Genomic DNA, 53,475 nt, shown 5'->3' with positions numbered 1-53,475 from the left:
GGCTCTTGCCGCCGCGCGGCACGATCATGTCGATCAAGCCCGCCGCCGTCAGCATCGCGCCTACCACCGCGCGGTCCTGCGTAGGCACCAGCTGGACGGCGGCGGCGGGAACGCCCGCCTGTTCCAGGCCGGCGACCATCGCCGTCAGGATCGCCCGATTGGAATGGAGCGCCTCGCTGCCGCCACGCAGCAGCACCGCATTGCCCGAACGCAGGCAAAGCGCCGCGGCATCGGCAGTCACGTTGGGGCGACTTTCGTAGATGATGCCGATAAGGCCGATCGGAATGCGCACGCGCGAAAGCTTCAGTCCGTTCGGTCTTTCGCTTTCGGAAATGACCTCGCCCACGGGATCGGGCAGGGTCGCCACCTGCTCTACCGCGTCGGCAATCCCGGCAAGGCGTGCGGAATCGAGACGCAGGCGATCGAGCATGGCATCCGTGAGCCCCTTGGCCTGACCCGCTTCGACGTCCCGCGCATTGGCTTGCAGGATAGCCGGTTCCGCCAGACGCAGGGCGGCAGCGGCGGCACGCAAGGCCTCGCACTTCTGCGCATCCGTGAGGCGCGCCAGCACGCGCTGGGCCGCACGGCCCTTGGCGCCAAGTCGCGCTACGAGCGCTTCGGGCGACTCGCCGGCAGCGACGTCCGTTTCGTTGTCGGAACGGGTGTCGGCGGCGGAAGTGGTCTGCACGTTCATGGCAGCGGCCTAGCACCCTTGTGCGATACTGTCACCGAGCGGAGCAAGGGTATCTGTGCTTTTGGCGATCTCGATAAAGCACTTGAAAAATCTTGTTTTTTTGACGAATTAACCGAAACGGTAGATGAACGGACCAGCGCGAGGACAGCACTGGTTCCTCAATTCACCGCACGAATGAACCGCCTCAACCGGATTCTGCAACGAGTCACGGCAAGTCGATTCGCCACATTGCCCGGCCCCTGCTAGCCCGCCGCTCCGGGTTCAAGCCAAAAATCACGCGGGGTCGTTTTGAAATCAACATCTGCCGGGGCGCTTGCGAAGCGTCTCAAGGCGGCGTTCCCGGATCGCGAGCTGATCGTGCGATCGCAGGGGCAGGTCCGCTTCATCCGTTTCTCTTCGGGCATGCAGAAAGCCGCTTCCGGCGTCGCCGTGTCGCTGGTCGGCGCCTGGTGCGTTTCGATGGGCGCCATGGCGCTGTCGCAGTTTTCCGCAAGCACCGAGCAGGCCGCGCTGGCCACGCGCGAGGCGAAAGTCGCCGATGCCGCCAGTAAGGTAGCGAAGTATCGCGACAACCTGGACGGTACGGTAGCCGATCTTGCCCGTCGCCAGCAATTCATCGAAAAGATGATCGACGCGCATATCGGTGAACTTCCCGAGGAAACGGAAACGCCCGCAGCGCCGCCGACTCCAGCCTCCAAGCTCAGCGCCGCCCTGCCCGAGGCGAGCAAGCTGCAGCAGATCAAGTCCTCCCAGCTCGCGCTGGTCGATCGCCTGACCCGCTATGCCGATCACCGCGCCACGCTCGCCTCCGACACGATTCGCAAGCTTGGCCTGAATCCCGCCCCGATGATGGCCCGCGCCCGTTCGAAGGTGGCGGAGGGCGGCCCGCTCGAACGCCTCGCTACCGGCGCGGACGGATCGCTGGACCCGCGCTTCCGCCGTCTTGGCCTTAGCCTTGCGCGCATGGACGCGCTGGAAAACGGCCTGGCATCGATCCCCCAGGTGCAGCCCGCGCACGTCGCCTATGTCTCGTCGAGCTACGGCTACCGTTCCGATCCCTTCAACGGCAGCGCCGCCTTCCATGCCGGCCTGGACTTCCCCGGCCCCATGGGATCGCCGATCTACGCCGCGGCCAAGGGCAAGGTTTCGTTCGTGGGCCAGCGCCAGGGCTACGGAAACTGCATCGAGATCAGCCATGGCAATGGCCTGATGACCCGCTACGGCCACCTTTCCGCTTTCGGCGTCCGCGTCGGGCAGGATGTGGACGGCGGAACCCGCATCGCCGCGATGGGCAGCACCGGCCGCTCCACCGGCCCGCACCTCCACTTCGAAGTGCGCGTCAACAATCGCCCGATGAATCCGCGCCCCTTCCTGGAGGCCGCCCGCAATGTTCAGCAAGAAGCCCGATAACACCATGGTCAAGAACTTCACCAGCCACCGTACCGGCCCGACCTCGGGCTTCTCGATGCTCGGCAACGACATCACGCTCACCGGCAACGTCGAAGCCTCCGCCGATCTTCATATCGACGGTCGCGTGATCGGCGACATCACCTGCAAAGCCTTGGTCCAGGGCGAGGACAGCGAGATCGCCGGCGGCATTTCCGCCGAATCCGTGCGGATTGCCGGCACCGTGCGGGGCACGATCGCCGCGCGGGAAGTCGTGATCCTCAAGAGCGCGCAGATCATCGGCGATGTCGCCTATGACGCCCTCACCATAGAGCAGGGTGCGCGGCTGGAAGGTCGCCTCAGCCCCAATGGCGGGCAGATGCCCCCCGCGCTTGCTCGCCTGCCACACACGGGTTCGAGCAGCGAAGCGGACGTCGTCATCGCCGCGGAGTGAATCCGCAGCGCGACGGCGCGCAGCAAAAAGGCCCGCGACAGTCACCTGTCGCGGGCCTTTTTGTGTGTCGGCAATTACCGGGAAGCGATTACTCGCCTTGGTTGCCTGCGGCTTCGGCGGCGCGCTTGGCTTCGAGCCATGCGGCGACTTCGGCTTCCTGAGCGGCTTCGCTGGCGGCGCGCGAGGCGGCCTCACGCTCGGCGCGCAGTTCGTCGATCAGGGCCTGCCGGTCGTCGGTCAGACGCTCGTCGCTCTGGCCGTCGTCCTGGATGCCGGCCTTCTTCGCCGCCTTGAACACGATTCCGTCCAGCTCACGCTGCGAGCAGAGCCCCAGCGTGACTGGATCCTTCGGCGTGATGTTGGCGATGTTCCAGTGCGAACGATCGCGGATGGCCGCGATGGTGTTGCGCGTGGTGCCGATCAGCTTGCCGATCTGCGCGTCCGAAACCTCGGGGTGGTTGCGCAGGATCCAGGCGATGCCGTCCGGCTTGTCCTGGCGCTTCGAAACCGGGGTGTAGCGCGGGCCCTTGGTGCGGTTGGACGTGACCGGCACCTTGAACATGCGCAGCTTGTATTCGGGGTTGGCCTGCCCCTTCTCGATTTCTTCCATCGTCAGCTCGCCCGAACGCACGGGGTCGCGACCGGTGTACTTGCTGGATGCCAGGTCGTCGGCCATCGCCTGCACTTCGAGCATGTGCAGGCCGCAGAATTCGGCGATCTGCTCGAAGGTCAACGCGGTGCTGTCGACCAGCCACGAGGCGGTCGCGTGCGGCATCAGCGGAGTGGGCTGGCTCATGTCTCTATCTCCGGCGGAAACAATAAGGGCCGCCCCTTCGCGGAGCGGCCGTACAGAGCCGATTTAGGGAAACTTTGTCCATTCGGCAAGCGAAAGCCTTGCTTTCGGCAACTCTGTTCTACGCAGCGCCGCCACGATTCGACCTGAACGCGGTTCAGACTTCCAGAACGATCTTGCCGATATGGTCTCCCGCTTCCATGCGGGCATGGGCGGCAGCGGCTTCGCGCAAGGGGAAGCGCCTGTCCATGACGGGCCGCAGGATGCCTTCCTCGAACAGAGGCCAGGCGTTGGCACGGATCTCCTGCGCCAGCAGCGCCTTGAGGGAATCCGTGCGCGGCCGCAGGGTCGATCCGGTCAGCGTGTAGCGACGGCTCATGACGACAGCCATGTTGAGTTCTGCCTTCACGCCGCCCTGCACGGCGATGGTGACATGGCGGCCATCGGGCGCCAGGCACTTGAGATTGCGCGAAACGTAATCCCCCGCGATCATGTCGAGCACGAGATCGACGCCCCTGCCCTCGGTGATCCGCGCAACTTCCTCCACGAAATCGGCGGCTCGGTAATCGATTGCGTGATCGGCGCCGATCTCCAGCGCGCGGGCGCATTTGTCCGGCGAACCGCACGTCACGATCACGGTAAGGCCGAACTGGCGGCAGAGCATCGTCGCCATAGTGCCGATGCCGCTGGTGCCGCCGTGAATCAGAATCGTCTCCCCTTCTCGCGCCCAGCCTCGCTCGAAGACGTTGTGCCAGACGGTGAAGAGCGTTTCCGGCAGGGCCGCCGCCTCATCCATCGCCAGCGATTCGGGCACCGGCAGGCAGGCGCCCACTTTAGCGATGCAGTATTCCGCATAGCCGCCGCCCGCCACCAGCGCGCAGATTTTCTGCCCCGGCTCCAGTTCCGTCACCCCCTCGCCCAGGGCAACGACCCGCCCCGAAACCTCGAGCCCCGGAAGCGGCGAAGCCCCCGGCGGCGGCGGATACTTGCCCTGCCGCTGGACGACGTCCGGCCGGTTGACCCCGGCAAAAGCGACCTTGACCAGCACCTCGCCCGCGCCGGGCACCGGGACGGGCACGGTAACAGGCTGGAGAACCTCCGGGCCGCCAGGCGCTTCGAAGCCGATCGCCGACATCGAGTTAGGTATGTTAACTGACATGATCATCCTGTTGCCACAGTCCCACTTTGAAGTGGAACATATTTTCAGGCCATTGACAGGGCTAAAGCACAGTCCGATGTTGCGGTGCAATGGACGAGGACGATCGACCGCGGCGGCGGTCGCCCGAAGGAGACTTCGGAGCTGCCAGCCTTCTCGCCAGCGAAAGCCTGGATCGCTTTTCGCTGGACGAACTCGATGCACGCATCGCGCTCCTCGAATCGGAAATCGAACGGATCAGGGCCCATCGTGGGAAAGCCTCGGCGCATATGCTCGCCGCAGAAGCTCTATTCAGGTCGAAGAAAGCATGATCGGCGCCACTCTTAACCCGTCACCTCGCAACCACCCGGAGCGTCCCTATATTATGAAATGAACCCGGCCCTGCCAAAGCTCATCCGCCTCTGAACGGGGCAAGGAGAGTCCCCCTCCCAAATGAAAGTCTTTTAAATGCCTAGTTTCGCGCAAAGCCTGGAAAAGACACTGCACTCGGCCCTGTCGCACGCTTCCGAGCGCAGCCACGAGTATGCCACGCTGGAGCACCTGCTGCTCGCCCTGATCGACGATCCGGACGCGGCACAGGTCATGCAGGCATGCGGCGTGGAACTTGGCGACCTCGGCGACGTGGTCCGTCAGTATCTCGACCAGGAATACCAGTCGCTCAAGACCGAGGAAAAGGGTGATCCTGCCCCCACCGCCGGCTTCCAGCGCGTGATCCAGCGAGCGATCCTGCATGTCCAGTCGTCCGGCAAGGATACCGTTACCGGCGCGAACGTGCTGGTCGCGCTGTTTTCCGAGCGGGATTCCTACGCGGTCTACTTCCTGCAACAGCAGGACATGAGCCGTCTCGACGCCGTCAGCTACATCAGCCACGGCATCGGCAAGGGCGGCAAGCGCGTTGAGGAGCGCAATTCCAAGAGTTCCGAGGAGCACGCCCCCACGCCAGAGGAAAAGGCCGAGGCCAAGAACGCCAGCAAGAAGGATTCGGCGCTCGACCAGTTCACCGTCAACCTCAACGACAAGGCGCTGAACGGCAAGGTCGATCCCCTGATCGGTCGCGGTCCCGAAGTGGACCGCACGATCCAGATTCTCTGCCGCCGTTCGAAGAACAACCCGCTCTACGTGGGCGATCCCGGCGTCGGCAAGACCGCTATCGCCGAAGGCCTGGCGCGCAAGATCGTCGAGGGCGAAGTGCCCGAAGTGCTGGCAGAGGCAGTGATCTACTCGCTCGACATGGGCAGCCTGCTGGCCGGCACCCGCTATCGCGGCGACTTCGAGGAACGGTTGAAGCAGGTCGTCTCCGAACTGGAGAAGATGCCGCACGCGATCCTGTTCATCGACGAGATCCACACGGTGATCGGCGCCGGCGCCACCAGCGGCGGCGCCATGGATGCCTCGAACCTGCTCAAGCCCGCGCTGTCGGGCGGCACGATCCGCTGCATCGGCTCCACCACCTACAAGGAGTTCCGCAACCACTTCGAGAAGGACCGCGCCCTGCTGCGCCGGTTCCAGAAGATCGACGTGAACGAACCCACCGTGGAAGATACGATCAAGATCCTGCGCGGCCTGCGTTCCGCCTTCGAGGAACACCACAAGGTCAAGTACACGCCGGACGCGATCAAGACCGCCGTCGAGCTTTCGGCCCGCTACATCAACGACCGCAAGCTGCCCGACAAGGCGATCGACGTGATCGACGAAGTGGGCGCGATGCAGATGCTGGTGCCGCCCAGCCGCCGCAAGAAGACGATTACCGCCCGCGAGATCGAGCAGGTAATCGCGACGATGGCGCGCATCCCGCCCAAGTCCGTCAGTTCCGACGACAAGAAGGCGCTGGAAAATCTCGAACGCGATCTGAAGCGGGTGGTGTTCGGGCAGGACAAGGCGATCGGCGTCCTTTCCACTGCGATGAAGCTCAGCCGCGCGGGCCTGCGTGATCCGGACAAGCCGATCGGCTCGTTCCTGTTCTCCGGCCCCACCGGCGTCGGCAAGACCGAAGTCGCCCGCCAGCTCGCCTCGATCATGGGCATCGAGCTGAAGCGCTTCGACATGTCGGAATATATGGAGCGCCATTCGGTCAGCCGCCTGATCGGCGCGCCTCCGGGCTATGTCGGCTTCGACCAGGGCGGCTTGCTCACCGACGCGATCGACCAGAATCCGCACTGCGTGCTGCTGCTGGACGAAATCGAGAAGGCGCACCCGGACCTGTTCAACATCCTGCTCCAGGTGATGGATAACGGCCGTCTGACCGACCACCACGGCAAGACCGTGGACTTCCGCAACGTGGTCCTGATCATGACCACCAATGCGGGCGCTTCGGACATGGCCCGTCAGGGCATCGGTTTCGGCGACACGTCCAAGGCGGATGCCGGGGACGAGGCGGTGAAGCAGATGTTCACGCCGGAATTCCGCAACCGTCTCGATGCCATCGTGCCCTTCGCCTACCTCGCCAAGGACACGATCAGCCGGGTGGTGGACAAGTTCATCCTCCAGCTGGAACTCCAGCTGGCAGACCAGAACGTCCACATCCAGTTCGACTCCGACGCACGCACGTGGCTGGGCGATCGCGGCTACGACAAGCTCTACGGCGCGCGCCCGATGGGCCGCGTGATTCAGGAGAAGGTCAAGCAGCCGCTGGCCGAGGAACTCCTGTTCGGCAAGCTGAACCATGGCGGCGAAGTCCATGTTTCGGTGAAGGACGACGGGCTGAACTTCGAACTGACTCCGGCCGCTCCCAAGGTGGTCGGCAAGAAGAAGGCGCCCGCCAAGACCTCTTCCAAGAAGCCTCGCCCGCAGCCGGAAGCCAACGCGGACGACTGAGGCGGGCGACTGAGGCGGGCGACTGAGGCGGGCAACCGCTTCGGACATCCTTCGGGACAACGAAATGCAAGGGGCGGGAACCACGCGGTTCCCGCCCCATTTTTCATCCATGGCCCGCGATTTCTCCTGGATCAGACCCGAACCCTGGGGAATTCACGTCGTCCCCGCCGATTGCTGGATCGACCCTTCCCGCCCCGTCGATCGCGCGCTGGTGACGCATGGCCACTCCGACCACGCCCGCGGCGGCCATGGCGAAACCGTCGCCACGCCGGAAACGCTGGCGATCATGAAGCTGCGCTACGCCACCTCGGAAGGCGCTGTTCCCGTTGCCTATCACGAGACGCTCAGCCTCCGGGGCGGCGTTTCCGCCACCTACATTCCGGCGGGCCATGTGCTGGGCTCCGCGCAGATCCTGCTGGAGCACGCGGGAGAACGCATCATCGTCACCGGCGATTTCAAGCGCCGGGCCGATCCCACCTGCCCCCCCTTCGAAGTGACGCCTTGCGACGTCCTCATCACCGAGGCGACTTTCGGCCTCCCGGTATTTCGCCATCCCCCGGTTGAGCACGAGATCGCCAAGCTGCTTTCCGCCCTCGCCGCCAGCCCCGAACGCTGCGTGCTGGTGGGCGCCTATGCGCTTGGAAAGGCACAGCGTCTGATCGCAGAACTGCGCCGCGCCGGGCATCTGGAGCCGATCTACATGCATGGCGCGATGGAGCGCATGTGCCGGCTCTACGAGGAACTCGGGGTGGATCTCGGCGAACTGCGCCTGGTCGGCGACGTAGCGAAGGCGGAACTGGCCGGTCACATCGTGGTCGCTCCGCCTTCGGCTCTCAACGACCGCTGGAGCCGGCGCTTGCCCGACCCCATCACCGCCATGGCTTCGGGCTGGATGCGTGTCCGCCAGCGCGCGCGTCAGCGGATGGTCGAACTGCCGCTGGTGATCTCGGACCATGCGGACTGGGACGAACTGACTCAGACGGTGATCGACGTGAATCCGGCGGAAACCTGGATCACCCACGGACGCGAGGAAGCGATGCTGCGCTGGTGCCAACTCAACCAGCGCAAGGCGCGGGCGTTGGCTTTGGTGGGATACGAGGATGAAGATGATTAAAGGGGTTCGCGCGGAGGCGCGGAGACGCGGAGAAGAAAAGGGATCGCGCAATGGCGCGAAGGCGCAAAGACTCCGCTTTGCGCCGCAGGCTTTGTTTGCGATTTCGAATGCAGTGCAAGGCCATGGTTGGAAAGCTGCTTCGCCGCATGCACACCTCCTTCGCGCCTTCGCGCCTTTGCGCGACCCCCTTCCCTGCTTCTTTCCCTCCGCGTCTCCGCGCCTCCGCGTGCGCCCCTAAATGGAAACCTTCGCCGCCCTCCTCGACGCACTCGTCTACACCCGCAGCCGCAACGCCAAGCTCAAGCTGCTGGCCGATTACTTGCACGAGACTCCGGATCCCGACCGAGGATGGGCCTTGGCCGCGCTGACCGATGGCCTAGACTTTCCAGCCGTGAAGAGTTCGACGATCCGGAACCTGATGAGCGAGCGGATAGACCCTGTTCTCTGGACGTTGAGCCGCGATTACGTCGGCGATTCGGCGGAAACCGCCAGCCTGCTCTGGCCCGCACCGGCAGAGCCCCCCTCTCCGCCCACCGTATCGGAGGCGGTGGATGCTCTTACCCGCATGACGCGCGCCAACGTGATGACGGAGCTACCCCGCCTGCTGGACCGCCTCGACGCGGAAGGACGCTATGCCCTGCTCAAGCTGGCGACCGGCGCCATGCGGATCGGCATTTCCGCCCGCCTCGCCAAGACCGCCTTCGCGCAGGCCTTCGATGTTTCGGTAGAGGACGTGGAAGAGCACTGGCACGGCCAGCAGCCGCCCTACCTGGCGCTGTTCGATTGGGCCGCCCATGGCGCCGAGGCGCCCTCTTCCGAACACCTGCCGCTGTTCCGCCCGTTCATGCTCGCGCATCCGCTGGAAGGCGCGCAGCTTGACCTGTCGGAATACGCCGCCGAATGGAAGTGGGACGGCATCCGCGTGCAGGTGGTTCGCGTTGCCGGGAATACGCGGGTCTATTCCCGCTCGGGCGACGATATTTCCGGCACTTTCCCCGAGATCGCCGCCGCGCTTCACCTAGACGCGGTGCTCGATGGCGAGTTGCTGGTGCGGGGCATTCACCAAGGCGGCGTGGAAGGCGGCGCGGCCAGCTTCAATGCGCTTCAGCAAAGGCTCGGCCGCAAGCTGGTGTCCAAAAAGATGCTGGCGGAATACCCTGCTTTCGTCCGCCTCTACGACGCGCTGATCATCGAAGGCGAAGACTTGCGCGCCCTTCCCTGGCACCAGCGCCGCACAAGGCTGGAGGCCTTCGCCGCCCGCCTCGATCCCGGACATTTCGACCTGAGCGCGGTGATCCCGGCGGCGGACTTTGCGGAACTTGCCGCAATCCGGGAACGGGCGAGAGACGATGCCATCGAGGGCGTCATGTTCAAGCGCCGCGATAGTCCCTATGTGGCCGGGCGCAGGACCGGGCTCTGGTACAAGTGGAAGCGGGATCCCCTGCTGATCGATTGCGTCCTGATGTACGCCCAGCGCGGCAGCGGCAAGCGATCCTCGTTCTATTCCGACTACACGTTCGGCTGCTGGGATGGCGATCCCGATGCCGGAGCCGAACTGCTCCCGGTGGGCAAGGCCTACTTCGGGTTCACCGACGAGGAGTTGAAGTGGCTCGATCGGTATGTCCGCAATCACACGGTCAATCGATTCGGTCCGGTGCGCGAGACCGACAAGTCGCTGGTGCTGGAAGTGGCTTTCGATTCCGTCCACCTGAGCAAGCGACACAAGTCCGGCCTGGCCATGCGCTTTCCCCGCATCCATCGCATTCGCATGGACAAGCCCGCGCATGAGGCGGACCGGATCGAGAGTCTCAAGGCACTCGTTCGGGATTGACGGCGATCAAGTTCCACGTGGAACAGGTGGGCTATGAAAGGCGCTCCTGCCTTTGAGAGATTCCGACCGTGGCCAGTCCAAACGAAAATGCCGCTACTCCGCACGACCTGCTCGGCGGCGCTCCCGTGTTCGAGGCCATCGCCCAGCGCTTCTATGACCTGATGGAACAGGATCCGGCCTATGCCGAATTGCGCGCCATGCACGCGCAAAATCTCGACCCCATGCGCCGCTCCCTGCCCCGTTTTCTCGCCGGTTGGGCGGGAGGGCCGCGGGACTGGTTCGAGGCCAATCCCGGCAAATGCATGATGAGCCTCCACCGGCACTTTCCGATCGACGAAGTCACGGCCGCGCAGTGGGCCGAGGCAATGACGCGCGCCATCGCGGATGTCGCGCCGGAACCGCCGCATGTCGCTCAGGCCATGACGGACGTGTTGTCGCGCATGGCACGCAGCATGGCGCGCTGATCACCCCAACCGAAGGTCAAAGTTCCACGTGGAACTGCTTCTCGCGGGACGTTGCGCCCCGCAACAGGGAAATGCGGGATACCGCCACATCGAGCGCGACCGACAGCAAAGCGCGCACGGCCTCGTTCGCCTTGCCGTCCTCCGGCTTGGCCCGCACCTTCACGAGAACGCGCGCATCGACGATTTCCAGCGCTTCCACCTTCACGCCCGGCGTGACGCGAACCGACAGGCGCCCTTCCCCGTCGATCAATGCCCGCAAGGCATCGGACGGCGGCAGCATGACTTTCGGCTTCGCCATCCGTCCTCAGGCGCCGTAGTTCAAGCCGAGCGCCTGCGCGTGATGTCGGCCATTCTGGACATAGCCCCTCACCCCCGCCTGGTTCGCCGCGATCGCCGCATCGTCGAGATCCCGCAGATATTTCGCGGGACGTCCGATCCAGAGTTGTCGGGCGGGAATACGCTTGCCGGTCAGCTGCGCTCCGGCTGCCAGCATGGCGTCGGATTCGATATGGCTGCCGTCCATGACGATCGCGCCGAGGCCGACAAAAGCGCGGTCCTCCAGCACGCAGCCATGCACCATCGCCATGTGCCCGATCAGCACATCCTCGCCGATCAACGTCGCATAGCCCTCAGGCCGCGAGCGCTTCGGGCTGTCGCAGTGAATCACCGAGCCATCCTGGACGTTGGTTCGCGCGCCGATGACGATGCGATTGACGTCGGCCCGGATCACGCAATTATACCAGATGCTGACGTCCGGCCCGATCTCGACATCGCCGATGATGCGGCAGCCCGAAGCGATGAAGGCGCTGGGGTGGATTCGCGGCGCATTGCCATGGATCGCAGCTACGGTGATGTCGGTTCGGTCCTGAATCATTCTCGCCTCCCTCGTGGCGATCAGCGCGCCTGCCCTGCCCAATTCTCGCGCGCGATCGAGTGCACGATCGTGTGGCGCAGGGGCGGCTCGAAGCGCAAGTCGTCGAAGTCCAGATCCTGACGGCGCCGCATACCCAACCGGAGCATCAGTCCCCAGCTCGGCGCGTTTTCGATCACCGTCAGGGCGAAGATCTCGTCTGCGCCGAATGTGCCGAAACCGGCATCCAGAGATGCCGTGGCCGCCTCCCGCGCATAGCCCTTGCCGTGGGAATCGCTGCGCAAGCGCCAGCCGATCTCGAAGGCGCCGGCGAACGAGGCCCCCGGTGCGTCGATCTTTTTCAGCCCGCAGAAACCCAGCAGCTCGCCGGAGAGATCGCCGCCATCGGCCTTGCGCTCGACGATCCAGAAGGTGTGCCCATGGCTTTCATGAAGGCCCAGCATGCGGCCTTCCGAAGCCGCAAGGCGCTCCGCGTCCATCACTCCGCCCAGCCATTGCATGACCTCCGGCGTATTGGTCACTTCCGCAAAACGTGCCATGTCCCCGCGCCGCCAGTTGCGCAGAACCAGCCGGTCCGTTTCCAGCCTGAAGTCGGTCATGGCGTCACGTCCGAAGCAGGCGCGCGGCGTGGACGGCGTGGTACGTCAGCACGCCCGAGCATCCCGCGCGTTTGAAGGCCAGCAAGGTTTCCAGCACCATCGCATCGCGATCTGCGGTGCCTGCCGCCACCGCCGCCTCGATCATCGCGTATTCTCCGGACACCTGATAGGCGAAGACGGGAACCTCGAACGTCTCCTTCACCCGGCGAACGATATCGAGGTAAGGCAGGCCGGGCTTTACCATGACGCTGTCCGCGCCTTCCTCCAGATCCATCTCGACTTCGCGCAGCGCTTCCTCGCTGTTCGCGGGATCCATCTGGTAGGTCTTCTTGTCCCCCTTCAGCAGGCCGCGAGTGTTCACCGCATCGCGAAACGGGCCGTAGAAGGCGGAGGCATACTTGGCGGCATAGCTCATGATCTGGACGTTGACGAAGCCTTCGTCCTCCAGCGCATCGCGGATGGCGCCGATGCGGCCGTCCATCATGTCCGACGGAGCGATGATGTCGGCCCCGGCCCGCGCCTGGTTCAGCGACTGGCCGACCAGAACCTCGATCGTTTCGTCATTGAGGACATAGCCGTCCTCTCCCAGCAGGCCGTCCTGGCCGTGATTGGTATAAGGATCGAGCGCCACGTCCGTCAGCAGGCCGATCCGGTCGCCCAGTTCCGCACGGATGGCTCGCAAGGCGCGGCACATCAGGTTGTCGGGATTCAACGCTTCCGCACCATCGTCGCTACGGCGCTCGGGCTGGGTATCCGGGAACAGCGCCAGGCAGGGAATGCCGAGGTCCGCCGCTTCCTTCGCACGCTCCACCAGCAGATCCACCGACCATCGCGAAACGCCGGGCAGCGAGGCGATCGGCTGCTCGACGCCCTCGCCCTCGGTCACGAAGACCGGCCAGATGAGATCGGCAGGCGTCAGCACCGTTTCGCGGTGCATGGCGCGGCTCCAGGCCGTGGCGCGCGCGCGGCGCGGGCGGGTATGGGGATATGCTCCGGTCATGGCGACGTGATTGCCGGAAAAACCGCAAGGGTTCAATGTGACGGACTGTCCTAGTGTCAGGGCCTACTCGCCAGCCGCCGGTGCCAGCCGGTCGATCTCGCGCATCGCATCCGCCTGCGCCGCTACAGGCGCGTCGATCGGGGAAAGCGCCTCGCCGGGCTGCACCTCCAGCATCGCGTTCAGCCGGGCGCGGAAGGCGTCCTTCTCCTTGCCGTCAATCCGGGGACGCGAGACGAAGCGCAAGCCCGATGGGTCGATCGTCCGTCCACCGCGATAGGCCTCGAAATGCAGATGCGGTCCGGTGGACAGTCCGGTCGATCCCACGTAGCCGATCACTTGCCCGGCCTTCACCCGTGTTCCACGTGAAACGGCAATGCGGCTCATGTGGCCGTAGCCGGTATCCAGCCCGCCGCCGTGACCCAGCCGCACATAATTGCCATGGCCGCCGTGACGACCGGCGAAGTTCACCACTCCGTCCGCCACCGCATAGATGGGCGAACCATAGCGCGCGCCATAGTCGATACCGGCATGCATGCGCACGAAACCGAGAATGGGATGACGACGCTTGCCGTAGGATGACGTCACGCGCCCCGCAACGGGCGCTCCGCCCGGCGCGCCGCGGGCCTGTGTGAGCGCGGAAGACGCGATCATCTCTCCGCTCTTGCCCCAGCGCAGGAGTTGCAGCTTCGGCTTTCCGCCATGTTCGAGGCCCGCGTAAAGCAATTCGCCCACCTCGCGCTCGCCCTTGGCTGAGCGCTTGTAAGCGACCACCAGGTCGAACTGGTCCTGCGAAGCGATGTCGCCTTCCAGACTCAGGTACTTGTCGATGGCGCGCAGATAGTCCTGGATCGCGCCGACAGGCGCCCCGGCGTTCCGGGCCGAGCGGTAGAGGCTGGACCCCACGGAGCCGCGAATGCGCAGCGGCGTCTGGTCGACATGGATGGGATGGCGCACCAACGCCAATCCGCCGGGCCCCCGCTCGACCGAAAGATCGAGATCGAAACGAGCCCGGAAATCCATCGAAGCGAGCGCGCGCGGCGCGCCCGGTGCTGGACGCTGCCCCATGGTGATATCGAAGCGCGTACCGGAAGCGAGATCGTCCACCGGCACCGCCGCGCTGACCAGGCGAGTGATCTGCTCAAGATCCGCCCCACCCACGCCGACGCGTTCCAGCATACGGCCGAAACCGTCGCCTTGGCCCAGGGTCGATACGAGCTGGATCGACGGGCGTTCGGGCACTTTTGCCAAGGGGCGCACCAAGGGGCTTGCGCCCATGTGGCGACCGCTGTCCGCGCCCAGCGCCAGCGGGGAAATGGTCTGGCTGCGATATTCGTCGCGGCTGCGATCGACCAGCGGCGTCGCGGCCTCCACCGCCGAAAAATCCGGTACCATCGCGAAAGCCACCGTGCCCAAGGCCAGCATCGTGGCCAAGCCCCGGAACCAGCGACGGCTGCCGATGTCGCAGGCAAGGTCGGGCGCGATCTCCACGTCGTGGCACCATCGCTCTAAGCCGTGCTTCCAGCGCGCCAATGCACCGGGCTTCCCCGTCTTCCCGCCATCGGCGGCAGGAGCGATGGCAGAATCGCGCAGCATCTGGTCGTGCGAAAGCGCCGCGACGCGCGCGGTGGCTTCCCCGCCCTGATCCAGCGCCTTGAACACGTACCCCTACCCACCTTTTTCGGGAGTGCTGAAAATGGCATCGGGCGGATTCGATCCCGCGAAAAGCCCGATGTCGCGCCGCTGCTTCTGCGCCTTTAAGGTTAACCTCCCGCTAATTCCGTGGATTTTCACGCGTCTTTCGACGAGCCGAGACTTGCGGGGGGCTGAAGGCGGTGCCACATTCGCCTCATAATGGTTCACGGCCGGCATGCCTCGTCGCGAAAGGACGCCCCCAGCGGGGTGAAGGCGGTGCTCGGTCCCACGAATACCGGCAAGACTCACCTCGCCATAGAGCGTCTCTGCGCCCATTCCAGCGGAGCAATAGGCTTTCCGCTCCGCCTGCTCGCGCGTGAGGTCTACGATCGTGTGTGCAAGATCAAGGGCGAGAAGAACGTCGCCCTGATCACCGGCGAGGAGCGCATCGAACCCAAGGACGCGCGCTACCTGCTCTGCACCGTGGAGGCCATGCCGGTAACGGAACGCAGCCTGGCCTTCGTCGCCATCGACGAAGCCCAGCTCGGCGCCGACCGCGAGCGCGGCCATGTCTTCACCGATCGTCTGCTTCATGCACGCGGACGGGAAGAGACGATGATTCTCGGATCCTCCACCCTGGAGCCGATGGTGAAGGCCCTCGTCCCGGACGTGGAAGTGGTGACCCGTCCCCGCTTTTCCACTCTCTCCCATGCCGGCGCCAGGAAGCTTTCGCGCATTCCCCCGCGCAGCGCGATCGTCGCCTTCTCGGCCGAGCAGGTCTACGCCATCGCCGAAATGCTGCGCCGATTCCGGGGCGGCGCCGCCGTGGTCATGGGCGCGCTCAGCCCGCAGACCCGCAATGCCCAGGTGGCGCTCTACCAGTCGGGAGAGGTCGATTACCTCGTGGCCACCGACGCCATCGGCATGGGCCTTAATCTCGACGTAGAGCACGTTGCCTTCGCCGGGCTCTCCAAGTTCGACGGCCAGCGCCACCGCCGCCTCGCCACTTCGGAAATGGCCCAGATCGCGGGCCGTGCCGGTCGCCATCAGAAGGACGGCACGTTCGGCACGCTCACCGGCTCGGGCGGGCACGATTCCGAATTCGAGCCGGACGAAGTCTACGCGATCGAGGAACACCGATTCCCGCCCCTGACCAGGCTGTTCTGGCGCGATCCGGAACCCCGCTTCGACAGCGTGGCCACGCTGATCTCGGATCTGGAAACGCCGCCCGACAGCGACGGACTCGTCCTCGCCCCCGAAGCGATCGACCTTGCGGTGCTGAAGCGGCTTTCGGAAGACGGCACCGTGATGGACAGCCTGCGCGGCCACGCCATGGTCCGCCGCTTCTGGGAAGCCTGCCGCCTGCCTGACTTCCGCCAGCAGGGCGTGGAGACTCATTCCCGATTCGTGGCGCGACTCTGGCAGGATCTCCGCGATGGCGAACTCGGCGCCGATTACATGGCGCAGCAGATCGCCCGGCTCGATCTGACCGGCGGCGACATCGATACCCTTCAGGGCCGGATCGCTGCGATCCGCTCCTGGGCCTATATCGCCCAGCGCCCCGACTGGGTGCTGGCGCGCGAGGAAATGGCCGCCCGCGCCCGTGCCGTGGAGGCTCGCCTTTCCGATGCCCTCCATGGCAAACTCACCGAACGATTCATCAACCGCAGGACTGCCGTGCTCATGAAAAAACTCGGTCCCGACGCCGGACTGCTATCGGTCCGCCTCGAAGACGAGGAAGTGCTGGTGGAAGGCGAGCATATCGGATCGCTGCGGGGTTTCGCCTTCCAGGTCGATCCCGCCGCCCGGCTCTCGGACCGCAAGCTGCTGCTGGCCGCTGCGGAACGCCACTTGCCCGGACTGCTCCAGTCGCGCGCCGAAGCTCTGACGGCAGCCGTCCATGAAGGCGCGGCCGCTCTGGTCCTTGAAAACGGCAGGCTCGATTGGGAAGGCGAGAAGATCGCCACGCTTTCTGCCGGGCGCTCGTTGCTTGCCCCGGTGCTGGTGCCGGATCGTATGCTCGACGCGATTCCCGCCCCGGCCCGCAAGGCGCTGGTCGCGGCGCTGGAGGCCTGGCTGCAGACCGCGCTGGAACCGCTCGCCCCGCTGGCAAAACTGGACGAGGCCAGCCGCGCCGAAGACGCCGGGCCGGACCTGCGCGCTCTGCTCATCACTCTGGTCCTGTCCGGCGGCATGATCGCCCGCGACGGTTCCGGCGTCGACCGGCTCGACAAGGCGCGCCGTACGATGCTGGCGAAGCTGGGCGTGCGCGTGGGCGCTCTCGACCTGTTCCTCCCCGCAATGCTGCGCCCCGGCCCGATCGCGCTGTGGCGTCAGCTCGCCAAGATCGCGGACAAGGACACGTTCAGGGGCGGCGGCGAACCCGATGCCGCGATGCCCCCGACCATGGACGCCACCAAGCGCCACAAGGCGCCGGGCTATCGCAACCTCGGTAAGCAGCTGCTGCGCATCGACATGGCCGAGAAGCTGCTGCGCGAGGCGCATGAGGCGCGGTCCGCCGCCAGCGGTCATCGCGGCCCCTCCCGCTCGTTCTCGCTGGACCCGGCCCGGGCGGTGTCGATGGGCCTGACGACTGCCAGCTATGCCCGCCTTCTGCGCTTCGGTGGCTTCCAGGCGCTCATGCCCCGGCCGCTGGCGGAAGGCGCACATGGCGCACCGGCCCCGGTTCGCTGGCGCTGGCGGCCGCCGCAGCGCGAACGGGAGGCGCAGGCTACGCCCCCCGCCCCGGCCCGCGGCGAAAATGCCGGCGCTTTCGCGGCGCTGGGCGAATTGCTGGGCAGGTAGCGCGGGAGGAGCAAGCCAGGCATGAGGATCGACAAGCTTCTCTGGTTCCTGCGCCTGGTCAAGACGCGACCGCTTGCCCACACCCTGGCGGAAGAAGGCCATATGCGCCTCAACGGACGGCGGGTGGAACGGGCGCACCAGAAGGTCGGTCCAGGCGATGTTTTGACCGTTCCCACAGCTGGAGGCGTGCGGGTGATAGAAATCCTATCCCTCCCGACCCGTCGTGGACCCGCACCGGAAGCCCAATCCTGCTACAGAGTGCTTGACGCGGGGGCAGATGTTCCCATAGCAGCGGCCAACCGAAACCAGGCCTTCTAAGAGGAATACGCAGCCATGACCTATGTCGTCACCGACAATTGCATCCGGTGCAAGTACATGGATTGCGTCGAAGTCTGTCCGGTGGACTGCTTCTACGAAGGCGAGAACATGCTGGTGATCAACCCCAGCGAGTGCATCGATTGCGGCGTCTGCGAACCGGAGTGCCCGGCCGAAGCGATCCTGCCCGATACCGAGAGCGGCCTTGAGCAGTGGCTTGAGCTGAACGCCAAGTATTCCGCGGAATGGCCCAACCTCACCACCAAGAAGGACGCGCCGGACGACGCGGACGCCATGCGCGGCGAGGAAAACAAGCTCGAAAAATATTTCTCGCCCGAACCCGGCGAAGGCGACTGATCCTTCGCACTTGCACACTCGGTCGGCGGTCCGGTTTCTCCGCCGAAAGAGGGACTTGGCGCGGGTAGAGATACCTTTTCAACGCGCTTCGAGGCGAGCGACGGTTAACCGTCAGCTCGCCTCTGGTAATTTTGTCACATCGATGCTATATAATCCAGCAACTGCCCGGGCGCTCTGCCCGTCTGGCAGGCATTTGCATTGCGAGGCAGGGTTCGAAAGCAAACGGCTGGGAGAGTAATCTGACCGGGCGGCGAAGACGTTCTTGCGTTTTCATGTCGCATCCACCCGGGTTTCTCTCACCGTAGGTATGGCAGCGAACCACTGCAGGTGAAAGGACGATACATGGCAACCAGGGCCGATGCCTTCGATGTTGGAGATTACGTCGTTTACCCTAAGCACGGCGTGGGCCGTGTCATCGAGCTCCAGAAGCAGGAAATTGCCGGGATGCAGCTCGATCTCTATGTTCTGCGCTTCGAGAAAGAGCGCATGACTCTTCGGGTTCCCGTCAACAAGGTCGAATCGATCGGCATGCGCAAGCTGTCGTCCGACAAGACCCTGCGCGAAGCACTCGATACGCTGAAGGGCAAGCCGAAGGTAAAGCGCACCATGTGGTCGCGCCGCGCCCAGGAATACGAAGCGAAGATCAATTCGGGCGACCTCGTGTCGATCGCCGAAGTGACTCGCGACCTGTTCCGCGCCGACGATCAGCCGGAGCAGAGCTATTCCGAGCGCCAGATCTTCGAAGCCGCTTCCTCGCGTCTGGCCCGCGAACTCGCGGCCATGGAAAAGACCGACGAGCCGGCCGCTCTGAAGAAGATCCTCGCGATCCTCAACGAGTATGCGCCGAAGTACTACGAGAGCGCCGAAGCAGTCTGATCAGACGCAGCGTTATCTCGCACGCAAGGGGGCCGCTTCCACACCGGACGCGGCCCCTTTCCTTTTGTGAGCCCCGCCCATAGACGTTCCCCCGAACGTTCATTCTCCGGAAAGTCGCTTCGTGACAGCTTTCACCATCATGATTCAGCGCGCCCTTCCCCTTTTCGTCCCTGCCGCTGCCTTGCTGCTTTCGGGCTGCATCAGCACCGCTGGCAAGATCATCACCGCCCCGGTGCGCATCGCCGGATCGGCCGTGGATGCCGTCACCACCAGCCAGTCCGAAGCGGACGAGAAACGCGGCCGCCAGATGCGCGAGCAGGAAGAGAAACTCGGCAAGATGCAGCGCCAGTACGAGAAGCACCTTCGCCAATGCGATCGTGGCGACCGGCAGGCCTGCAACAAGGCGCGCGACGACTACGCGGACATGCAGTACCTGATGCCCGGAGCCGCACCCCAGCGACGCTGAGCAAGCGGAATCCAAGCGGAATCGTCGTCCCGGACTTGATCCGGGACCGCTGGCAGTGCCCAGCCCATCTCACAGTAAAGCGCCCTGCCGAAAGTTGGCGCCTAAAGACGGACAGCGGTCCCGGATCAAGTCCGGGACGACGGCCATCTGAATGTTCCCCTATTTCCGCCTCAGGCCGCCGCTCGCTTCAATCTGTCGTTGATCGCCGCGCCCACCCCCTCACCGGGAATCGGCGCAACCGCGATCTTCGGCTGACTCGCCGCCGCGCCCTCATGCAACAGCGCATAGAGCCGCGACGCCGCCTCGACGAGATCGCCGGAAGCCGAAAGATTCATGTCTCCGGCAACCTCCCCGAACCCGATATGGAATTCGTCTGCCTCCGCCGCAGCGGCATTCAGGCGCACCGGCTTGCCCGGCGCATAGTGACTGGCAAGCTGCCCCGGCGCTTCGATCGCCAACGAGGTCACACCATCGCTGTCGGTGCCGAGAACGGCGCGAATCGCATCCTGCGGTATCGGACCGGGTCGCAGGATCTGCCAGCGGCCATCATCGCGAAGGGCGACGATCGTCGATTCCAGTCCAGCCTCGCAAGGACCGCCATCGATCACCGCGTCGACATTGCCCCCCAGTGACGCCACGACATGCTCCGCGCGCGTCGGGCTCACGCCGCCGCTGCGATTGGCGGAAGGCCCGGCGAGGGCCAGGCCGGAAGCGGCGATCACTGCCCGCATCAGCGGATGGGCGGGGCATCGCAGCGCCACCGTGGGCAGTCCGGCCGTAACGGCCGGAGCCACCGCCGCGCCTTCGCGCAACGGCAGCACCAGCGTCAGTGCGCCGGGCCAGAATGCCTCGGCCAAAGCCAGCGCCCGCTCATCCAGCACCGCCAGCGCCTGCGCGGCGGCGAGATCGGCTACATGGACGATCAGAGGATTGAAGCTGGGGCGCCCCTTGGCGCGATAGATGGACGCAACCGATTCATCGCGGTCGGCGCGGGCCATGAGGCCATAGACCGTCTCGGTTGGCACCGCGACCAGCCTGCCCTCCTCCAGCAGCGCCGCAGCACGGGATACGCCGGTCTGGTCCGGGCTCAGCAATTCGGGTCCAATGTTGCGCTCCATGCTTCGCCGCTATAGCCGGCAAGATCGAAAGCCAAGAAAAACCGCGCAGAGGATGCTTCAGCAGATGTGGTGCCCGTCACCACCGACGGAATCCCGCAGCCGGTGTCATCTTCCTGCTCCCGAAGTTCCACGTGAAACACGACGACCCGTTCGGGAAGCGGAAAAAGGTGGCCGCTCGCCAGTTTATCGAGCATCTGGTGCCCGAAGCCATGGGCTACCTCGCCCAGGCGCAGGAGGGTGTGCCAGCCTTCTCTACCAACTGACGAGCGAAGAATTGACAGCATGACCGACCAGATCGAAGTCCTGAGCCGCATTGCCGAAGCCCTCGAACGCCTGGCCCCCCCGCCGGCGCATCCGGTCGATTGGCTCGCCCATCCTGCCTACGTCTGGGCTGGCAACGAAGCGCGCGGCGTGCGGGAACTCCTCGCCCCGCCGCTCGACCTGCTGCGCGGGATCGACTCGCAGAAGGAGCGCGTGGTCGGCAACGTCGAGCGCCTCGCAGCGGGCTATGCGGCGCACGACATGCTGCTCTGGGGCTCTCGCGGCATGGGCAAGTCGGCCGTGATGCGTGCCTCCATCCGCGCCGCGCAGACGGCGCATCCCGGCCGCATCGCGCTCGTTCAGGTGGCGCAGGAAGCGCTCCATGGCGTTGCCGCCCTCTTCGCCCTGCTCGGCAAGGTCGATCGGCAGTTCCTGGTCTTCATCGACGATCTCGGTTTCGAGGAGCACGACGGCGCCGGTCCGCGCCTGCTGCGCTCCTGGCTGGAAGGCGGCGTGGAGGCACGCCCCAACAACGTGCGCCTTGCCGTTACCGCCAACCGCCGCGCGATCGTCTCACGTTCGATGTCCGAGCAGGACGATCCCATCAATACGCGCGACGTGGTGGACGATCGCTTGGCTCTGGCGGATCGCTTCGGCCTTTCGATCGGCTTTCATAACTGCGATCAGCCTTCCTACCTGGCGATCATCGAGGGCTACACCCAACAGTTCGGCCTGGAGTTCGACGAGCACGACGCGCTCGAATGGTCGCGCCGTCGCGGGGCGCGGTCGGGCCGCGTGGCCTGGCAATATGTCACCGAAGTGGCCGGCCGCGCGGGGAAAGTCATCTGATACAAGAATCAGCAGTTACGGCCGCTGAGTATCTGCCCTGAAAGAAAAGGGGCCTTCCAGCCCCCTCTTCGCCATTCATTGGCCCGTGGGCAGCAGCTTGTCCGGACCCTTCGTGAATCCGGCCTCCAGATTTACGGTGGCGCCGGGTACGGTCGGATCCTTGATCTCCTTCACCGGCTTGAGGTGCTCCGTCTCCACCGGCTTGATCGCGGCCGAGGGCGTCGCCCCCGGCGCCTGCACGCGCCAGATCACGCCCGCCGTATCGTCGCTCACCAGCAAGCTGCCGCTCTTGTCCCAGGCCAGCCAGGTCGGACGGCCATGGGTGTTCGACGCGTCTTTCAGGAAGCCCGAGAGCACCGGGACCGGCTTTCCGTCCTGCGGATTGCCGTTGGCGTCGAAAGGAACGAATACCACGTCATAGCCCACCGCAGGGCGGCGATTCCACGAGCCATGGCGTGCCACGAAGGCGCCGTTTGCGAACTTCGCGCCCATTCGATTGCCGCCCCCCGCGAAGACCATGCCGAGAACGCTGGCGTGGGCACCCATCGCGTACTCAGGCTTGCGCGTATATTCGAGCATGTAGCTCTGCATCGGCCACTCGACGCGTTCGTCGAAAGTCGTTTTCCAGTAAACCCACGGCCAACCGTACTGGGCGCCCACAGGAACGTTGGTGAGGTAGTCCGGCACCAGATCCGGCCCCAGCATGTCGCGCTCCTGCACCGTGGCCCACAACTCGCCGGTCGAGGGATTCCAGCCCAGGCCATTGGGATTGCGCATGCCGGCGGCGAACTGGCGACGGCGCGCCGTATCCACGTCGACTTCCCAGATCGCAGCGCGGCCGGTTTCCGCTTCCATGCCGTCGTCCGCGATATTGGTCGCCGAACCGACCGTAACGTAAAGGTGCTTGCCGTCCTGGCTCAGCAACAGGTTGCGCATCCAGTGATTGCCGGCCGCAGGCAGGTCGATCATCGTGCGCAGCGGCTTGCCGTCCAACTTGGTCGCGCCGGGCTGGAACGCAAATTCGAGGACTTTATCGTGATTGGCGATGTAGAGTTTGCCGTCCCGATAGGCGAGGCCGGAAGGAGAATGCATGTCGGCGGTGCGGAAATCGAAACGCTGTTCGGCCTTGCCGTCGCCATCGGCGTCTCGCAGCAGGACGATCCTGTCGGGTGAGGCCTGGCCCGCGCCGACCCGGTTGAACATCCAGCCCATCACCATGCCGGTAAGGCCCTTGGGCTTGTTGCCGGCCGGCGCATTGGTCAACGTCACCAGAACGTCGCCGTTGGGCAAGGTCAGCATCGTACGCGGATGATCGAGCCCATCGGCAAAGCGGGCAACCGCCAGCCCCGCGCCGGGCCTGGGCGCCTCACCGGCCGCCCAGCCCACTGTCTTCACCAGCTTGACGCTGGGAATCCATTGCGGGTCCGGCTCGACCAACTTCGGATCCTTGCCCACCGTATCGTCGAACGGCAGATCCGACGTATTGGAATACTGGGCCCAGGCGACGACACCGCCGCCAACGAGAACGACCGCCACAAGGGCCAGGGCGGATTTTGTGAGAATGGAGCGCATCGCCCTGAAATAGGCTGGAGCTGCCTATGCGGCAACAACGACTTGGAGTATCGGGAGCCGATGTACGACTTTGCTCCCAAGGGCGACCAGCCCAAGACCGAACTCTATGCCGATCTGGCTGCGGCCGCCAAGGCGCTCGTCGACGGCGAGCGCGATGGCATTGCCAACATGGCCAACCTCGCCGCGCTGATCTGGCAATTTCTGCCCAACCTGAACTGGGCAGGATTCTATCGCAACGTCGAGGACGAACTGGTCCTCGGGCCGTTCGTCGGCAAACCGGCCTGCATCCGCATTCCGCTGGGTCGCGGCGTTTGCGGCACGGCGGCGGCGAGCGGCGAAACCCAGGTCGTGCCGGACGTCCACGCCTTCCCCGGCCATATCGCCTGCGATGCAGACAGTCGCTCTGAACTGGTGGTGCCGGTGCTGCGCGAGGGTAAGGTCGTTGCCGTGATCGATCTCGACAGCCCCGTCGCGGATCGCTTCGATGCTGAGGATGCGACCGGAATCGAGGCTATTGCAGCGCTCGTCGCCGGTTCGATCTAAAGCGGAACGTCTCCGCGCGGGACTTGGTCGGTTGCGGCAGAGGCTTGGCCATTCAGCGGAAAAGGTGCTAACACCGTGTTAACAAACGCGGCTAATGCCCGGAATCCGTGAAGAGGCCCTGCGAATGCGTTCGACCTTCAGCACCGCGAATCTCGCTCCGGCCGTCCTTGTCGGCATAGCGGCTCTTACCTGTGCTTCGCCTGCGTTGGCAGCGGAAGGGCAGGCAGGCGCCGATTTTCTTCGCGGCGATTCCGCCTCCGAAGCGCCGCCGCCGATGCGCTATGAATTCGATCCAGCACAGCGCGAATCCTGGTTGCAGGACTGCCACCAGACAGTCGCGGCCAGTCGCCCTCGATCGGGCACCGTCCGCGAAGGCCAGGGCGATCATGGCGAGTGCGAGGCCTACCTGGCGGACTATCTCGCGCGGTATCGCCAGGGGCAGATCGTCACGCCTGTCCTTGGCTATGCGGCGCCCGGATATGCTTACGTCCATCCGGACCAACTTCGCCGGGCAGCGCCGCCCCGGATGGTATCCATTCCGGTAATCCAGGCGATCGACAGCAGGGGCGAGCCTATCGCCTACGCCGACGACACCGGCATCCGCCCTGCCCGCCGCTCCATCCCTCGCCGAGCCGGGACCCAAAGCGCAGAGTAGCCCTCCACGCAAACAGCGCCCGAACCGAGGTTCAGGCGCCGTTCGACATTCAGCACAGTCTCAAGTTCAGATCGCGCCGCCGGTAAGGCGCTGGCAGATCAGGTCGAGCTGGTCCAACGTGGCATAGCGGATCGTCACCGTGCCCGATTTCGGATCGACATCGGCATTGATCTTCACCGGCAGCCCGAGAAACTCCTCCAGGTGACTCTGCACTGCCACTATGTCGGCGTCCTCATGCGCATTGCGGGCGGTTCGGGCGCGGCGCGGCGCAACATCGCCGCGTGCCTTCTTTCGCACCAGCTTCTCGACCTCCCGCACCGACATCTGCTTGTTGATCGCAGCATCGGCGATCTCCTCGGCACCCTCGCAGCCGATCAGGGCACGGGCATGGCCCATCGACAGGCTGCCCTTCTCCACCATCGCGATGACCCCGTCCGGAAGGGCCAGCAAGCGCTGGAAATTGGCGACATGGCTACGGCTCTTGTCGACCATGCGGGCGATCTCGGCCTGAGTCATGCCTTCGAACTCCGCCAGGCGATTGTATGCCCGTGCTTCCTCGATCGGATTGAGATCCTCGCGTTGGAGGTTCTCGATCAGGGCCAGGGCCATGACCTCGCGTTCGGTGAGTTCGCGAACCAATGCGGGAATTTCGTGAAGCTGCGCCTTCTGCGCTGCCCGCCAGCGGCGCTCACCGGCAACCAGCTGGTAACGTCCATTATCCGTGGGCCGCACGATGATCGGCTGAATCACGCCGCGATGCGCGATGGAAGCCGCCAGTTCCTCCAGCGCCTCCTCGTCGAAGATGCGGCGCGGCTGATCCGGATGCGGCGTGATATCGGCGATGGCGAGCACGGCCAGCCCCCCCGCCCTCGGAAGCGTCCCCCGGCCCTCGGACCCTCCGGACGCAGCCAGCGGCTCCTCGCGGCGGGTCTCGCCCAGCAGGGCACCCAAGCCCCGGCCGAGACCTTTCGGCTTCTGCTTGGAGGCAGCGGCGGCACCGCCTGCGGTATTGAGTGCGGTGGGTACGCTGATGCGGACGATCGATTCGTCGTTCATGCCGCTTTCCTCTTCTCGGGCAGGCGGGTGATAAGTTCGCGCGCCAGCGCCATGTAGGCCCGGCTGCCGGCGCATGCATGATCATAGATCAGGGCGGGCACACCATGGCTGGGCGCTTCGGAAAGACGCACATTGCGCGGAATCGTGGTTTCGAAAACGAGCTGGCCAAGACAGGATCGCACATCATCGGATACCTGGTCGGTCAGGCGATTGCGGCGGTCGAACATGGTGAGCGCAATGCCGATAATACCCAGATCGGGATTGAATCGCTGCTGCACCCGCTCCACCGTCTGGAGAAGCTGGCTGAGTCCTTCAAGCGCGAAGAATTCGCATTGAAGCGGCACCAGCAGGGTATCCGCCGCCGTCAGCGCATTCAGAGTCAAGAGGCCCAGCGAAGGCGGGCAGTCGATCAGGCAGACGTCATAGCCCAGATCTCCGCGCAAAGCCGATCGAAGGCGGTTGGCGCGATCGTCGGCATTGACCAGTTCGACCTCGGCCCCGGACAGGTCCACGGTCGCGGCAAGAAGATCGAGGTTGGGAATGCTGGTCGGCATCACGCAATCGGCCACCCGCACCCGGTCCACCAGCACTTCATAGGAAGTGCGATCCCGTTCCGACGCCGAAACGCCGATTCCGGTAGAGGCATTGCCCTGGGGATCGAGATCGATCAGCAGCGTCTTCCAGCCCGTGGCAGCAAGGGCGGTGGCGATATTGATCGCGCTCGTGGTCTTCCCCACTCCGCCCTTCTGGTTGGCGATAGCGATACGGATCACTTGGTCATACCCTTCCTGTCGGCCAGCTTGCCGACAATGATGCCTGCCTGCGGGTCCGTCAGGGACTGTTCCACGTGGAACATGTGCCGCCACTTGCGAAGGTCTTCCAGTTCTTGCTTTGCAGACCGCCCCTTGGGCAACAGCCAAACCGTGTCGCTTGTGGAAAAACGTGAAGAAATTGTCAGAAGTTTTTCCAAAGGCGCGAAAGCGCGCGCCGAAATCACGTTGACCGGAAAACTTTCAACGAGTTCGAGGCGCTGTCCGACGACGCGTGCATTCTCCAACCCCATCGCAATGCGAGCGCGATCCAGCCACTCGATCCGGCGTGCGCGCGATTCAACCATCACCACCTGGCATTCCGGTCGCAGGGCGGCAATGACCAGTCCGGGGAACCCTGCTCCGGTTCCAAGGTCCAGCCACGGTGTAGATGTTTCACGTGGAACATGCGGAAGCAGCTGGGCGCTATCGACGATATGTCTCAGCCAGACGTGATCCAGACTGGATGCCGATACCAGGTTCTGCTGGAGATTTTCCTCCACCAGCATCGCAACCAGGGTTTCAAGACGAACCCAGGCCTCCTCGTCGCATTCGGGCAGTGCACGCAACCATTGGCGCGCTTGGTCTTCGGTCGTGATCACGCCGCCTCCCTGCGGGCATGAACCAGCAGCGCCGAGAGCGCCGCTGGTGTAATTCCGGGAATGCGGCCCGCCGCCGCGAGAGTCGCCGGGCGGGCCTTGCTCAGTCGTTCCACCATCTCGCGGGATAGCCCCGGAATCTCGGCGTACGGAAAATCGTCGGGCAGAGACAGGGCCTCGCTGGCGCGAAGATCGCGAAGCTCCCGCTCCTGTCGATCCAGGTATGGTGCGTAAGCGGCATCCTCGACCATCTCCTCGGCCAGCGCTTCATCCGAAATAAGATCCGGATCGATCCAGGGGGACAGTCCGACCAGATCGACGCCTCCAAAGCGGAGCCACTCCCGCAATTTCAACCGCCCCACATCGGCGCGGACAGGAAGTCCGGCCTGAGCGAGTTCATGGCCTGAAACGGACGTATCGAAACCCGCTTCGATCTTCGCCCGCCGGGCCAGACGAGATTCGAACCAGGCCCGGCGGTCAGCTCCCGCCGCGCCGATTTCGATGGCCAGCGGAGTCAGCCGGGTGGAAGCATTGTTGGCGCGCAGGCGAAGTCGATATTCGGCACGTGCCGTCAGCATCCGATAGGGTTCGCTCACGCCGTGCAGAGTCAGATCGTCGATCATCACCGCCATGTAGCTGTTCGCCCGATCCAGCGCCGGTGCATCGCGCCCCAGTACCGTTGCTGCGGCATGCATCCCCGCGACCAGCCCCTGCGCGGCGGCCTCTTCGTAACCCGTCGTGCCGTTGATCTGCCCGGCGCAATAGAGGCCCGGCATATCCCGCAGTTCCAGGCTCGATCGAAGTGCGCGGGGATCGATGTGATCGTACTCGACGGCATAGCCGGGAACGACCATCTCCACCCGTTCCAACCCCTCCATCGTGCGCAGCATCTCCAACTGCACATCCGTTGGCAGCGAGGTGCTTACGCCGTTGGGATAGACGAGCGGATTGTCCAGCCCCTCGGGTTCCAAGAAAATCTGGTGGCCATCACGATCCGCGAAGCGATGAATCTTGTCCTCGATCGAAGGGCAATAGCGTGGGCCGGAAGCCCCGATCGCTCCGGTGAAAAGCGGCGAGCGATGGAGGTTCGCGCGTATAACATCATGCGTAAGCGGGTTCGTCCGGGTTATGGCGCAGAAGACCTGCGGAACCTGGCGACGATTGCCCGCGTCGTTCGCGGGCATGGCAGACATCGTCCAGTCTTCGCCATCGGAAGGCTGCTCGTCCAGACGAGCCCAGTCGATGGTTCGGCCGTCCAGGCGCGGCGGCGTACCCGTCTTGAGCCGCGCCATCGGCAGTGCCGCATCTCGCATCTGATCAGCCAGGCGTTGCGCCGATGCCTCTCCGATCCGGCCGCCCGTCAGCCGTTCCTCGCCACGGAACAGCGTGCCGCCCAGAAATGTGCCGGTACAGAGTACGACGGCGCGAGCGTCGAGTCTGGTGCCGTCCGAAAGGTCGATCCCGACCACCCTGCCCTGCGTCACGACGAGAGCCGCAGCTTCGCCGCCCACCAGAGTGAGATCGCCCTGTTGCTGTAACAGGGTGTGGATGGCTGCCTTGAACAGCTTGCGATCGGCCTGGACGCGCGGTCCCTGGACTGCGCTGCCCTTAGAGCGATTCAGCATGCGATAGTGGATCGCTGCCGCGTCGGCGGCCCGGGCGATGAGGCCGTCGAAGGCATCCACCTCGCGAACGAGATGGCCCTTTCCAAGCCCGCCGATAGCGGGGTTGCAGCTCATTGCGCCAACGGCATCCAGGTCGAAACTGACCAGCGCCACACGCGCGCCCATGCGCGCGGCGACTGCCGCAGCCTCGCAGCCGGCATGGCCGCCGCCGATTACGATCACATCGAAGGAGTGCATGGACCCCGCGCTTACCCGAAGCCGCGAGTCACGTCAAAGTAGCTTGGTATGTTTCACGTGGAACATGCTACTTGCCGATGCAGAATCTTCCGAACAGCGCATCCAGCATGTCCTCGGTTGTGGCGCGTCCTACCAAGGCATCGAAAGCCGATCTCGCCAGCCGAAGCCCTTCCGCGACCAGCAGGGGATCGCTTTCCGCCCCCGCCACCTCGATCGCTTGTTCGGCTTCGGCAACGAGCGAATGCTGCCGGCGATTCAAGGCAGCGTCGCCTGGCCGGGGCATCATCGATCTGGCAGTGGCGATGAGATCGTCGCGCAAGCCGTCGAGTCCCTCCCCGGACAAGGCCGAAACGCGATGGCGCGGCGCCTTCTTCTGTTCCACGTGAAACAGATCGGCTTGCGGCGAGATTTCCCAACCATCCGCCGGGCCCTCTCCTTCCGGTCCGAGCCAGAGCACCAAGTCTGCCCTGTCCAGTTCGGCCCGGGCCCGAGAGATGCCAATAGCCTCGATCTCGTCTCCCGTCTCGTCACGCAGACCGGCAGTATCGCCGAACAGGAACGGCACGCCGCCCAAGGACACGGCACGGGTCAAGACGTCCCGAGTGGTACCCGCAAGGGGCGAAGTGATGGCTGCCTCATCCTCAACCAGGGCATTGAACAAGGTGCTCTTGCCCGCGTTCGGCGGACCGGCGAGCACGACGCGATATCCTTCCCGCAATGCTTCCGCGCGCGGTCGACCGAGCCAATCTTCAAGCTCGGCGCGAATCTCGCTGAGGCGCTTCAGGAAATCGGGCGGCAGATCGGCGACGTCATCTTCATCGCCGAAATCGAGCACCGCCTCTACCGCCGCGGAGGCCGTCAGCACGCGATCGCGCCATGATTCGACCTGGCGTGAAAATGCCCCGCCCGCCATGGCCAGCGCAGCCTGACGCTGAAGTTCCGTTTCGGCTGACAGGAGATCCGCCAGGCCCTCGGCCTCCGCAAGATCGATACGGCCCTGCGCGAAAGCCCGCCGGGTAAATTCGCCCGGCGCCGCGCGGCGCAGACCCGTCTCATTCAGAAGCGCGGCCTCCACGGCGGCTACTACCGCCCTTCCCCCGTGGAGATGAAGCTCTGCAAGGTCTTCCCCCGTAGCCGTCCTGGGACCGGGAAACCAGAGAATGAGCGCCTGATCCAGAACCGCGCCCTCGCGATTGCGCAACGTTCGGTAACTTGCACGGCGGGCCCCCGGCAATTCCCCTGCCAGCGCCGCAAGAGCGGGTCCGGCCTGCGGACCGCTGATCCGGACCACGCCGATCGCGGCAGGAGGCGATCCGCTGGATAAGGCGAAGATGGTGTCTTGACGTTCTGGGGACATAGGTTCGGGAGGCATGGCGCCGCGCTACAGGAGCGGAAGCCTCACGGAAACCCCGCCCGGCGTCAGCCGTCCTTCTTGGGTTTGCTGCTGCCGGTCATGGCCCCGCTCATCGCCATGGCAGCGCCACTTTCGAGAAACTGCTGGAACAGCTTGAGACCGAACTGGCCCATGGGCGCAACCTGCTTGCTCAGTTCCTGAAGCTGGTCGAAATTCCCCACGCCTTGCATGGCCTTCGCCAGCGCATCGACATAGACGTCGTTGGCTTTGGTGACATCCGGCAGGCCGAGGAACCGCCGTGCCTCTTCAGGCGAGCATTCGACCTCGACATTGACCTTCATCACGGCCTCCCATGGAATTTGTTCATCCGGGGTGGCACATGGCGTTGGCAAAGTCCACCGCTCGTGCCTAACCTCGATGACGTTCCTATGGCCCGGAAGGCTGCCAGACTCGATATCCGCAGGAGACTTTCATGACCAATACCGAAATCCCGACGCTCGACGGCGACGGCCTGATTCCCGCTTACGTCGCCCGTCCCGAAGGTACCCCGCGCGGCGCGATCATCGTGCAGCAGGAAATCTTCGGCGTCGATGCCGGTATTCGCCAGAAGGCCGATAGCTGGGCCGCACAAGGGTACCTTGCGGTGGCGCCCGACACGTTCTGGCGCCAGAATCCGGGTATCGAACTGAGCCCCTATGTCGAGGAAGAGTTCAAGCAGGCCATCGACCACATGATGGCGCATGATTTCGATCTCGGCATCCGCGATATCGAAGCCGTGATCCACTGGATCCGCCGCCAGGAAGGCGTTCCCAAGATCGGCCTCGTCGGATTCTGCATGGGCGGGCGCATCGCCTACATGGTAGCCGCGCGCACCGATATCGATGCCTCGGTGGGCTACTACGGCGTGATGATCGACCAGATGCTGAATGAAAAGCACGCCATCGCCCGCCCGCTCATGTTGCACATTCCCACGGCCGATCACTTCGTGGATGCCGCCGCCCAGAAGGCGATCCATGACGGTCTCGACGATCATCCGCGCGTCACCCTCTGGGACTACGAAGGCCTGGACCACGGCTTTGCCGCCGAAATCGGCGCACGCCGCGACGAAGCCGGCGCCGCTCTGGCCGACAAGCGCACGGCCGATTTCTTCGCCGAACACCTCGGCTGACATGGACAGGGCCCGGCCTTCCGCGTCCGCGGGACGCGGACCGGGCACGCCTGACTCAAGGACTTCCAGACGATGACCACCGGATATCGAATGATCGCGCGTGCCCACGGCGGCCCCGAAGTGATCGAGCGCGAGGACTTCGACGTCCCCGCCCCCGCTCCCGGCGAAGTGCTGATCGAAACCGAGGCAGTCGGTCTCAACTTCATCGATACCTATTACCGCAAGGGACTCTATGCCGATGCCCTGCCGATCTGTCTGGGGTCGGAGAGCGTCGGAAGGATCGTGGCGCTGGGCGAAGGCGTAGCCGGATTCTCCATAGGCGAACGGGTCGGCACGACTCAGGCCGGAGGTGCCTATGCCACCCACCGCCTGATCGCGGCCGCAAAAGTCATGCGGATACCCGAATCGATCGCGCCTGAGATCGCCGCCGCCGTGATGCTCAAGGGCCTGACCGCCTGCTACCTAGCCGAAGACACCTTCCCCGCCGCGAACGGCCACGTCGCTCTGGTTCACTCGGCAGCTGGCGGTGTAGGCTCGCTGCTGGTTCCCTGGCTGCTCGACCGCGGCGTGACCGTCATCGCCCATTCCGGCAGCGCCGAAAAAGCCGCTCAAGTGCCCGGCGATCATTCGCTCCATTGCGATTTCAACGAGCTGCCCGAAGCCATTCGCGAGATTACCCAAGGCGAGATGTGTCATGTCGTCTACGACGGCGTGGGCGCAGCCTCCTGGTCGGCCTCGCTCGCCTCGCTGCGCAAGCGTGGGTTCATGGTGACGTACGGCAATGCTTCCGGGCCGGTACCGTCGGTGGCGCCGCTGGACCTGATGAAGGCGGGATCGATCTACCTTACCCGCCCGACGCTCGCGGATTACGTCGCAACCCCGGAGCAGCTTGCGATCAGTGCGGAAAAGCTGTTCGACCGAATCGCCAAGGGAGTCCTCAAGCCGCGTATCGGGCAGACCTTCAAGTTGGAGCAGGCTGCCGAGGCGCATCGGGCTTTGGAAAGCCGGGCCACCATTGGGTCTACGGTTTTGATTCCCTGAAGAAGTAAGAGGAAGAGCAGGGGTTATTACCCCTGCACCCCGTTACTGTCGTCGTTGCGCGCCGCCTATCCGTTGTGCACCCACGGCAGGATCGGAAAACATATTGGCTGCGTCGCAAAGAGCGCACCACGGGTAGGCGGCGCACAAGGTCGACATTCCGAGGGTCTGGGGGATCATCCCCCAGGAAAAAAAAGGGCCCGGAAATCCGAGCCCTCTTTCATCAGATCAGAGTGACGATCCCCAGCTGCGGATCGACCCATCCCTCGAAGATCATCTTCACCGCCACGTAAAGGATCACCACGAGGCCGATCCAGGCGATCCAGCGGTAGCGCTCGATGTACCGGGCGATGAAGTTCGCCGCCACGCCCATGAGGGCCACGGCGAAGACCAGCCCGACGATCAGAATGCCCGGATGCTCGCGCGCGGCACCGGCTACGCCGAGCACGTTGTCGATCGACATGGAGATATCGGCCACGGCAACCGAGATCGCCGCGCCGGCGAAGCTCTTTGCAGGCTTAACGCCCGAATGCTCGTCACCCACGATCTCGGGCGAGCCCGGAGAGTGGGAGCCGGCCCGTATCTCGCGGTACATTTTCCAGGCGACCCAAAGCAGCAGCAATCCGCCCGCGAAGACGAGCCCGACGATGCCGAGCAGCCAGGTCACCATGAGGGCGAAGGCTACGCGCAGGACCAGCGCTGCGATCACGCCGATGGCGATGACCTTCTTGCGCTGGTCGGCCGGAAGTCCGGCGGCCAGGGCACCGACCACTATGGCATTGTCGCCTGCCAGCACCACGTCGATCAACAGCACCTGCAGGAACGCCGACATTGCTGCCGGCGTCCCCAGGTTCGAGAAATCGTTGACGATGTGCTGCCAGATCTCGGCGGGGCCACCCAAGGAAGAGGTGGCCACCAGAGTCTGAAGAATGCTCAAGCCCCCGATCTCCCCTTACTGGTTCATGGTCGAGAAGAAGTCCTCGTTGGTCTTCGAGTCCTTCATCTTGTCGAGCAGGAACTCCATCGCGTCGACAGTGCCCATCTGCATGAGGATGCGGCGCAGCACCCACATCTTGGTGAGCTGGTCCTTGGGTACCAGCAGCTCTTCCTTGCGGGTGCCGGACTTACCGACGTCCAGCGCCGGGAAGATGCGCTTGTCCGCCACCTTGCGGTCCAGGACGATTTCGGAGTTACCCGTGCCCTTGAACTCTTCGAAGATGACTTCGTCCATGCGGCTGCCGGTATCGATCAGGGCCGTGGCGATGATGGAGAGCGAGCCGCCCTCCTCGATGTTGCGCGCGGCGCCGAAGAAGCGCTTGGGGCGCTGCAGGGCGTTCGCGTCCACACCGCCCGTCAGCACCTTGCCCGAGCTGGGCACCACGGTGTTGTAGGCACGGCCGAGACGCGTGATCGAGTCCAGCAGGATCACCACGTCGCGCTTGTGCTCGACGAGGCGCTTGGCCTTCTCGATCACCATTTCGGCGACCTGGACGTGGCGCTGCGCGGGTTCGTCGAAGGTCGAGGAGATGACCTCGCCCTTCACGCTGCGCTGCATGTCGGTGACTTCCTCGGGGCGCTCGTCAACGAGCAGGACGAGGAGGAACACCTCGGGGTGGTTGTCGGTGATGGCCTTGGCCATGTTCTGCAGCAGCACGGTCTTACCCGTGCGCGGCGGCGCCACGATCAGGGCGCGCTGGCCCTTGCCCTGGGGGCTGACGAGGTCGATCACGCGGGCCGACTTGTCCTTGACCGTGGGGTCCAGGGTGTCGAGACGCAGGCGCTCGTTCGGATAGAGCGGCGTCAGGTTGTCGAAGTTGACGCGGTGGCGCACCGCATCGGGATCGTCGAAGTTGACGCTCTGAAGCTTGGTGATGGCGAAATAGCGCTCCCCGTCCTTGGGGGCGCGGATTTCGCCTTCCACGGTGTCGCCCGTGCGCAGGCCCCATTTGCGGACCTGGTTCGGCGAGACGTAGATGTCATCGGGACCCGCGAGATAGTTCGCCTCGGGGCTGCGCAGGAAGCCGAAGCCGTCCGGCAGCACTTCGATGGTGCCCTGCCCGATGATTTCCTCACCGTCCTCGGCCACTTCCTTGAGAATGGCGAACATCAGATCCTGGCGGCGCAGCGTCGACGCGCCCTCTACGCCCAGTTCCTCTGCCATTTCGACCAGCTCGGCCGATGATTTCTTTTTGAGTTCTTTAAGATGCATTTGTCTGGATTCCGGATGGAAATGGTGTGTCGGCCGGCGGGATCGTAGGGCTTGGGGAAAGCGGATCCGGGCAGGAGAATGGGCTCGCCGCCCTGTGCCGGAACAAGGCTCAGATAAGCCTTCGGCGGGTTCCGGTCAACGAGTCAATCCGTCAAGCGGCGTCTGGGCGGGGCGAATGGAATGGGTGAAGTAAGCGGAATGGGACGAGGTAGTCTCGTCGTCCCGGGCTTGATCCGGGACCGCTGGCCGGGAACAGCCCACTTCGCTGCAGGACGCTCTCCAGCGAGCTATCGCCTAAAGAAATGCCAGCGGTCCCGGATCAAGCCCGGGACGACGAAGCGGTCAGAACGGCTTCACGACCACCAGGATCACGATCACCACCGCCGCGAGCCCCGGAATCTCGTTCAGCAGGCGCAGCTTCTTGCCGGTCAGCGGACGTTCGCCGCGCGCCAGTTTCTTGCCGTAGCCCACCAGCCAGCCATGGTAGCCCGAGAGTCCGAGCACGAAGAGCAGCTTCGCATGAAGCCAGCCTTCGCTCCACGCCCCCATCGCCGTGGCGGTGGCGATGCCCAGCACCCAGGTAAGGATCAGCGAAGGCGTCAGGATGATCTTGCGCAGCTTCGCCTCGCGATCGATCCAGCGCAGTTCCTCTGCCGAGCCGGCTTCCGCCTCCTGGTGATAGACGAAGTAGCGCGGCAGCATGAACAGCCCGGCCATCCAGAAGATCACGAAGATGACGTGTCCGGCCTTGAGCCAGAGATAGAGCATGGAAAGCACTTCCTGCATGGGTGCCGCGAGACTCGATGGTTCAGGGGCGGCCCTCCTGCACCCTTGGCATCCCTGGGGCAAGACGATTCCGACCCTGAATCGCAAGCTGAATCAGCGGGGTGACCCGGTTCAGCGGGCCCAGTTCCGCACGATTCCCAGCAGCTGCTCGACATGGGCGATGGGCGTGAACTGTCCGATTCCGTGGCCGAGATTGAACACGTGGGGACGGTCCGCGAAGGCATCGAGCACTCGCCGGGCCTGGAACTCCAGTTCCTCGCCGCCGGAAAGCAGCAGCAGCGGATCGAGATTCCCTTGCACCGGAAGCCCCTGAGGCAATTCTCGCGCGGCCCATATCGGGTCTATCGTCTCGTCGATTCCGACCGCGTCCACACCGGTCTCACGGGCATAGGCCGGAAGCTTTTCGCCCGCTCCCTTGGGGAAGCCGATGATCGGAGTCTCGGGATGCCGCGCCTTTACCGCCGATACGATGGCGGCATTGGGAGCGATGACCCAGCGCTCGAATTGCGCGGGAGAGAGCGACCCCGCCCATGAATCGAACAACTGTACGGCTTCGGCACCGGCTTGAATCTGGCCACTGAGATATTCGACAGTCACCCCCACGATAGCCTGGATGATCTCCGCGAAAGCCGAAGGGTCGCGATAGGCCATGGCGCGAGTCTCATGCTGATCCCGGCTGCCCTCGCCCGCGCACATGTAGGTGGCGACGGTCCAGGGGCTTCCGGCAAACCCGAGCATCGTCTTGGCTGAATCGAATTCGACATCGAGAGCGGCGCGAACCTTGCGCACCGTTTCGTAGATCGGCGTGAGCCGCTCCGGAACTGCGGTTAGGCCCGTGAGCGCGGAATCGACCAGGCGCGGAGTCAGCTTCGGGCCTTCGCCGGCCAGGAATTCGAGATTCTGACCCATGGCGTAAGGCACGATCAGGATGTCGGAGAACAGGATCGCGCCGTCGAAACCGAAGCGGCGGATCGGCTGCAAGGTGATCTCCGCAGCGGCGTCGGTGTCGTAGACGAGCGCCAGGAATCCGCCCTTTTCCGCGCGCAGGGCACGGTACTCGGGAAGGTATCTTCCGGCCTGGCGCATCAGCCAGACTGGACGCTTGCTCGTGTTCGTTCCGAGCAGGTTTTCGAGAAGGAGGCCAGGCATCGAGATTCACGTCCGATCAAAAAAATAAAAGATTCTTAGAAGGATGATGGAGTCTGTTGGCCCTGTGGATATCGGGGACTTTTGAATCTTGCACGATTCAATCCACGCCGAACAGGTTCAAATTTGCGAAGCGACTCTCCGAGGAGTCTGAGTCAAAGACTCTTTATCCCGGTTACCCACAGGGTGTGGGGCGGATTTGAATCATGTTTACGACTCTCTCGATGAAATTGGTTCAATGTGGAGGAAAGCCGGGAAGCGAGTTGTCACCAGCACTATCCCGTGGTTTATGCCGCCACATATCCACAGCCCGCCGGGATGTCTCGGGGGTTCTTCAAGCGAAAGACTTCGGAACAGCCCCGAATGGCGCGTTTTCATCTCCACCTGCTGTCTGACTCCACCGGCGAAACGCTGGAAATGATCGCCAAGGCCGCCCTCGCCCAGTTCGACGATTCAGACGTCTTGCGGCACTTCTGGCCGATGGTCCGCTCGCAGCAGCATCTCGACCGGATCATGGGCGAGATCGCTGCCAATCCCGGGCTGGTGTTCTTCACCCTCGTGAACGAGGAAACGCGCGGGCGACTGGAAGAGCGCTGCCAGCAGCTGGGCCTGCCGGCGATCGCCGTGCTCGATGGCGTCACCGATGCGCTGGAGGCCCTGCTCGGTCAGGAGGCCAAGGGCCGTCCCGGTCGCCAGCACCGCCTGGACGATGCCTATTTCGCCCGCGTCGACGCGATTCAGTTCACCATCGCCCATGATGACGGCATCGCCTGGGAAGACTGGGAGGAATCGGACATCGTGCTGGCGGGCGTTTCGCGCACCAGCAAGACGCCGACCTCGATCTACCTCGCCAATCGCGGCTACAAGGTCGCGAATATTCCGATCGTGGTCGAAAGCCCGCCGCCGCCGCTGCTGTTCGGGCTGAAACGACCCCTGGTGGTCGGCCTGACCACGGCTCCGGACCGGCTGATTCAAATTCGCCGCAATCGTCTGCTGTCGCTCAGCCAGTCGCCCGATACCGACTATGTGAAGAGCGACAGGGTGGAGAACGAGCTGAAATATGCGCGCCGCATGTTCGCGGACAATTCGTGGCCGGTGATCGACGTGACGCGCCGCTCGATCGAGGAGACCGCTGCGGCGATCATCAATCTCTATAACGAGCGCAAGGCCGAAGGATCGCAGGATCCGCTCGGTCCCAAGCCGATTTGAACGCGAAAGAGTCAACGATGATCGTCCTGGCATCGCAAAGCGCTTCGCGGCGCGCCATGCTCGAAGCCGCCGCCATCCCGTTCCGCGCCCAGCCCGCCCAGGTCGACGAGCGCGCTATCGAAGCCGGTCTTGCCGGTAGGCCGCCGGCCGAGATCGCGCTGGAACTCGCGCGGGCCAAGGCGTTGGCGATCTCCGCCGAGGCGCCGGGCGAACTCGTTCTCGGCAGCGATTCACTGGTCGAATGCGGCGGTCGCCGGTTCGACAAGCCCGCGAGCCGGGAAGCGGCCGCGGATCATCTGCGCTTCTTTTCCGGCAAGGTCATGAATCTCCACAGCGCCGCCGCCCTCGTGCGCGACGGCGAAGTGCTCTGGGCCGAAGACGCTGTGGCGAAACTCCATGTCGCGCCGCTTTCCGAGCCCTTCATTGCCGACTATCTCGATGCGGAATGGCCCGAAGTCGCCGGATGCGTCGGGGTATTTCGCATCGAGGCGCGCGGCGTGCAGCTTTTCGAGACGATCGAGGGCGACTATTTCACCATCCTCGGCATGCCGCTGCTCAAAGTGCAGGCAGCGCTGCGCCGCCTGGGAGAGATCGCCCAATGACCCTGCCTGACGCGAGCCTGCCTTACGCCGAAGTGATCGGCGATCCGATCGCGCAGTCCAAGTCTCCGGTGATCCACGGGTTCTGGCTGGAGAAACTGGGGCTTTCCGGCCGTTATGATCGTCACCAGGTGCCGGTGGAGGGCCTTGCGGATTACCTGGCGCAGCGCCGCACCGATGCGGACTGGCGCGGCTGCAACGTCACGATGCCGCACAAGCTGGCGATTCTTCCCCTGCTCGATCGCCTGGATCCGCTTGCCGCCAGGATCGGTGCGGTCAACACGGTGGTGCATGAGGCGGACGGGACTCTGACCGGCTACAACACCGATGCGGCCGGATTTCTCGAGCCGCTGCAACCGCTGCTCGATCAGGTTCACCTGTTCCGCATGGCGCGCGTGCTCGGCACCGGCGGCGCTGCGCGCGCGATCGTAGCGGCGCTGGCGGAGCGGGGCTTCGTGGTGGTCCTGGCCGGCCGCGATCCGGCCAAGGCGCGGACCATGCTGGACGAACTGACCGCGCAGGACGACCACCACGCCATCGATCTGGCGCACTTTGCCCAGGCCACGGACTTCGCTTTCGACGATCGCGAGCAATGTCTCGACCTGATCGTCAACGCCAGTCCGCTGGGCATGACCGGGCAGCTGCCGCTTGCTTTCGATTTCAGCCATGCGCCGCCGCGCAGCGTGGTCTATGATATCGTCACCAGCCCGCTCGACACCCCCCTCCTCCAGCAAGCACGAGAAGCAGGATTCGAGACGGTGGACGGTCTCTCCATGCTGATCGGCCAGGCCGACGTCGCTTTCCGGCATTTCTTCGGCGCTACGCCGCCGCGTGCCTTCGATCCGGAACTGCGTGAACGCCTGACGTCATGAAAATGCGCAAGTCATGAAGATTCTGGGACTCACCGGCTCGATCGGCATGGGCAAGTCGACCGTCGCCGGGATGTTCCGGGATCTTGGCGTTCCGGTGTTCGATGCCGATGCCACCGTCCATGAACTCCAGGGACCGGAAGGTGCGTTGGTGCCGGCGATCGAGGCGGCTTTTCCCGGAACGACGGGCCCGCTGGGAGTCATTCGCGAGAAGCTTGGCGCCGCGGTGTTCGGTGATCGGGATGCGCTTGCGCGACTCGAGGGCATTGTCCATCCCGCCGTCGCGGAGGCCCGGCGCCGGTTTCTGGGCGACTATGACGGTGCGCCGCTGGTCGTTTTCGACATCCCCCTGCTTTATGAGAAGACCGGCGAGCGGGGGCTGGACGGCGTGGTGGTGGTATCCGCCCCGGCCGATATGCAACGTGCCCGGGTACTTGCGCGGCCGGGGATGACGGCCGAAAAATTCGAGCAGATCCTGGGCTTGCAGGTTGCCGACGCCGAAAAGCGCGCGCGGGCTGATTTCGTGATCGATACCGGTACGTCGCTGGCAGAAACCCGCGAGCAGGTGGGCCGCATCGTGGACGCGTTGGCCGAGTCAGAATAATCCCCTCAGGCCCTTGCGAAGTGAAGCGGGCAGGCAGATATGGAGAGGGATGAGAGAGATCATCTTCGATACCGAAACCACAGGTTTTGACCCCAGAAGCGGGGACCGAATGGTGGAGATCGGCTGCATCGAGATGGTCAACCGGGTGCCGACCGGAAAAACCTATCACGCCTATTTCAATCCCGAGCGCACAATGCCGGCCGAAGCTGAAGCCGTGCACGGATTGTCGGATGCGTTTCTCGCAGACAAACCGCTATTCGCACACTGTGCCGACGATTTCGTGGCGTTCATTGGCGATGCGCCGATGATCGCGCACAATGCCTCTTTCGACTTCAACTTCATCAATTTCGAACTCGCGAAATGCGGGCTGGCCGAAGTCTGCCTGACCCGGATGGTCGATACCGTGGCGCTTGCCAAGGTTCGTCATCCCGGCGCCAAGCTGTCGCTGGACGCGCTCTGCACGCGGTACGGAATTGATCGAAGTCATCGAACCAAGCACGGCGCCTTGCTAGACGCCGAGCTGCTCGCGCAGGTCTACGTGGAACTCAGGGGCGGTCGTCAGATCGGTCTCGAACTCCTCGCCGAAACCGCCGAGATCACCACGGAAACGCGGATCCTGCTTCGAAAGGACCGCCCCTTCCGTCAACCGCGTCCCCACGCGGCCACCGAGGAGGAACTCCTCATCCATGCGGAGTTTCTAAAGTCGGTGGATGCCCCGCTCTGGGGCGCCTGAATCACAGCAGAGGAGTAATCACCCATGGACATCCGCGTTTCCGGCCATCAGGTCGACACCGGTGAAGCCCTCCAGACCCACGCCAGCCAGCGATTGACCGCGATCGTGGACAAGTACTTCAGCCGCGCGCTGTCGTCGCAAGTCACGTTCGGCCGCGCGCCTGCCGCGGCTTTCCGCTGCGATATCGTGGTTCACGTGATGCAGAACCTTGTGCTCAAGGGCACCGGCATGGCGCAGGATGCGCATATCGCCTGCGATCAGGCGGCCGAAAAGATCGACAAGCAACTTCGCCGCTACAAGCGCCGGATCAAGGATCGCCATGAGCAGACCGCTCATGCGGTGGCCGTGGAAGAAGCCGCCTACACGATCTTCGAAGAGCAGGCGCAGGAACAGGAAGAAGAGTTCGATGCGGATGCCCCGGTAGTCATAGCCGAGACCCGCGTTGACGTTCCCGAAGCCACCGTTTCGGACGCGGTCATGATGCTCGACTTGCGGAACACCACGGCGTTGCTGTTCAAAAATGCTGGCACGGGACGCCATAATATGGTTTACCGCCGCGGCGACGGTTCGATTGGCTGGGTTGAGCCGCACTGACGCCAACCCAGGCGCCGACTAGGCGTCTACACTTCTTTTCGAAGGAGCAAGCATAACCCCCGGTTTTCCGGGGGTTATGGACGTTTAACCCTAGGAAAACCCGCTTGGGCCAGAACCAGAAACGCAAATGAGCAGTCTTTTTACCCTCCTGCCTGACGCCGTGGTGACCACCAGCGCAGACAGCAAACAAGCGATTCTCGGCCGCCTCGCCGATCTGTTCGCCGAGGTCTATCACCTCGATCGGGAACAGGTGCTGGCGCGCGTCGTCGAGCGAGAGGACTTGGGTAGCACCGGCTTCGGTCGCCGTATCGCCATTCCCCATGCCCGCATGGCAGGCCTCGGCCGCCCGGTGGCGGTGGTGATGCGCCTCGACTCGCCGGTTGATTTCGAATCCGCCGATGGCGTGCCGATCGATCTGGTCTTCGGGCTGCTCTCGCCCGAGAACGCGGGTGCAACCCACCTTCACGCGCTGGCGGCGATCTCGCGCATGATGCGTGATGAGCGCATGCACGCGGCGCTGATCGATGCGCCCGGCCCCGAGGCGCTCTACAGCCTGCTCAACAACGTCATCGAGCGCGATGCCGCCTGACGTACTGGAAGTCGGTGCTCCGGATTCGTCCGGCGCCGGCATGCACTGGCGGGCGCTGGAAGGGCTTTATGCCTCGGCGCCGATCAATGGACTGTTTCGCTCGCGGCTGGATATCCTGGGCGAGGGCTTGTCGCGGATCACGTTCGACGTGGAGCCGGATTGTTTCCACGCGGCAGGGGCTGCCCATGGCACCATCTACTTCAAGATGCTCGACGACGCGGCCTTCTATGCAGCTAACACGTTAGTCACCGATCGCTTCCTGCTGACCACGTCGTTCAACCTCCTGTTGAGCAAGCCGATCAAGGGCGGCACCGTGGTTGCGGAAGGACGATGGGTCAGCGGCCGCCGCCGCGTTCTGGTCGCGGAGGCGCGGCTGGTCGATGCGGCAGGCGACGAAGTGGGGCGCGGAACCGGCACTTTCATGCGTTCGCGTATCGCCCTTTCCAGCCTGCCCGGATACTCCGGCTCAGGCGGACCGGGCTGAGCCGTGGACGCGCGGATTCCCGCCCATATCGAGGTTTCGGGCTTCATTCGCGCGGTCGAGGCCGAAGGCGGCTTCGGCACCGTGCTGAACAAGGGGGAGCGCGACGCCGGGACGATCATGCTCGTTCTGATCGAGAATGGAGACAATGCGCGAATCTATGAGCGCATGCCGCAACTCGACGGATCGCGGGTCTGGCAATGCACCAGAAGGCAACAAACCAGCCCGGATTTCGGTGAGTCCCTCACGATGAGACTGGCGTTCTCGGATTACATCGAGACTCGCGGTCGTCAGGATCCAGACCTGTGGATCGTGGAACTGGATGTCGCGAAGCCGGAACGGTTCATCGGGCTTGGTGTATAACCGGGTTGACTTGCGAGACATGCAAGTTAATGGCCTCTGCACAGACGCGGAAGCGGCTCGGGCAGCATTTCGGCCAGCCCGGCTAGCACGCAGACGGGGAATCGTCGGCAGGACTGTTGGAAGGTGAACGCCTCTTAAAGGCATTCCGTTCCCGCCTGCGTCAGATTGGTTCACCGCCTTTGATCATGATTTGATGCGAAGCAAAGTTCAGTGGGCTAGCGCGTTGGCGCTGGCCGCTACGGTTTTGACAACCCTGTTCGGCGCGCAAGGTTCGGGCGCCGCGGCTCTGGCACCGGTTTTGGTGCAGGCCCAATCGAACCTCGACCCGATCTTCGTATCGCAGCCGGTCGTCCAGTCCCTCCCCTCGGAAGATGGGGCAGAAGCGACGGACGCGGTTCTGGCCGATGATGAAGCGGATGTTCCCGTCGATGCGGACACGCTGGCGCAACTCGTCGCGCAGCAGTCGGTCCCCGGTCAGCTCAGCAGCGAGATGCGCTGCCTTGCCAGCGCGATCTATTTCGAATCGCGCGGCGAAACGCTCGAAGGCCAGCTTGCCGTGGGTCGCGTGATCATCAATCGCGCTGAATCCGGCCGCTTCCCCGCCAGCTATTGCGGCGTGGTCTATCAGCCTTCGCAGTTCTCGTTCATCCAGGGCAAGAAGATGCCCAAGGTTCGCGAACATTCGAGCGGCTGGCGCGAGGCTGTTGCCGTCGCCAAGATCGCCGTCGAGAAGAGCTGGAAAAGCCCTGTGAAGGGCGCTCTCTTCTTCCACGCGGCCCGCGTAGAGCCGAACTGGCGCCTGACGCGCCTGGCCCGCGTGGACAACCACATCTTCTATCGCTGAGATACGCCGTTCTGCACCGTTTTGGGGGCAGGCACGAAAAAGGGGAGCGAAACAGCCGTTTCGCTCCCCTTTTTCGTGTCCGTGTGGATCAGTCCCGCAATTGCACCCATACCGGCGTATGGTCGCTGGCCTTTTCCCGCCCGCGATAGCTCTTGTCGACGCCGCACGCCACCAGGCGGTCGGCCAGTTCGGGCGAGAGCAGCGCATGATCGATGCGGAAGCCGTGATCGCGTTGCCACGCCCCGGCCTGATAGTCCCAGAAGGTCCAGATGCCGCCGCGCGGGTTGTGCGTGGCAATGGCGTCGGTCCAGCCGTCACCCAGCAGGCGGAAGTAGGCATCCCGCGATTCCGGCTGCATGAGCGCATCGGCAGCCATGGCAGCAGGCGACCAGACGTCGTTGTCGGTGGGAATCACGTTGAAGTCGCCGGTTACGATCACCGGCACTTCCTCGGCCTTGATCGCATCCATGCGGCGGCGAAGGCGGTCCATCCAACGCAGCTTGTAGTCGAACTTGGGTCCGGGCACCGGATTGCCGTTGGGCAGGTAGATGCAGACCACGCGCAGGCCGAAGACGTCCGCCTCCAGGTAGCGCGAGTGTTCGTCCTCGGGCTCTCCGGCCAGCCCGCGTTGAATCTCCACCGGCATTTCGCCGTCTGCCAGGATGGCGACGCCGTTGAAGCCCTTCTGGCCGTGCCAGAGGCCCTTGTAGCCGATCTTCTCGAACTCGGCGATCGGGAAGCCTTCGTCCTGGCTCTTGATCTCCTGAAGGCAGGCGACCGCCGGGCGGGTTTCCTCCAGCCATTCGAGCAGGCGGGGAAGCCGGGCCTTGACGCCGTTGATATTGAACGTGGCGATCTTCTTCATACGGAGAAGCTCGAACCGCACCCACACCCTGCCGCCGCCTGCGGATTCTCGACGCGGAAGGCAGCACCGCCGAGCGATTCCACATAGTCCACCATGCAGCCGCTAACGAGATCGAGGCTGACCGAATCGACTACGAGCCGCACGCCATCGGTTTCCGCAACGGTGTCGTCCGCTTCGGGGGCTTCGGCCAAGCCGAACTTGTACTGAAAGCCCGAACATCCGCCACCCTCCACCGAAAGGCGAAGAATCGCCGGCTTTCCCTGCTTTTCGGCAATGGCGGCCACGCGCGAGGCGGCCGAGGGGCTGAGTGTGACGGTTTGCTGGTCCATGCCAGCGATGTAGGCCTCCCCTGCCCCTGCGGCAAGGCGCGGGAGACGTCTGGCCCTGCCAAATCGGCTTTGCCGCGACGTGGCCGATCACGCCGTCTGGATGTAATCCCGCATCGCCGCCGCTTCCGATTCCACTTTTTCCAATCGGTACTTCACGATGTCGCCGATGGACACGAAAGCGATCATGCGGCCTTCCACCATCACCGGCAGGTGACGGACGCGGCGCCTGGTCATCAGCGCCAGGGCAGCCAATGCGCTGGCGGATGGCTCCACGGTGAGCGGCGGTGCGGTCATGACTTCGCTGACCTGCATGCCCAGTACGCTCGGGCCGAATTCGCGAAGGCGGTAGATCAGGTCACGCTCGGAAAAGATCCCGACCAGGCGGTCTCCATCGAAGATCGGCAATGCGCCGATCCGCCTTTCGGCCAGAATCGAGGAGGCCTCACTGACGGTGCAATCGGCCTGGCAGGTGATAACGGCCTCTCGGCCGGCGATGATCCGCTCGATCGTCATCTTCGCAATCTCCCGTATCGGGTCTTCGACCCGCTGCTCCCACGCCCTCTTTCGGGGCTTGTCCGGGCAAGGATATCACAGCCCTTGGCGATCTGCCACGAGTCCCTTGCGAGCAGGCCCACGAAGGCGCAAATGAGCCGGATGATACCCCGTTCGCCCCTGGAGGATCCCGCGAAGGCCGCTCATGCCTGGGCGCGCTATCGCCGCATCATGCTTTACATGATGACGGTGACCGTGGCGTTGGTGATCGCTTCGGTGATCCTGCTCTATCGGTCCAACGGCATGGTTTCCGTGCACTTCTACATCGCGGCGGCGCTGGGAATCGGGTTTACGATGCTGCTGGCATCCGCCCTGATGGGGCTGGCCTTCCTCTCCAGCGGCACCGGGCACGACGAATCTATCGTCGATCCCCTCGACGACGATCAGTCCTGACCGCGAACGGCCGGGCGCAGGCGGAATTCCTCCACCGGCGTGCCGCCGATGAGATGTTGCTGGATGATCTGCTCCAGCACCTCTTCGGTGCAGGAGTGGTACCAGACGCCGTCCGGCCAGACGACCGCGACGGGACCGGCAAAGCAGATGCGCAGGCAATCCGCCTTGGTACGCGCAACCCCGCCGCCGCCTTCGCTGCGCCTGGGACCATCGAGGCCCAGCTGCTTGAGGCGCTTCTTCAGATATTTCCACGAGGCCGCGCCCTGTGCCGGCGCGCAGCACTCACCCTTCTGGGGTTCGGCGCAGATGAAGATGTGGCGCTCGATCGCATCGCCGCCGGCCTTGGCGAGTGCCTCGCTCGCCCGCGCGATGTCCGTTGCGACGTCCAGCGGCGAAGCGGTCATGGCCGGAGCACCCACGGCGCGGCGGCTTCGAGGTAGCCGGGAGTCAGCGGCGCCGGACCTTCGGGCCCTACCATGACCACGACGGTGCGGGCGAAGACCACGGGCTTGTCCTGCTGCGTCACAACCTGGATGATCTCCTGGCTGGTTCTGCCGATCCGCTCGACCGCGCTGAGGACGGTTACCGTATCGGGGTAATGCGTCTCGCCCAGGTAGTCGATCGCGATGCTGGCCACCATCGTCGAGAGGCCGGGCAGGTGCCGATGTCCGCCAGCCTGGCGGAAGAAGCGCACGCGGGCATCTTCGAGCATCCCTGCCATGGCGACGTTGTTGATGTGCATGTTCATGTCGAGATCGCCGAAGCGCGGTTCGATCTGACAGGAAAACGGGTAGCGCGCGGTATCGAGCAGCGCGGAATCGGGTCTGGCCATGGCAGGGAAGTAGGAAGCCAGACGCTCAGGGTCTAGGCCGAAGGGGCGATATTAGCCCTTCTTGCCGACGATCCGCGCGATTTCCGCAGCGACCAGGCGTTCGACCATCGGCGGAAGGTTCTTGTCCAGCCACTCTGCAAGCGCGGGTCGCAGCAATTCGCGGGTCAGGGCCTCCAGCGAAGTCTCGCCAGAGCGCACGATCTGCGGCGGAGCGCTGGGCTCCGACAGCATCGCCAGAGCCGCCAGCGATTCCCGCATCGAGTTGCGGGTGATGTCCTGAAGCAGCGCCGGTTCGTCGGCGGCGGGTTCGTCCGGCGCCAGCTGCGCGGTTTCGGCAAGGTCGAGCACGTCGTCGTCCTCTTCCTCCAGCATGACGGCGCGCAGTTCCTCAATGCCGCGACGCTGGCGTTCGGCCCTGTCGGCACGGGTATCGACGCGCGCGTCCCGTGCGATCACCTGCTTGATCGACTGGAGTATCTCCTCGACCGAAGGTTCCCCGCTCTGACGCATGTCGTTTTTGCCCCTGCTCGCGGTCCGGGCGAAGTATGAAGCCCGGACGCGACGAAATATCCGCTCCGAATCGGAGCAGCTGATCACTGTTGCCGAATGTTCCCGTCCTGCACCGGCGTGTCAACGGTGCGGGTGGATCGCGCCACCGGCGCGGGGTCGTTGCCCCAGTCGAGGAACTTGCCCTTCACCCGGTCGTAATTGACCTCGGGATCGTAGAGAATCCCGCCGTCCAGGTTCAGATCGCGTGCTTCGGCCTTGCCCATGGCGGCCAGCAGGGTAAAGCCGGCGACATAGGCATTGCGCCGCGCCGTCACGAGCGTGACCTGGGCGTTCAGCAGTTCCCGCTCGGCGTCCAGGATGTCCAGGATCGTGCGGTTGCCTACCGAGTTTTCCGCCCGCACGCCTTCGAGGCTGAGCGTGGTGGCGTCGACCGCGACCTGCGAGGTGCGGATCAGGTCGTTCGAGGCGACATAGGAGGTATAGGCCGAGCGGACTTGTGCGATCACGTCGCGCTCGGTGGCGATTTCCTGCTCCATCGTGGCCGAGGCGGTTGCCTGCGCCTGACGCCTCCGCGCGGCGGGAAGCCCGCCCTGGAACAGCGGGATCGACAATCGCGCCCCTGCCTGCGCGGATGAATCGCTCTGCGAAATGTTCGCGTTCACGGCACCACGCGCCAGCGTGTTGAAGTAATTGTTGTAAGTGCCCTGGCCGAACAGGCTCAATGTCGGCAGGCGCCCGGCACCGGCCACGTCGATATCCTTATCCGCCGCGCGGCTGCGCTCGCGGGCGCCGATCAGGTCCGGATTGGAATCGAGCGCGATGGTGGCGGCTTCCTCCGGGCTGGCTGGCAGGCTGGGCAACGGCGGCGGTGCTTCCAGCACTTCGGGCGCATGGCCGACGAAACGGATGTATGTTTCGCGTGCACTGACCAGGTTCGCCTCGGCCGTGCGCAAGTCACCCTGCGCCACTGCCAGGCGCGATTGCGACTGGGCCACGTCGGTGCGGGTGAGGTCGCCGATCTCGAAACGGTCGCTGGTGGCCTGGAGGTTGGTCTCCAACACGCTGACGTTCTTGCGGTTGAGCCCCACGATCGCCTCGGTGCGGATCACGTCCATATAGGCCGCGACGACTTGGGAGAATACCGAAGCCTCGGTGGCGCGCAGATCGGCTTGTCCCGCGAGAACGCGGATCTTCGCCGCCTTGACGCCGTTCTTGACCGAACCGCCGGAATAGATCGGCACACCCAGTTGCCCATCGGCGGTGAAGATCTTCGACGGTGCGGTAAGCGAGTTTTCGCTCTGCTTCACATTCCTGACGAAGGTTTCCGTCGTGCTGAGGCTGGGCAGGCCCGGTGCACGTGCGATCGGCACGCCTTCGTCGGTCGCGCGCTGCTGGGCGCGCGCGGATTCCAGCGTGGGGTTTGTCTGGTAGGCGGCAACGAGCGCATCGCGCAGGGTATCGGCCAGCGCCGGAGCGCTTGTTGCCAGTGTCAGACATCCCCCCGCGAGCAGCCCGGCACGCAACGCGAACCGGGCCATGCTCAGAAGCTCCAGTTTTTGGGAGCCGCGAATTCAGGCAGAACCGGAATCCCCATTTCGATCAGCGGCAGCAGCGAAACTGCACCGGCGGCCTTCACGCCCGATGCCAGGCGAGTCACGCCACGCTCGACCAGACCGGTGACCACGCGGCCGCCGTCTGCCACTTGCGCGGCAAGGGCGGCGGGAAGCTGTTCGACGGCGCCGTCTACCACGAGAAGCGAATAGCCGCCCTCACCTGCCAGATCGGCAGCCTTGGCGGGATCGACGATGGTAAGCGAACCGGCCAGCGGACGCAGCAGCGCGGCAAGATAGCCGTTTTCTTCACCCACGAGCAGGACCTTGTCCTCGGCTGTGGGCGCGGCTTCCGCCAGCAATTTGCCATGGAACAGCGGCGCGGCCAGGAAGCGGCCGTTTTCGAGCGGAATCGCACGGTCGATATAGGCGGCATCGCGCATCGCGGCGGGCACGAAGTCTTCGCGGGCGACGGCGGCCATGGCGCGCAGCACCCAGGGCTCGTTGACGCCGCTGGTGCGCAGCTGGCTGACGATCATCGCGTGACGTGCTTCGGTGGCGGACCGATCCTCGGTCAGGGTCATTGCGGCCTATTCCTCATGCTGTCGCGGGAAAGGACGGCGAGACGCCTGTACCCCCGCAAAATACGGACTTTATGGGGGGCCTTCTAGGCGAAGCCGCGATTTAGGCCAAGTGGTTTGAAAGTCCTTGGTCGATCAATCGTGACGCTTTGACGATGCCGTTCCCGAATGCGCAACCGGCGACGCGTGGAACACAAGAATCGTCGCGTGAAATGCGCTTTTGCGGAAAAACCAAAGCGCGTCTAAGGAGGCCGCAAAATCACGCGATCCGAAAAACGGGAGCACAATTCCATGACGCAGATGGTGACGATCCGCGAAGACGACCTCATCGAGAGTGTTGCCGACGCCCTCCAGTATATCAGTTACTTCCACCCGATGGACTATATCCGCGCGCTGGGCGACGCCTACGAGGCGGAGCAGGGCCCGGCGGCCAAGGACGCCATCGCGCAGATCCTGACCAACAGCCGCATGTGCGCGGAAGGGCATCGCCCGATCTGCCAGGACACCGGCATCGTCAACGTCTTCATCGAATGGGGCCAGAACTGCCGCCTCGAATCCGAGAAGTCGTTGCAGGAAGTGGTCGATGAAGGCGTGCGCCGCGCCTACAACAATGCCGAGAACAAGCTGCGCGCCTCGGTGCTGGCGGACCCCGCCTTCACCCGCCGCAACACCAAGGACAACACGCCTTCGGTGCTCTCGGTCAGCATGGTTCCGGGATCGAAGGTCTCGGTGGACGTCGCGGCCAAGGGCGGCGGCTCGGAAAACAAGTCGAAGTTCAAGATGATGAATCCCAGCGATTCCATCGTCGACTGGGTGATCGAGATGCTGCCCCAGATGGGCGCCGGCTGGTGCCCGCCGGGCATGCTGGGCATCGGCATCGGCGGCACCGCCGAGCACTGCGTCAAGCTTGCCAAGCAGAGCCTGATGGAGCCGATCGACATGGCCCAGCTGAAGCAGCGCGGCCCCCAGAACGATATCGAGGCGCTGCGCATCGAGATCTTCGACAAAGTGAACGCCCTCGGCATCGGCGCGCAGGGCCTTGGCGGCCTTGCGACCATCCTCGACGTCAAGATCATGGACTGGCCGTGTCATGCCGCGGGCAAGCCCGTCGCCATGATCCCGAACTGCGCCGCCACCCGCCACGCGCACTTCACGCTGGACGGTTCCGGCCCGACGTTCCTGGAAACCCCGAACCTCGACGAGTGGCCGCAGGTGGAGTGGGCTCCCGATGCCGGCGCGATCCGCGTCGACCTCGACACCCTCACCCCCGAGATCGTGCAAAGCTGGAAGCAGGGCGACCGCCTGCTGCTGAACGGCAAGATGCTGACCGGCCGCGACGCCGCACATAAGCGCATTGCCGACATGCTGGCCAAGGGCGAGGAACTGCCCGTCGATTTCAAGGGCCGCGTGATCTATTACGTCGGCCCGGTCGATCCGGTGCGCGAGGAAGTCGTCGGCCCCGCTGGCCCGACCACCGCGACGCGCATGGACAAGTTCTCGGACACCATGCTCGACCTCGGCCTGCTGGCCAGCATCGGTAAGTCGGAGCGCGGCCCCGCCGCCACCGAGTCCATCGCCAAGCACAAGTCGGCCTACCTGATGGCCGTCGGCGGCGCCGCCTATCTGGTCGCCCGCGCGATCAAGGAAGCCAAGGTCGTCGGCTTCGCGGACCTCGGCATGGAGGCGATCTACGAATTCACCGTCAAGGACATGCCGGTGACCGTGGCGGTCGATTCCGAAGGCAAGAACGTCCACCAGCTCGCCCCGCTGGTATGGAAGGAAAAGATTGCCAAGGAACACCTGCTCCCGGCGTAAGATCGAGCCGATCCGGCGGTTTCGACCGCCGGATCGGCCACTCCCTGCGGGCCGGTCCGTCGAAAGTCGATGAAAGTCGATTCCGGCTCGATCAGGGAACTGGCGCTGAGGGCTTTTTTCGCGCTATCTCCTGAGGATGACGACCCCCGAGACGCCTGTCTTCCTCCAGCCGCGGGTACCCGCGCGGCTTGTCCTGATTTCGTTGGCCGCGCTCTGGGCCTGTTACTTCATCGTCGCTACGCTGCGCGGTGTCGTGCTGGACTACGACATGAGCTGGCCCATGGTCTCGCGCCGGCTGACGATCTGTATCCTGTCGATGCTGCTGATGGCGGCGGTCTGGCCCTTGCTGCAACTGCTCGATCGCAGGTCGGCAGGCGCGCGGTTCGTCGTGGTGCTGGTTGGCGCCCTGCCACTTTCGATCGCGCTGACGCTGATCAACGACGCGATCTTCGCCGACATGAATGCCGAGAAGGACGAGCACTACGAGCAGCAGGAGGGCAAGGATTCCGGAAAGGACTCGGGCAATGTCCGGATCAGTCGGGACGACGCGGGCAATATCCTGGTCGACCTGCCCAAGGGCGCCACGCCACGGCCCGGAGCCAGTGAATCTTCCGCGGCCGATGGCGAGGAAGGCGGTCCGGCTTCCGCCGAGAAGTCCGGATCGGCGATCACCGTCTATACCGAAAAGGTCTTCGGCGAAGAGTACGACCACTGGGCGAGCAAGGCGGATACCGCGTTCGGCCGCTATTTCCTGGTGCTGGCCTGGGCGGCGCTCTACTTCGCGCTGGTGAAGGCGGAGGAAGCCCGCGCGGCCGAGTGGCGCGAGGGCGAGTATCGCCGCGCCGCGCAGGCCGCCGAACTGCGATCGCTGCGCTATCAGGTCAATCCGCACTTCCTGTTCAATACGCTCAATTCGCTGTCGGCACTGGTGATGATCGGCAAGCAGGACGATGCCGAGAAGATGATCCAGAATCTTTCGACTTTCTACCGACGAACACTTTCCGGAGATCCCACCAACGATCTTGCACTGGTAGACGAGATCGAGTTGCAGGAACTCTATTTCGCGATAGAGGCCGTACGGTTTCCGAATCGATTGTTAACGACGATTGATGTTGACGATTCCGTTCTTGGTGCAATGGTGCCGGGCATGATCCTGCAACCGCTAGTAGAGAATTCGGTGAAATATGCCGTCGCGGCCACCCAGAAGCCGGTGACGATCGCCGTGCGCGCGCATCGCGATGGCGACATGCTGGAATTGAGCGTGACCGACGACGGACCGGGATGCCCGGAAAACAGCGGCGGTTTCGGGATCGGCCTGAGCAACGTGCGGGACCGGCTGCGGGCGCGCTATGGCGATGCGGCGACGCTCGTGTTCGGCAAGCGCTCGGAAGGCGGCTTTGCCACGGTCCTGAGAATGCCCCTGGAGTCCGGTTTTGCCTGAACTGATCCCCGAAAACGCTCCTGTCTCGGGCGCACCGCTGCGCGCGCTGATCGTGGACGACGAGCCGTTGGCCGTCGAACGCATGCAGGTGATCTGCTCGCGCATACAAGGCGTGTCCGTGATCGGCACGGCCAGCGACGGGCAGGCCGCGCTGCGCCTGATCGAGGCGCTTACCCCTGATCTCGTGCTGCTGGACCTGACCATGCCGGAAACAGACGGCCTCACCGTCGCCCGGCGCCTTTCCGGAAAGCCCGACGCGCCGGCGGTGATCTTCGTGACCGCGCATGACGAGTTCGCCGTCGAGGCCTTTGACCTCGACGCCATCGACTATGTGTTGAAGCCCGTGGCACCGGATCGGCTGGAGCGGGCTGTAGGCCGCGTCATGTCCCGGCGCGGCGACCAGCGCACCGCGCCCGCCAGCGAGTGGCTGGAGGAATTCTGGGTACCGCATCGCTCCGAACTGGTGCGCGTGCCTGCGGCCGACGTCGAGCGCATCGATGCCGAGCGCGACTATGTGCGGCTCCATGTGCGGGGGCAAAGCTATCTCTTGCTCCAGACCATCACCAGCCTGGAAGAGCGTCTGGACCCGGAGCGGTTCATCCGCATCCATCGCAGCTGCATCCTGCGCCGCGATCATGTGACCGGATTGCGGCACGAAGGCCTGGGCGTATGGTCGGTGGAAACCGCAAGCGGCGATGCCCTGCGCATCGGCCGGACCTACCTGCCCACGGTAAAGAAAATGGCGGGCCGTTAAGGCCCGCGCCCACAGTAAAGAAAATGGCGGGCCATTAAGGCCCGCCAGGTCGTTCTCTATTATTTTTTAGGGACTTCGGGGGAGCGTTCGGCGCTCGGTTCAGTTGCCGACGGCCAGGCGCTGGGCGCTTGCCTTGTCGACTGCGCTGGCTACCTGCGTGCTCACGTCCGACCGGGCCTTGTCGTAGCAGGCGGTGGCTTCGGAGCTGCGGATACGCGATCCGGTAGTGACGGCGCCGACGTTGCAGACATCGCGAGCTGCGGTGTCGATCCGGCGCTCCAGCTTCTTCTGACCTTCCGGCGTCGAGAGGTTCAGG

61 protein-coding genes (2 of these 61 running past the window's edge) are annotated in these 53,475 nt (G+C 64.4%); 31 read left to right on the top strand and 30 right to left on the bottom strand.

Annotated features, from left to right (window positions below):
• A protein-coding gene (locus RT424_RS03495; RefSeq protein ID WP_313434575.1) for a glutamate-5-semialdehyde dehydrogenase crosses the window boundary here: on the bottom strand, positions 1–694 show its 5' portion. Its footprint begins 623 nt before the window's first position; the window shows 694 of its 1,317 coding nt (coding positions 1–694); its start codon is at positions 692–694; its stop codon lies beyond the left edge, outside the window.
• A gap of 288 nt (positions 695–982) precedes the next feature.
• On the opposite strand from RT424_RS03495, the gene RT424_RS03490 reads away from it, so the two are divergent.
• Positions 983–2,104, top strand: a complete 1,122-nt coding sequence (locus RT424_RS03490; protein WP_313434574.1) for a M23 family metallopeptidase — start codon at positions 983–985, stop codon at positions 2,102–2,104.
• Between the two features lie 4 nt (positions 2,105–2,108).
• On the top strand, positions 2,109–2,534 hold the full coding sequence (locus RT424_RS03485) for a polymer-forming cytoskeletal protein (RefSeq protein ID WP_313434592.1): 426 nt from the start codon (positions 2,109–2,111) through the stop codon (positions 2,532–2,534).
• A gap of 88 nt (positions 2,535–2,622) precedes the next feature.
• Here RT424_RS03485 and RT424_RS03480 read toward each other — a convergent pair whose 3' ends face one another.
• The gene (locus RT424_RS03480; RefSeq protein WP_313434573.1) at positions 2,623–3,330 is read right to left on the bottom strand and encodes a DUF1013 domain-containing protein; all 708 of its coding nucleotides are present in this window, start codon (positions 3,328–3,330) and stop codon (positions 2,623–2,625) included.
• A 154-nt stretch (positions 3,331–3,484) separates the two neighbouring features.
• Positions 3,485–4,486: an NAD(P)H-quinone oxidoreductase gene (locus RT424_RS03475; RefSeq protein WP_313434572.1), complete on the bottom strand. Its 1,002-nt coding sequence runs from the start codon at positions 4,484–4,486 to the stop codon at positions 3,485–3,487.
• Between the two features lie 89 nt (positions 4,487–4,575).
• On the opposite strand from RT424_RS03475, the gene RT424_RS03470 reads away from it, so the two are divergent.
• The 5 genes from RT424_RS03470 to RT424_RS03450 all read left to right on the top strand — a co-directional run bounded on the left by RT424_RS03470 (position 4,576) and on the right by RT424_RS03450 (position 10,706).
• Positions 4,576–4,794, top strand: coding sequence for a DUF1192 domain-containing protein (locus RT424_RS03470; protein ID WP_313434571.1), 219 nt, complete (start codon positions 4,576–4,578; stop codon positions 4,792–4,794).
• Positions 4,795–4,930: 136 nt separating this feature from the next.
• A complete protein-coding gene (gene clpA / locus RT424_RS03465) occupies positions 4,931–7,297 on the top strand; it encodes an ATP-dependent Clp protease ATP-binding subunit ClpA (RefSeq protein ID WP_313434570.1) in 2,367 nt (788 codons plus the stop codon).
• Positions 7,298–7,406: 109 nt separating this feature from the next.
• Positions 7,407–8,411, top strand: a complete 1,005-nt coding sequence (locus tag RT424_RS03460) for a ligase-associated DNA damage response exonuclease (protein WP_313434569.1) — start codon at positions 7,407–7,409, stop codon at positions 8,409–8,411.
• A 238-nt stretch (positions 8,412–8,649) separates the two neighbouring features.
• Positions 8,650–10,242, top strand: coding sequence for a cisplatin damage response ATP-dependent DNA ligase (locus tag RT424_RS03455; RefSeq protein WP_313434568.1), 1,593 nt, complete (start codon positions 8,650–8,652; stop codon positions 10,240–10,242).
• 68 nt (positions 10,243–10,310) lie between these two features.
• Entirely contained in the window at positions 10,311–10,706 is a 396-nt protein-coding gene (locus tag RT424_RS03450) for a group II truncated hemoglobin (RefSeq protein WP_313434567.1), read from the top strand.
• Between the two features lie 16 nt (positions 10,707–10,722).
• On the opposite strand, the gene RT424_RS03445 is transcribed toward RT424_RS03450, so the two are convergent.
• The 5 genes from RT424_RS03445 to RT424_RS03425 form a co-directional block, all read right to left on the bottom strand.
• Positions 10,723–11,004 carry a DUF167 domain-containing protein gene (locus RT424_RS03445; protein ID WP_313434566.1) on the bottom strand — a complete coding sequence of 94 codons (282 nt, stop codon included), beginning with the start codon at positions 11,002–11,004 and terminating at the stop codon, positions 10,723–10,725.
• 6 nt (positions 11,005–11,010) lie between these two features.
• Complete coding sequence (locus RT424_RS03440; protein ID WP_313434565.1) at positions 11,011–11,580, bottom strand: gamma carbonic anhydrase family protein; 570 nt, start codon at positions 11,578–11,580, stop codon at positions 11,011–11,013.
• 20 nt (positions 11,581–11,600) lie between these two features.
• Positions 11,601–12,176, bottom strand: coding sequence for a GNAT family N-acetyltransferase (locus RT424_RS03435; RefSeq protein ID WP_313434564.1), 576 nt, complete (start codon positions 12,174–12,176; stop codon positions 11,601–11,603).
• Between the two features lie 4 nt (positions 12,177–12,180).
• Positions 12,181–13,176, bottom strand: a complete 996-nt coding sequence (hemB, locus tag RT424_RS03430) for a porphobilinogen synthase (protein WP_313434563.1) — start codon at positions 13,174–13,176, stop codon at positions 12,181–12,183.
• Positions 13,177–13,239: 63 nt separating this feature from the next.
• Positions 13,240–14,835: a M23 family metallopeptidase gene (locus RT424_RS03425; RefSeq protein WP_313434562.1), complete on the bottom strand. Its 1,596-nt coding sequence runs from the start codon at positions 14,833–14,835 to the stop codon at positions 13,240–13,242.
• A gap of 192 nt (positions 14,836–15,027) precedes the next feature.
• Between RT424_RS03425 and RT424_RS03420 the strand changes: the two genes are divergently transcribed.
• The 5 genes from RT424_RS03420 to RT424_RS03400 all read left to right on the top strand — a co-directional run bounded on the left by RT424_RS03420 (position 15,028) and on the right by RT424_RS03400 (position 19,627).
• Positions 15,028–17,613: a helicase-related protein gene (locus tag RT424_RS03420; protein ID WP_313434561.1), complete on the top strand. Its 2,586-nt coding sequence runs from the start codon at positions 15,028–15,030 to the stop codon at positions 17,611–17,613.
• Positions 17,614–17,634: 21 nt separating this feature from the next.
• Entirely contained in the window at positions 17,635–17,931 is a 297-nt protein-coding gene (locus tag RT424_RS03415; protein ID WP_313434560.1) for an RNA-binding S4 domain-containing protein, read from the top strand.
• 15 nt (positions 17,932–17,946) lie between these two features.
• Positions 17,947–18,285, top strand: coding sequence for a ferredoxin FdxA (fdxA, locus tag RT424_RS03410; RefSeq protein WP_086490912.1), 339 nt, complete (start codon positions 17,947–17,949; stop codon positions 18,283–18,285).
• Between the two features lie 342 nt (positions 18,286–18,627).
• A complete protein-coding gene (locus RT424_RS03405; protein WP_054442043.1) occupies positions 18,628–19,161 on the top strand; it encodes a CarD family transcriptional regulator in 534 nt (177 codons plus the stop codon).
• Between the two features lie 139 nt (positions 19,162–19,300).
• Positions 19,301–19,627 (top strand): DUF6726 family protein, encoded by a 327-nt coding sequence (locus RT424_RS03400; protein ID WP_313434559.1) that lies wholly within the window; start codon positions 19,301–19,303, stop codon positions 19,625–19,627.
• 170 nt (positions 19,628–19,797) lie between these two features.
• Here the strand turns inward: RT424_RS03400 and RT424_RS03395 are convergent, their stop codons facing one another.
• Both RT424_RS03395 and RT424_RS03390 read right to left on the bottom strand, forming a co-directional pair.
• A complete protein-coding gene (locus RT424_RS03395; RefSeq protein ID WP_313434558.1) occupies positions 19,798–20,745 on the bottom strand; it encodes an L-threonylcarbamoyladenylate synthase in 948 nt (315 codons plus the stop codon).
• Complete coding sequence (locus tag RT424_RS03390) at positions 20,715–21,029, bottom strand: hypothetical protein (protein ID WP_313434557.1); 315 nt, start codon at positions 21,027–21,029, stop codon at positions 20,715–20,717. Before RT424_RS03390 ends, RT424_RS03395 begins: the two co-directional genes overlap by 31 nt.
• Here RT424_RS03390 and RT424_RS03385 point away from each other — a divergent pair.
• Complete coding sequence (locus RT424_RS03385; RefSeq protein ID WP_313434556.1) at positions 21,028–21,855, top strand: DUF815 domain-containing protein; 828 nt, start codon at positions 21,028–21,030, stop codon at positions 21,853–21,855. The two genes, RT424_RS03390 and RT424_RS03385, sit on opposite strands and share 2 nt — an antisense overlap.
• 75 nt (positions 21,856–21,930) lie before the next feature.
• On the opposite strand, the gene RT424_RS03380 is transcribed toward RT424_RS03385, so the two are convergent.
• Entirely contained in the window at positions 21,931–23,427 is a 1,497-nt protein-coding gene (locus tag RT424_RS03380; RefSeq protein ID WP_313434555.1) for a PQQ-dependent sugar dehydrogenase, read from the bottom strand.
• A gap of 60 nt (positions 23,428–23,487) precedes the next feature.
• Between RT424_RS03380 and RT424_RS03375 the strand changes: the two genes are divergently transcribed.
• Together RT424_RS03375 and RT424_RS03370 are read left to right on the top strand one after the other, a co-directional pair.
• On the top strand, positions 23,488–23,970 hold the full coding sequence (locus RT424_RS03375) for a GAF domain-containing protein (RefSeq protein ID WP_313434554.1): 483 nt from the start codon (positions 23,488–23,490) through the stop codon (positions 23,968–23,970).
• Positions 23,971–24,094: 124 nt separating this feature from the next.
• Positions 24,095–24,625: a hypothetical protein gene (locus tag RT424_RS03370; RefSeq protein WP_313434552.1), complete on the top strand. Its 531-nt coding sequence runs from the start codon at positions 24,095–24,097 to the stop codon at positions 24,623–24,625.
• Positions 24,626–24,691: 66 nt separating this feature from the next.
• On the opposite strand, the gene RT424_RS03365 is transcribed toward RT424_RS03370, so the two are convergent.
• From RT424_RS03365 to RT424_RS03340, 6 genes are all read right to left on the bottom strand, one after another.
• Positions 24,692–25,681 (bottom strand): ParB/RepB/Spo0J family partition protein, encoded by a 990-nt coding sequence (locus tag RT424_RS03365; protein WP_313434550.1) that lies wholly within the window; start codon positions 25,679–25,681, stop codon positions 24,692–24,694.
• Positions 25,678–26,454: an AAA family ATPase gene (locus RT424_RS03360; protein WP_313434548.1), complete on the bottom strand. Its 777-nt coding sequence runs from the start codon at positions 26,452–26,454 to the stop codon at positions 25,678–25,680. Before RT424_RS03360 ends, RT424_RS03365 begins: the two co-directional genes overlap by 4 nt.
• A complete protein-coding gene (rsmG, locus tag RT424_RS03355; protein ID WP_313434546.1) occupies positions 26,451–27,092 on the bottom strand; it encodes a 16S rRNA (guanine(527)-N(7))-methyltransferase RsmG in 642 nt (213 codons plus the stop codon). Before rsmG ends, RT424_RS03360 begins: the two co-directional genes overlap by 4 nt.
• A complete protein-coding gene (gene mnmG / locus RT424_RS03350; protein WP_313434544.1) occupies positions 27,089–28,951 on the bottom strand; it encodes a tRNA uridine-5-carboxymethylaminomethyl(34) synthesis enzyme MnmG in 1,863 nt (620 codons plus the stop codon). The genes rsmG and mnmG overlap by 4 nt, the downstream gene beginning before the upstream one ends.
• Positions 28,952–29,018: 67 nt before the next feature.
• On the bottom strand, positions 29,019–30,308 hold the full coding sequence (mnmE, locus tag RT424_RS03345; protein ID WP_313434542.1) for a tRNA uridine-5-carboxymethylaminomethyl(34) synthesis GTPase MnmE: 1,290 nt from the start codon (positions 30,306–30,308) through the stop codon (positions 29,019–29,021).
• Between the two features lie 62 nt (positions 30,309–30,370).
• Entirely contained in the window at positions 30,371–30,646 is a 276-nt protein-coding gene (locus RT424_RS03340) for a DUF6489 family protein (RefSeq protein WP_313434540.1), read from the bottom strand.
• 131 nt (positions 30,647–30,777) lie between these two features.
• On the opposite strand from RT424_RS03340, the gene RT424_RS03335 reads away from it, so the two are divergent.
• On the top strand, positions 30,778–31,473 hold the full coding sequence (locus RT424_RS03335) for a dienelactone hydrolase family protein (protein WP_313434539.1): 696 nt from the start codon (positions 30,778–30,780) through the stop codon (positions 31,471–31,473).
• A gap of 72 nt (positions 31,474–31,545) precedes the next feature.
• Positions 31,546–32,514 (top strand): quinone oxidoreductase, encoded by a 969-nt coding sequence (locus tag RT424_RS03330; RefSeq protein WP_313434538.1) that lies wholly within the window; start codon positions 31,546–31,548, stop codon positions 32,512–32,514.
• Between the two features lie 220 nt (positions 32,515–32,734).
• On the opposite strand, the gene RT424_RS03325 is transcribed toward RT424_RS03330, so the two are convergent.
• From RT424_RS03325 to hemE, 4 genes are all read right to left on the bottom strand, one after another.
• Positions 32,735–33,448: a TerC family protein gene (locus tag RT424_RS03325; RefSeq protein ID WP_313434536.1), complete on the bottom strand. Its 714-nt coding sequence runs from the start codon at positions 33,446–33,448 to the stop codon at positions 32,735–32,737.
• A 15-nt stretch (positions 33,449–33,463) separates the two neighbouring features.
• Positions 33,464–34,720, bottom strand: coding sequence for a transcription termination factor Rho (gene rho / locus RT424_RS03320; protein WP_313434534.1), 1,257 nt, complete (start codon positions 34,718–34,720; stop codon positions 33,464–33,466).
• A gap of 342 nt (positions 34,721–35,062) precedes the next feature.
• Positions 35,063–35,488: a CopD family protein gene (locus RT424_RS03315; RefSeq protein WP_404917099.1), complete on the bottom strand. Its 426-nt coding sequence runs from the start codon at positions 35,486–35,488 to the stop codon at positions 35,063–35,065.
• A gap of 129 nt (positions 35,489–35,617) precedes the next feature.
• Positions 35,618–36,655, bottom strand: a complete 1,038-nt coding sequence (gene hemE, locus RT424_RS03310) for a uroporphyrinogen decarboxylase (RefSeq protein WP_313434530.1) — start codon at positions 36,653–36,655, stop codon at positions 35,618–35,620.
• A 360-nt stretch (positions 36,656–37,015) separates the two neighbouring features.
• Here hemE and RT424_RS03305 point away from each other — a divergent pair, with 360 nt between their 5' ends.
• From RT424_RS03305 to RT424_RS03260, 10 genes are all read left to right on the top strand, one after another.
• The gene (locus RT424_RS03305; RefSeq protein ID WP_313434529.1) at positions 37,016–37,861 is read left to right on the top strand and encodes a pyruvate, water dikinase regulatory protein; all 846 of its coding nucleotides are present in this window, start codon (positions 37,016–37,018) and stop codon (positions 37,859–37,861) included.
• Positions 37,862–37,878: 17 nt separating this feature from the next.
• Entirely contained in the window at positions 37,879–38,463 is a 585-nt protein-coding gene (locus RT424_RS03300) for a Maf family protein (RefSeq protein ID WP_313434527.1), read from the top strand.
• Positions 38,460–39,332: a shikimate dehydrogenase gene (gene aroE / locus RT424_RS03295; protein ID WP_313434525.1), complete on the top strand. Its 873-nt coding sequence runs from the start codon at positions 38,460–38,462 to the stop codon at positions 39,330–39,332. The genes RT424_RS03300 and aroE overlap by 4 nt, the downstream gene beginning before the upstream one ends.
• Positions 39,333–39,345: 13 nt before the next feature.
• Positions 39,346–39,933 carry a dephospho-CoA kinase gene (gene coaE / locus RT424_RS03290; RefSeq protein ID WP_313434524.1) on the top strand — a complete coding sequence of 196 codons (588 nt, stop codon included), beginning with the start codon at positions 39,346–39,348 and terminating at the stop codon, positions 39,931–39,933.
• 49 nt (positions 39,934–39,982) lie between these two features.
• On the top strand, positions 39,983–40,666 hold the full coding sequence (dnaQ, locus tag RT424_RS03285; RefSeq protein ID WP_313434522.1) for a DNA polymerase III subunit epsilon: 684 nt from the start codon (positions 39,983–39,985) through the stop codon (positions 40,664–40,666).
• Between the two features lie 24 nt (positions 40,667–40,690).
• Positions 40,691–41,260, top strand: coding sequence for a ribosome hibernation-promoting factor, HPF/YfiA family (gene hpf / locus RT424_RS03280; RefSeq protein WP_313434520.1), 570 nt, complete (start codon positions 40,691–40,693; stop codon positions 41,258–41,260).
• A 127-nt stretch (positions 41,261–41,387) separates the two neighbouring features.
• A complete protein-coding gene (locus tag RT424_RS03275; RefSeq protein ID WP_313434519.1) occupies positions 41,388–41,849 on the top strand; it encodes a PTS sugar transporter subunit IIA in 462 nt (153 codons plus the stop codon).
• On the top strand, positions 41,839–42,333 hold the full coding sequence (locus RT424_RS03270) for a PaaI family thioesterase (protein WP_313434518.1): 495 nt from the start codon (positions 41,839–41,841) through the stop codon (positions 42,331–42,333). Before RT424_RS03275 ends, RT424_RS03270 begins: the two co-directional genes overlap by 11 nt.
• Positions 42,334–42,336: 3 nt before the next feature.
• Positions 42,337–42,693: a DUF1491 family protein gene (locus RT424_RS03265; RefSeq protein ID WP_313434517.1), complete on the top strand. Its 357-nt coding sequence runs from the start codon at positions 42,337–42,339 to the stop codon at positions 42,691–42,693.
• Between the two features lie 193 nt (positions 42,694–42,886).
• Positions 42,887–43,537, top strand: coding sequence for a cell wall hydrolase (locus RT424_RS03260; RefSeq protein WP_313434515.1), 651 nt, complete (start codon positions 42,887–42,889; stop codon positions 43,535–43,537).
• An 88-nt stretch (positions 43,538–43,625) separates the two neighbouring features.
• On the opposite strand, the gene xth is transcribed toward RT424_RS03260, so the two are convergent.
• From xth to RT424_RS03245, 3 genes are all read right to left on the bottom strand, one after another.
• Positions 43,626–44,402: an exodeoxyribonuclease III gene (gene xth / locus RT424_RS03255; RefSeq protein WP_313434514.1), complete on the bottom strand. Its 777-nt coding sequence runs from the start codon at positions 44,400–44,402 to the stop codon at positions 43,626–43,628.
• Complete coding sequence (erpA, locus tag RT424_RS03250; RefSeq protein WP_313434512.1) at positions 44,399–44,731, bottom strand: iron-sulfur cluster insertion protein ErpA; 333 nt, start codon at positions 44,729–44,731, stop codon at positions 44,399–44,401. The genes xth and erpA overlap by 4 nt, the downstream gene beginning before the upstream one ends.
• Before the next feature lie 87 nt (positions 44,732–44,818).
• Positions 44,819–45,244 (bottom strand): CBS domain-containing protein, encoded by a 426-nt coding sequence (locus tag RT424_RS03245; protein WP_313434510.1) that lies wholly within the window; start codon positions 45,242–45,244, stop codon positions 44,819–44,821.
• Positions 45,245–45,385: 141 nt separating this feature from the next.
• On the opposite strand from RT424_RS03245, the gene RT424_RS03240 reads away from it, so the two are divergent.
• Positions 45,386–45,676, top strand: a complete 291-nt coding sequence (locus RT424_RS03240; protein WP_313434508.1) for a hypothetical protein — start codon at positions 45,386–45,388, stop codon at positions 45,674–45,676.
• Here RT424_RS03240 and RT424_RS03235 read toward each other — a convergent pair.
• From RT424_RS03235 to RT424_RS03215, 5 genes are all read right to left on the bottom strand, one after another.
• On the bottom strand, positions 45,667–46,080 hold the full coding sequence (locus tag RT424_RS03235) for a (2Fe-2S) ferredoxin domain-containing protein (protein ID WP_313434506.1): 414 nt from the start codon (positions 46,078–46,080) through the stop codon (positions 45,667–45,669). The genes RT424_RS03240 and RT424_RS03235 overlap by 10 nt on opposite strands.
• Positions 46,077–46,508: an acyl-CoA thioesterase gene (locus RT424_RS03230; protein ID WP_313434504.1), complete on the bottom strand. Its 432-nt coding sequence runs from the start codon at positions 46,506–46,508 to the stop codon at positions 46,077–46,079. The genes RT424_RS03235 and RT424_RS03230 overlap by 4 nt, the downstream gene beginning before the upstream one ends.
• Positions 46,509–46,559: 51 nt before the next feature.
• The gene (locus RT424_RS03225; protein ID WP_313434502.1) at positions 46,560–47,018 is read right to left on the bottom strand and encodes a DUF2497 domain-containing protein; all 459 of its coding nucleotides are present in this window, start codon (positions 47,016–47,018) and stop codon (positions 46,560–46,562) included.
• A gap of 83 nt (positions 47,019–47,101) precedes the next feature.
• A complete protein-coding gene (locus tag RT424_RS03220) occupies positions 47,102–48,556 on the bottom strand; it encodes a TolC family outer membrane protein (protein ID WP_313434500.1) in 1,455 nt (484 codons plus the stop codon).
• A 2-nt stretch (positions 48,557–48,558) separates the two neighbouring features.
• Positions 48,559–49,152, bottom strand: coding sequence for a protein-L-isoaspartate O-methyltransferase (locus RT424_RS03215; RefSeq protein WP_313434499.1), 594 nt, complete (start codon positions 49,150–49,152; stop codon positions 48,559–48,561).
• A 288-nt stretch (positions 49,153–49,440) separates the two neighbouring features.
• On the opposite strand from RT424_RS03215, the gene RT424_RS03210 reads away from it, so the two are divergent.
• The 3 genes from RT424_RS03210 (at position 49,441) to RT424_RS03200 (ending at position 53,159) form a co-directional block, all read left to right on the top strand.
• Positions 49,441–50,964 carry a fumarate hydratase gene (locus RT424_RS03210; protein ID WP_313434497.1) on the top strand — a complete coding sequence of 508 codons (1,524 nt, stop codon included), beginning with the start codon at positions 49,441–49,443 and terminating at the stop codon, positions 50,962–50,964.
• A 136-nt stretch (positions 50,965–51,100) separates the two neighbouring features.
• Complete coding sequence (locus RT424_RS03205) at positions 51,101–52,405, top strand: histidine kinase (protein WP_313434495.1); 1,305 nt, start codon at positions 51,101–51,103, stop codon at positions 52,403–52,405.
• Positions 52,398–53,159 (top strand): LytR/AlgR family response regulator transcription factor, encoded by a 762-nt coding sequence (locus tag RT424_RS03200; protein WP_409521431.1) that lies wholly within the window; start codon positions 52,398–52,400, stop codon positions 53,157–53,159. The genes RT424_RS03205 and RT424_RS03200 overlap by 8 nt, the downstream gene beginning before the upstream one ends.
• A 99-nt stretch (positions 53,160–53,258) precedes the next feature.
• Here the strand turns inward: RT424_RS03200 and RT424_RS03195 are convergent, their stop codons facing one another.
• Positions 53,259–53,475, bottom strand: the 3' portion of a protein-coding gene (locus RT424_RS03195) for a UrcA family protein (protein WP_313434493.1). The gene runs 116 nt beyond the window's last position; 217 of the gene's 333 nt are visible here — the last part of the coding sequence; its start codon lies beyond the right edge, outside the window; its stop codon occupies positions 53,259–53,261.

The organism is Novosphingobium sp., from assembly GCF_032093395.1.
Lineage (GTDB): Bacteria > Pseudomonadota > Alphaproteobacteria > Sphingomonadales > Sphingomonadaceae > Novosphingobium.
Note: the sequence above shows the minus strand (reverse complement) of the source record. Positions and strands in the feature narration are given on the sequence as shown.

What these genes read in the sequence shown, in the direction of transcription:
- RT424_RS03400 (WP_313434559.1), top strand. Translation starts at nt 19,301, where the DNA reads ATGATTCAGCGCGCCCTTCCCCTTTTCGTCCCTGCCGCTGCCTTGCTG.
- mnmG (WP_313434544.1), bottom strand. Translation starts at nt 28,951, where the DNA reads ATGCACTCCTTCGATGTGATCGTAATCGGCGGCGGCCATGCCGGCTGC.
- rho (WP_313434534.1), bottom strand. Translation starts at nt 34,720, where the DNA reads ATGCATCTTAAAGAACTCAAAAAGAAATCATCGGCCGAGCTGGTCGAA.
- RT424_RS03335 (WP_313434539.1), top strand. Translation starts at nt 30,778, where the DNA reads ATGACCAATACCGAAATCCCGACGCTCGACGGCGACGGCCTGATTCCC.
- RT424_RS03385 (WP_313434556.1), top strand. Translation starts at nt 21,028, where the DNA reads ATGACCGACCAGATCGAAGTCCTGAGCCGCATTGCCGAAGCCCTCGAA.
- RT424_RS03435 (WP_313434564.1), bottom strand. Translation starts at nt 12,176, where the DNA reads ATGACCGACTTCAGGCTGGAAACGGACCGGCTGGTTCTGCGCAACTGG.
- RT424_RS03225 (WP_313434502.1), bottom strand. Translation starts at nt 47,018, where the DNA reads ATGCGTCAGAGCGGGGAACCTTCGGTCGAGGAGATACTCCAGTCGATC.
- aroE (WP_313434525.1), top strand. Translation starts at nt 38,460, where the DNA reads ATGACCCTGCCTGACGCGAGCCTGCCTTACGCCGAAGTGATCGGCGAT.
- RT424_RS03415 (WP_313434560.1), top strand. Translation starts at nt 17,635, where the DNA reads ATGAGGATCGACAAGCTTCTCTGGTTCCTGCGCCTGGTCAAGACGCGA.
- RT424_RS03270 (WP_313434518.1), top strand. Translation starts at nt 41,839, where the DNA reads ATGCCGCCTGACGTACTGGAAGTCGGTGCTCCGGATTCGTCCGGCGCC.
- RT424_RS03205 (WP_313434495.1), top strand. Translation starts at nt 51,101, where the DNA reads ATGACGACCCCCGAGACGCCTGTCTTCCTCCAGCCGCGGGTACCCGCG.
- fdxA (WP_086490912.1), top strand. Translation starts at nt 17,947, where the DNA reads ATGACCTATGTCGTCACCGACAATTGCATCCGGTGCAAGTACATGGAT.
- RT424_RS03210 (WP_313434497.1), top strand. Translation starts at nt 49,441, where the DNA reads ATGACGCAGATGGTGACGATCCGCGAAGACGACCTCATCGAGAGTGTT.
- RT424_RS03275 (WP_313434519.1), top strand. Translation starts at nt 41,388, where the DNA reads ATGAGCAGTCTTTTTACCCTCCTGCCTGACGCCGTGGTGACCACCAGC.
- RT424_RS03405 (WP_054442043.1), top strand. Translation starts at nt 18,628, where the DNA reads ATGGCAACCAGGGCCGATGCCTTCGATGTTGGAGATTACGTCGTTTAC.
- hpf (WP_313434520.1), top strand. Translation starts at nt 40,691, where the DNA reads ATGGACATCCGCGTTTCCGGCCATCAGGTCGACACCGGTGAAGCCCTC.
- RT424_RS03375 (WP_313434554.1), top strand. Translation starts at nt 23,488, where the DNA reads ATGTACGACTTTGCTCCCAAGGGCGACCAGCCCAAGACCGAACTCTAT.
- RT424_RS03315 (WP_404917099.1), bottom strand. Translation starts at nt 35,488, where the DNA reads ATGCTCTATCTCTGGCTCAAGGCCGGACACGTCATCTTCGTGATCTTC.
- RT424_RS03305 (WP_313434529.1), top strand. Translation starts at nt 37,016, where the DNA reads ATGGCGCGTTTTCATCTCCACCTGCTGTCTGACTCCACCGGCGAAACG.
- RT424_RS03365 (WP_313434550.1), bottom strand. Translation starts at nt 25,681, where the DNA reads ATGAACGACGAATCGATCGTCCGCATCAGCGTACCCACCGCACTCAAT.
- RT424_RS03235 (WP_313434506.1), bottom strand. Translation starts at nt 46,080, where the DNA reads ATGACCGCTTCGCCGCTGGACGTCGCAACGGACATCGCGCGGGCGAGC.
- RT424_RS03440 (WP_313434565.1), bottom strand. Translation starts at nt 11,580, where the DNA reads ATGATTCAGGACCGAACCGACATCACCGTAGCTGCGATCCATGGCAAT.
- RT424_RS03300 (WP_313434527.1), top strand. Translation starts at nt 37,879, where the DNA reads ATGATCGTCCTGGCATCGCAAAGCGCTTCGCGGCGCGCCATGCTCGAA.
- RT424_RS03480 (WP_313434573.1), bottom strand. Translation starts at nt 3,330, where the DNA reads ATGAGCCAGCCCACTCCGCTGATGCCGCACGCGACCGCCTCGTGGCTG.
- RT424_RS03395 (WP_313434558.1), bottom strand. Translation starts at nt 20,745, where the DNA reads ATGGAGCGCAACATTGGACCCGAATTGCTGAGCCCGGACCAGACCGGC.
- RT424_RS03215 (WP_313434499.1), bottom strand. Translation starts at nt 49,152, where the DNA reads ATGACCCTGACCGAGGATCGGTCCGCCACCGAAGCACGTCACGCGATG.
- RT424_RS03390 (WP_313434557.1), bottom strand. Translation starts at nt 21,029, where the DNA reads ATGCTGTCAATTCTTCGCTCGTCAGTTGGTAGAGAAGGCTGGCACACC.
- RT424_RS03460 (WP_313434569.1), top strand. Translation starts at nt 7,407, where the DNA reads ATGGCCCGCGATTTCTCCTGGATCAGACCCGAACCCTGGGGAATTCAC.
- RT424_RS03260 (WP_313434515.1), top strand. Translation starts at nt 42,887, where the DNA reads ATGCGAAGCAAAGTTCAGTGGGCTAGCGCGTTGGCGCTGGCCGCTACG.
- clpA (WP_313434570.1), top strand. Translation starts at nt 4,931, where the DNA reads ATGCCTAGTTTCGCGCAAAGCCTGGAAAAGACACTGCACTCGGCCCTG.
- RT424_RS03245 (WP_313434510.1), bottom strand. Translation starts at nt 45,244, where the DNA reads ATGACGATCGAGCGGATCATCGCCGGCCGAGAGGCCGTTATCACCTGC.
- hemE (WP_313434530.1), bottom strand. Translation starts at nt 36,655, where the DNA reads ATGCCTGGCCTCCTTCTCGAAAACCTGCTCGGAACGAACACGAGCAAG.
- coaE (WP_313434524.1), top strand. Translation starts at nt 39,346, where the DNA reads ATGAAGATTCTGGGACTCACCGGCTCGATCGGCATGGGCAAGTCGACC.
- RT424_RS03445 (WP_313434566.1), bottom strand. Translation starts at nt 11,004, where the DNA reads ATGGCGAAGCCGAAAGTCATGCTGCCGCCGTCCGATGCCTTGCGGGCA.
- RT424_RS03455 (WP_313434568.1), top strand. Translation starts at nt 8,650, where the DNA reads ATGGAAACCTTCGCCGCCCTCCTCGACGCACTCGTCTACACCCGCAGC.
- erpA (WP_313434512.1), bottom strand. Translation starts at nt 44,731, where the DNA reads ATGGACCAGCAAACCGTCACACTCAGCCCCTCGGCCGCCTCGCGCGTG.
- RT424_RS03470 (WP_313434571.1), top strand. Translation starts at nt 4,576, where the DNA reads ATGGACGAGGACGATCGACCGCGGCGGCGGTCGCCCGAAGGAGACTTC.
- RT424_RS03370 (WP_313434552.1), top strand. Translation starts at nt 24,095, where the DNA reads ATGCGTTCGACCTTCAGCACCGCGAATCTCGCTCCGGCCGTCCTTGTC.
- RT424_RS03340 (WP_313434540.1), bottom strand. Translation starts at nt 30,646, where the DNA reads ATGAAGGTCAATGTCGAGGTCGAATGCTCGCCTGAAGAGGCACGGCGG.
- hemB (WP_313434563.1), bottom strand. Translation starts at nt 13,176, where the DNA reads ATGACCGGAGCATATCCCCATACCCGCCCGCGCCGCGCGCGCGCCACG.
- xth (WP_313434514.1), bottom strand. Translation starts at nt 44,402, where the DNA reads ATGAAGAAGATCGCCACGTTCAATATCAACGGCGTCAAGGCCCGGCTT.
- RT424_RS03485 (WP_313434592.1), top strand. Translation starts at nt 2,109, where the DNA reads ATGGTCAAGAACTTCACCAGCCACCGTACCGGCCCGACCTCGGGCTTC.
- RT424_RS03380 (WP_313434555.1), bottom strand. Translation starts at nt 23,427, where the DNA reads ATGCGCTCCATTCTCACAAAATCCGCCCTGGCCCTTGTGGCGGTCGTT.
- mnmE (WP_313434542.1), bottom strand. Translation starts at nt 30,308, where the DNA reads ATGTCCCCAGAACGTCAAGACACCATCTTCGCCTTATCCAGCGGATCG.
- RT424_RS03330 (WP_313434538.1), top strand. Translation starts at nt 31,546, where the DNA reads ATGACCACCGGATATCGAATGATCGCGCGTGCCCACGGCGGCCCCGAA.
- RT424_RS03420 (WP_313434561.1), top strand. Translation starts at nt 15,028, where the DNA reads ATGGTTCACGGCCGGCATGCCTCGTCGCGAAAGGACGCCCCCAGCGGG.
- dnaQ (WP_313434522.1), top strand. Translation starts at nt 39,983, where the DNA reads ATGAGAGAGATCATCTTCGATACCGAAACCACAGGTTTTGACCCCAGA.
- RT424_RS03230 (WP_313434504.1), bottom strand. Translation starts at nt 46,508, where the DNA reads ATGGCCAGACCCGATTCCGCGCTGCTCGATACCGCGCGCTACCCGTTT.
- RT424_RS03475 (WP_313434572.1), bottom strand. Translation starts at nt 4,486, where the DNA reads ATGTCAGTTAACATACCTAACTCGATGTCGGCGATCGGCTTCGAAGCG.
- RT424_RS03220 (WP_313434500.1), bottom strand. Translation starts at nt 48,556, where the DNA reads ATGGCCCGGTTCGCGTTGCGTGCCGGGCTGCTCGCGGGGGGATGTCTG.
- RT424_RS03240 (WP_313434508.1), top strand. Translation starts at nt 45,386, where the DNA reads ATGATACCCCGTTCGCCCCTGGAGGATCCCGCGAAGGCCGCTCATGCC.